The sequence below is a fragment of the Martinezella lusitana genome, from assembly GCF_010668395.1.
GTDB lineage: Bacteria > Pseudomonadota > Alphaproteobacteria > Rhizobiales > Rhizobiaceae > Rhizobium > Rhizobium lusitanum_A.
Map to the genome: position 1 here is coordinate 1 of NZ_WUEY01000004.1, position 55,367 is coordinate 55,367.

Below are 55,367 nucleotides of genomic sequence, written 5' to 3' on the forward strand. Positions count from 1 at the left end.
ATATAACCTCCTTGTTTGAAGTCTGGGCCACGCCAGCGGTTCAAGCAGGAGGTCTCTCAACTACCGTGTAAAACTCGTCCAGTCCTCCACCGTAGGTGGAGGTTTATTCTTGATATAACAAAAAGGCCGGGCTTGCCCGACCTTTCCAAAGGTTCGCAATCCGCAGTGCCAGTACATCCGTGGTCAAAGGGGACGCGAGCCGATTGCTCTATTGATTACGCGGATGCCAGGTTCTGCGCGGCGTTCTTGCCGCTGCGTGCGTCTTGCACCAGCTCGAAAGAGACCGACTGACCTTCCCGAAGAGAAGACATGCCGGACTGCTCTACCGCCGAGATATGGACGAATACGTCCTGAGAGCCGTCGCTCGGAGCAATGAAGCCGAAACCCTTGCTGATATTGAAGAATTTCACGGTGCCTACAGTCATGACGATTTCCTTTCAGTCGCATGGAATTACGATGCCCGCTATGCGCGTGCTATCAACGATCGAGCTTGAGAGGGAAGATCGGTAAATGCGCCTGCGCGCAGAAACAAAGCTAACGAAGCAAATCCGATAAAGTTTATATATCAGATATTTGTGTTCGCAATAAGGTTGTTTTGCTATTAACCTAAATAGATTTCCCGTCACAGGACATATTAGCTACAATAGAACTACAGAAAATCACAGAAAATAGATTTTTTCACTAAGATCTACTGATAACTACAACAATTCGAATGAATTATTGTAATTTCTACTTCTGCCGCTTTTTCTTGGGCGGCGTGGTCGTCTCCGCAGCCGGTTGGGCCAATCGAAGAGCACGAAGCTTTTCGGTCTTTTTCTCCCGGTCAGCGGCTTCAGCGGCAGTAATTTGCCTTGCCGCCGAATCTGTCGCCAACGTCTTATCCTGAGGGGAAACTTTACCCGGCTTGAAAAACTTTTCTTTCGTGACGGTCATGACATCTCCTATCGGGAAAAAGAACTGAGCGGGCGATCATCGCGCCCGAACGACCTTCTTGGGCATTGGAAGAAGGCCCTCGCGCTGCGCTTGCTTGCGGGCGAGTTTACGGCTCCGGCGGATGGCATCGGCCTTCTCGCGGGCGCGCTTCTCCGACGGCTTCTCATAAGAGCGCCGAGCTTTCATTTCCCGGAACAAGCCTTCGCGCTGCATCTTCTTCTTCAGAACGCGAAGCGCCTGGTCAACATTGTTATCTCTGACGTCTACCTGCAAAATCGTCTCTTTCGTTACCGTTTTCTAATGCTGATTGCCCTTGAATTGATCCAGCTCGCGGTCTTTTCCTGCGGCATGGAGCGCGTTTCCGGGGCGGCTGATGGCGAGGCCGTTAAATCGATGTCGTCCTGCCGGATACGGCGTTCGAAATTTTCATTCTCGAACTGCACGCGATACTGAGCGACACCATCGGCCTCCGGCAGGCAAGAAAGAATACTGCCTCTGCCAGACGGTTGAGAATTTCCAAGAGCACCGGGCTTCAATAGAATCGAGTCGCCGGACCGGTAGCGCCGGTTTTGCATGGTATTCTCCCGGAAAAAAACAAAAGGCCGGGCGCTAACCCGACCTCTCACGGTCACTCTGCTTCGCTGCCAGTACATCCGTGGTCAGCGGGAGCGAATGACAAATTCAAGCCGCCCGAAGATTGTCGGCGGAGCTCTTGCCGGATCTGCGATCCTGCACGATGTCGTAAGTGATCTTCTGACCATCGTTCAGTGAACGCAGACCAGCGCGCTCTACCGCAGAGATATGGACAAAAACGTCCGTGCTGCCATCGTCAGGCTGAATAAAGCCGAAGCCCTTGGTTGCGTTAAACCACTTTACAGTGCCAGTGTTCATAACGATTTCCTTTCTTAGTAATCGTTGTTGCTCCCGCGATACCTTGCGGGATTAGATCGATTAGTTGAGAGGAAATCCGATGGAACCTTGCGGCTCTTAAGCGACATCACAAGCAATGGTCGATAAGCCGAATATAGGCTCTATTTCTGATTTGGCAATAAGCATGCCCGAAAATAAACCGGAGACGGTCAGGCAAATATCCGGACACCGGGCTTTCGTTGCGCGCAGCGACAGCGCGCGCAACGAAGATATTCGCCACGCCGACGCCGGTATCAAGCCGCTCCTGGACGGAACTATATCATTGGACGCAAGCTTTGCGACAGCACGTCCCTTGCGGGTCGTACTGTCGCGGCTCTCTCAAAAATTCCAGTCTTCATCCTCGGTCGCGACAGCCTTGCCGATCACATAGGACGAGCCGGAGCCGGAGAAGAAGTCATGATTTTCATCCGCATTCGGGGATAGCGCCGAAAGAATGGCCGGGTTGACCTTGCAGGCTTCGGCCGGAAACAGCGCTTCATAGCCGAGATTCATCAGCGCCTTGTTGGCGTTGTAGTGCAGGAACTTCTTGACGTCTTCGGTCAGCCCGACACCGTCATAGAGCGCTTCCGTATACCTGGCCTCGTTGTCATAGAGTTCCAGCAGCAGATCGAAGGCGAAATCCTTGATTTCCTGGCGCCGCTCTTCCGAAAGCCGCTCAAGGCCGCGCTGGAACTTGTAGCCGATATAATAGCCGTGCACGGCTTCGTCGCGAATAATGAGGCGGATCATGTCGGCCGTGTTGGTGAGCTTGGCGCGGCTCGACCAGAACATCGGCAGATAGAAGCCGGAATAGAACAGGAAGCTCTCGAGGAAGACGCTGGCGACCTTCTTCTTCAAGGGATCGCCGGAGGAATACTGCTCCATGATCAGCGCCGACTTCTTCTGCAGGAATTCGTTCTCCTCCGACCAGCGATAGGCGTCGTCGACGTCGGGCGTCAGGCAGAGCGTCGAGAAGATCGACGAGTAGGAGCGCGCATGCACGGCCTCCATGAAGGAGATGTTCGAAAGCACCGCTTCTTCATGGGGCGTGACGGCATCGGCCATCAGCTTCACGGAACCGACGCCGTTCTGGATCGTATCGAGCAGCGTCAGGCCGGTGAAGACGCGGATGGTGAGCTGCTGCTCCTCGGGCTTCAACGTCGCCCAGGATTGGATGTCGTTCGAAAGCGGCACCTTTTCCGGCAGCCAGAAATTGCCGGTCAGGCGGTTCCAGACCTCAAGATCCTTGTCGTCCTCGATGCGGTTCCAGTTGATGGCGCGAACGCGGCTTGCCGGCTTGAATTGCATGTTCATGGGAATGTCCTTTTCAAACCGGAAATCAAAGGGCGCAGGAAACGCAGCCCTGCACCTCGGTGCCGGACAGCGCCATCTGGCGAAGGCGAATGTAGTAGATGGTCTTGATGCCCTTCTTCCAGGCGTAGATCTGCGCCTTGTTGATGTCGCGCGTGGTCGCCGTGTCACGGAAGAACAGCGTCAGCGACAGGCCCTGGTCGACATGCTGGGTGGCTGCGGCATAGGTATCGATGATCTTTTCCGGGCCGATCTCGTAGGCGTCCTGATAGTAATCGAGGTTGTCGTTGGTCATGAAGGCGGCCGGATAGTAGACGCGGCCGATCTTGCCTTCCTTGCGGATCTCGATCTTGGAGACGATCGGGTGGATCGAGGAGGTCGAGTGGTTGATGTAGGAGATCGAGCCTGTCGGGGGCACGGCCTGCAGGTTCTGGTTATAGAGCCCGCCTTCCATGACGGCCTGCTTCAACTCCACCCAATCCTCCTGCGTCGGGATGGCGATGCCAGCCTTCTCGAACAGTTCAGCCACGCGTTCGGTCGCGGGCACCCATGCCTGATCGGTATATTTGTCGAAATACTCGCCGGAAGCATATTTCGAGTTCTCGAAGCCCTTGAAGCTCTGGCCTCGCTCGACTGCCAGCCGGTTCGAGGCGCGGACGGCGTGATAGGTCACGGTGTAGAAATAGATGTTGGTGAAATCGACGCCTTCCTCGGAGCCGTAAAAAATGCGCTCACGGGCGAGATAGCCATGCAGGTTCATCTGGCCGAGGCCGATGGCGTGGCTTTCGTCGTTGCCCTTTTCGATCGAAGGGACCGACGAGATGTGGCTCATGTCGGAGACCGCCGTCAGCGCCCGGATCGACATCTCGATCGTCTTGCCGAAATCGGGGCTGTCCATCGCGGCGGCAATATTGAGCGAGCCGAGATTGCAGGAGATATCCTTGCCCATATGCGTGTAGGAGAGGTCGTCGCCATATTCGCTGGCTTCGCTGACCTGCAGGATTTCCGAGCAGAGGTTGCTCATGGTGATGCGGCCGGCAATCGGATTGGCGCGGTTCACCGTGTCTTCGAACATGATGTAGGGATAGCCGCTCTCGAACTGAATTTCGGCGATCACCTGGAAGAATTCGCGCGCCTTGATCTTCTTCTTGCGGATGCGGCTGTCGGCCACCATCTCGCGATACTTTTCCGTGACCGAGATTTCGGTAAACGGCACGCCATAGACGCGCTCCACGTCGTAGGGCGAGAACAGGTACATATCCTCGTTGTTCTTCGCGAGTTCGAAGGTGATGTCGGGAATGACGACGCCGAGCGACAGCGTCTTGATGCGGATCTTCTCGTCGGCGTTCTCGCGCTTGGTATCGAGGAAGCGCATGATGTCGGGATGGTGGGCGTTCAGATATACCGCACCCGCACCCTGCCGCGCGCCGAGTTGGTTGGCATAGGAGAAGGAGTCTTCCAGCAGCTTCATCACCGGGATGATGCCGGAAGACTGGTTCTCGATATGCTTGATCGGCGCGCCGGCTTCGCGGATGTTGGTGAGTGACAGCGCCACGCCGCCACCGCGCTTGGAAAGCTGCAGGGCGGAATTGATGGCGCGGCCGATCGATTCCATATTGTCTTCGACCCGCAGCAGAAAGCACGATACCAGCTCGCCACGCTGCTTCTTGCCGGCGTTGAGGAAGGTCGGCGTCGCCGGCTGGAAGCGTCCGGAGATGATTTCGTCGACCAGATCGCGGGCAAGCTGCTCGCTGCCGCGCGCCAGCGCCATTGCGACCATGCAGACGCGATCCTCGTAGCGCTCCAGATAGCGCTTGCCGTCAAAAGTCTTCAGCGTGTAGCTGGTGTAATATTTGAAGGCGCCGAGGAAGGTCGGGAAACGGAACTTCTTCGCATAGGCGTGATCGAAAAGATCGCGCACGAAGTTGAAGGAATAGTAGTCCAGCACTTCCTGCTCGTAGTAGCCTTCGGTCACCAGATAATCGAGCTTCTCGCGCAGATTGTGGAAGAAGACCGTGTTCTGGTTGACGTGCTGAAGGAAATACTGCTTGGCCGCCATGCGGTCCTTGTCGAGCTGGATCCTGCCCTGCTCGTCATAGAGGTTCAGCATGGCGTTGAGGGCGTGATAGTCGAGTGCCGCTTCCGCGGCCTTTGTCGACCGGTCGCCCGCGTCCCGCGATAAAGAAGTATTTAGCGTGTCCAAAATCGTTCCAATCCGTGTCTGACATTGGCGACATCCTCATCCGTGCCCAGAAGCTCGAACCGATAGAGATACGGCACCTGGCATTTGCTGGAGATGACGTCGCCGGCGATCCCGAAGGTCGCGCCGAAGTTGCTGTTGCCCGCGGCGATGACCCCGCGAATGTTCGAACGGTTGCCCGCATCGTTGAGGAAGCGGATCACCTGCTTGGGCACGGCCCCCTTCCCTCCCTCGCCGCAATAGGTCGGAACGATGAGGACATAGGGCGAGGTCGCACGAAGCTCGTCTCCCGCGCCGAGCGGAATGCGCGCGGCCGGCAATGCAAGCTTTCCAACGAAGCGATGGGTATTCTCCGATCGGCTGGAGAAATAGACGATCTCGCCCATCGCCAGCTCCTCAGGCGAGCGCGCTGATCATGTCAGGACGGAAACCGGCCCAATGCAGCTCGCCGGCGACGACAACCGGGACCTGGCGGTAGCCGAGACCCTGCACCAAATCATAGGCGGCCGTATCGGTCGATACGTCGACGATCGTATAGTCGATGCCCTGGCGATCGAGGGCGCGGGTCGTTGCGGTGCATTGGACGCAGGCGGGCTTGCTGTAGACGGTGATGCTCATCGAATATCCTCGTGTCTGTTAAAGGCATGCAAAATCATTCGGGCATCGGATGATGCCCGCTTGGCGGGATTGAAAATGGAGGCAAACCCAGTCGGCAGCCGGTCGCTTAAGCGACCGTCACTCGCGCGGGCGGCTGTGGATACTCAAGAACATGGACTTCACCCCGAAGTAATTTTCGCGAGGTTTTCGGGGAAGCGATGACGGCCATCATGCCGCGGGAACCATCGCTCGCCAGCCGGACACCCCGCCCGTGGATGCTATTGCTCGAGGCAGGTCTCCTGGCTTGCGGGTCACAGCATTCGCCTCGCCTTCCCAAGACACATGGTCCCAGTGACTTTAATCGAACGAATGCTCACCGCTCACAGTTGCGGGGGCAGCTCCGGCTTGGCAATCATCATGCTTGCCGACCGGATTCCCTTCTTAGCTTCCAATTCTTGCGAATCAGAAGAACCTCGAACACTATATATAGTAGACGAGGTAAATTTTGGGTCAATAATTATGATCGCAGCCCCTCCGGATTCCTGGGGATGACTGCAACTGGACGATGGTCTGAATCGACGGCAACCATGTTGAAAGTCCCGCGGGCTGTCAGATGGCGCTTGCCGGACAAGGGATCCTCTGACCAGAGCTCGGTCTCGACGGCCATGGATGCCGTTCCGATTTTCGTCACCTTCGCCAGGGCCTCGACAATCTCCCCGATGGCGATGGGACGCTGGAAGTCGATCCGCTCGGAAGATGCAAGCACGGTCAGGGTACGCGAGCGCCGCGAGGCGGCAACGAAGGCGGCCTTGGTCATGAAGGCGAGCGCCTCGCCGCCGAACATCTTGCCGGCGCTGTTCGACTGATCGGCAAAGACGATATCGACCATCCGTACCTCGTCGCGGTGGCTGTCCTCGATCCCGGCGGGCAGCGACGGCAGGCTCCAGTCGGTCGGGCGATCCTCGTCCGGAACGGCAACCATATGAAAGACGCCGCGCGTGCAGAGATGCCGCCCGGCCCCGACGATCGTCTCGGCCGTCATGCTGGCCTCGATGGTCAACGAGCGGCGTCCGGCCGATATCGGCTTTGCTGTCACTTCGACGATTTCACCGATGCGTGCCGGCTTCCTGAAATCGACCCGCTCGCAGGACGCCGTTACGAACGGCACCCGGCCGAAACGGCTGGCCGCGATAAAGGCGACGCGATCCATGAGGGCAAGGCCCGCCCCGCCGAAAAGCGTGCCATGATGGTTGGTGTCGCCGGGAAAGACGATATCGATAAGTGTGCTGGGAGCCGGCCCGCCGGCCGGCTCCCCCGATGATGGCAACTCCCGGCTCATACGCTTGCCGTGCGCTGGCCATTGCGCGCAAGCTCCAGCCGAAGCTTTGCGGCGGCGGCGACCATGTTCGCCAGCGCCGGCTTGACCTCGTCCCACTTCCGAGTCTTCAGACCGCAATCCGGATTGACCCAGAGCTGGCCGTCGGTCAGCCGTTCGCGCGCGAGCGAGAGCAACGTCCCCATTTCCTCGATGGAGGGGATGCGCGGCGAATGGATATCATAGACGCCCGGTCCGATCTCGTTCGGATAGTCGCGCTCGACGAAGGCGTCGAGCAGTTCCATCCGCGACCGCGACGTCTCGATGGAGATGACATCCGCATCCATGGCCGCGATCGCCTCCATGATGTCGTTGAACTGCGAATAGCACATATGCGTATGGATCTGCGTTTCATCGGAGACGTCGCTTGACGAGATCCGGAAGCACTCGACCGCCCATGCGAGATAGTGTGCCCAATCCGCCCGTCGAAGCGGCAGTCCCTCGCGCAATGCCGCCTCGTCGATCTGGATCATCGCGGCGCCGGCCTCTTCAAGGTCGTGGACCTCGTCGCGAATCGCAAGGGCGATCTGACGGCACACGGTTTCGCGCGGAAGGTCGTCCCGCACGAAGGACCAGTTGAGAATGGTGACCGGCCCTGTCAGCATGCCCTTCAATGGCCTGTCGGTCATGGATTGCGCGTATTTCCACCAGCGGACGGTCATCGGGTTCGGACGCGCCACATCGCCATAGATGATCGGCGGCCGCACGCAACGCGATCCATAGCTCTGCACCCAACCGAGCTTGGTGAAGGCGAAGCCCGAAAGCTGTTCGCCGAAATACTGCACCATGTCGTTGCGCTCGAACTCGCCATGGACAAGGACGTCGAGGCCAATCTCCTCCTGCCAGCGGATCGCTGCCGCCGTTTCCTTTTCGAGGAAGGCCTCGTAGTCGACGTAGCTGAGCTCTCCCTTGTCGTGCATCGAGCGCGCCTTGCGGACCTCGGCCGTCTGCGGGAACGAGCCGATGGTCGTTGTCGGGAGGGCCGGCAGCTTGAACCGGCGATGCTGGATCGGCTGGCGGGCCGAAAACGGCGATTGCCGTCTTTGCTCGATGCCCCGCAGCTCATGAAGCCTGCCCTGGACGAGCGGATCATGCACCCGGACGGAAGTCAGCCGGGCATGCATGGTCTGCTGCGATGCCGTGAGCGACGAGGCGTCATCGCCGGCCGTGAAATGGCGGCCAAGCAGGGCGATTTCGTCGAGTTTCTGCGTCGCGAATGCCAGCCAGCAGCGAAGCTCGTCGTCCAGGGCCGTTTCCAGTTCGATGTCGATCGGGACATGCAGCAGCGAGCAGGACGGCGCAATCACGACATCCGCCTCGCCGCGAAGCGCGACCACTGCGGCAATGCGTGAGGCGATGGCCTGAAGATCGCTTCGCCAGATGTTGCGCCCGTCGATGATCCCGAGAGACAAAGCGAGATGCGCCGGCGCACGACGGACGATATCCTCCAGCGTGCTGCCGCCGCGAACGAGATCGAAATGCAATCCGGCGACGGGAAGCTGCAGAGCGATGTCGAGATTGTCGCCCAGCGGCCCGAAATAGGTCGCAAGCACGAGCTTGAGGTTTGGTGCTGCCTTGGCGAGCGCCTTATACGCCAGCGCGAAGGCCTGCCTTTCCTTGTCGGAGAGATCGAGGACCAGAGCCGGCTCATCCACCTGGACGCTGTCGACGCCTGCGTCGGCCAGCTCGGACAGGATGCGGACATAGACGGGCAGCAGCCGCTCCAGAAGGTCGATCGGAGCGGAATCATCGAGCGCCTTGCTGAGCGTCAGGAAGGTCACCGGCCCGAGGATCACCGGCCGGGTGTGGATGCCGAGCGTCTTCGCCTCCAGAAAGGCTTCGAGAGGCCGGTTGGATGTCAGCTCGAAGCGCTGATCGGCTTTGAGTTCCGGCACCATGTAGTGGTAGTTCGTATCGAACCACTTCGTCATCTCGAGCGCGGCCGCACCGGCTGCATGGTGCGCATGTCCGCAATCGGCGTGTCCGTTACCGGACGAACCGCGGGCCATGGCGAAATAGACGTCGAGATCGACCGGTCCCCCGCGCCATCCGTAGACCGGAGGCACAGCGCCCACCATGACCGCCGTGTCGAGAACGTGGTCGTAGAAGGAGAAGTCGTTGGAGGGGATGATGTCGATCCCTTTTTCCCGTTGCAGTCGCCAATGATCGGCGCGGAGCGTTCTGGCAGTCTCCAGAAGCGCGGCCCGATCGGTCTTGCCGGCCCAATAGGATTCGAGCGCGAATTTCAGCTCGCGATGTCTTCCAATACGTGGAAAACCGAGATTTGCGGTCTTGATGGTCATTTCCTTACCCCGAAGGTTGTGGGCAAGGCATTGGCTGACGCATCGACGATAGGCGCAGTGCGCCCGTCGCAACGCGGCACACCGGGACACCCCGCCCGTGGACGTTATCTATCGCGGCAGGTCTCCTGGCTTGCGGGTCATCGCTACCGTTCCGTCTTCCCGAGGCGTCTTCCTCAGTGACATGGTGGAACGGCGGCTCTCCGCCTACAGTTGCGGGGGCAGCTTCGGCATGGACGAACATCGTCGCACCGAATTCCCTCTTAGCTCATCCGCATTGGCGCGGGTAAGAACCACGATGGCGTCAACATGAAGGATGCAGACGCGAGCGTCAAGGAGATATAAAGATATCTTTATATCTTGGTTTGAAATTGCACGATCTGCGGATCATGGGCATCGGAGACGCATTGACCGTCCCTGGCCCCGACAGCGCTGCCGCCCATGGCGAATGGTTTGCTGCAGCGTCTCGATGGGAAAAGGTTGCCGCTTTGAGGCCCGTACGCGATCGCGAGTGAAAGCGGACGCAAACGACCAAGAAAAGCATAACGCCCCTCCGGCCTCCGAAGCCTGCGGAAAATCCGCAGGCGACAATGCAACCAGGCCAGACCCGAGACATTTTGGCCCAGGCTGGAGTGACGGCCGGCAGGAAATCTCTCGCCGTGCCGGCGCCTTGCTTCGATTGGCTAATCGGCCGATCTGCCGTTCGCCACGAATTTAGTGGTTCTTGTTCGGCCCTTTGCCGGTGGTGAAGCTGCAGGTTTTGATCTTGCAGCTCGGATCGTCGCTTGTCGGGACGCTGGCGCTGGCCATCGTACCCTGGCCGAGGCACGACATCGAATTCGAAACGGTTCGGTTGTACATCATCATGCCCGGATGGTGCGACGGGTATTTCAGCACGACTGAACCACCTTCCTGCGCCATCTTTTCATGCACGGTTGCGCAGGTCATTGACTTGGAATTGTAGGCCGACATGGCCATGGCATTCGTGGAAATCATTCCGATTGCGGCAAGTAATACGATCGTCTTCATGGGGCTTCCTTTAATCAACACCGAATGGCGCTGAAAATGACTTATTCCTTCATTAGCTTCAGTTTTATGACAGCGAGCCGACTTCCCCCCATCGGCTATTCACATCCCTGTCAGAAGCAAACGGCACATCATCGGTACGGTTGAGCGCAAGGCGCTCGCGCCTCGCTGCGTCCACCGGCCGGATGCAGATCCGAGCGGAGATTTTCAAATTGTCCCGCAAAACGAACGAGGCCCGATACGAATACCGGGCCTCATTTGCAATGAAATCAAGCTGAGCCGAAGTCTCAGAAAGTCCGCTCGAAGCGAAGGATGCCCGAGAAGGTATCGTCACCCGGTACATCGTAGTGAACATAGGTCACTTCCGGCTCGACCAGGAGGTTCTTGACCGGGTTGAACTTCAGGTTCGTCGTTGCCTCGAAGATCTTGGAGTCGGTGTAGGCGAGCTGAACGTTCCACTTCAGCTTGTCGTTGAACGGCACGCCGACGCCGCCCCAGACGGCCCAGTCACCCCAGCCGCAATCCGCGCCGTGGACAACGCCGGAGGACGTCGTGCAGGCCGAGACGTTCTGGTTCGAACCGGCATACTGGTTGAGCTTGTCGCCATCGGTGTTCCAGCCGCCCATCAGGAAGGCGGAGAAGACGCCGAAGTCGGCATCGACGCGAGCCTTGATGGCGCCCTCTTCGACGATCGAGTCGTAGCCGCCGACGACACGGAACTGCCATGCGCCAGCCTTGTAGCCGAGACCGGCAACGACGTTCGGGGCATAGTGGTCGGACTCGGACAACTGCCAGCTTCCACCGTAAGCGCTGGAGGTGGTACCGGAGTTGCTGTCTTCGAGCGAGATGACGCCCGTGAAGCCGGTGCCGCTGTCATAGTTGTAGGTGAGCTGGTTCAATTCGTACGGACCGTCATAGATGACGTCGTCCTGGATCACGTCGCCGGCATAGCCGACGAACTGGTTGTACTGCGAGTCCGTCTTGCCCACGGTGAAGCCGCCGAGGGTGATGTAGGACCACAGCAGGTTGGTGCCGGTGGAGCCGCCGTCGTTCCAGTCCCAGCGAACGATGGTTTCGGTCTTCAGCGGACCGTATTCGGTGTCGGTCGCGGTATTGACGTCGAGTTCGGCGCGGGTGTGCCACTTCGTGCCGAAGCTGCTGTCACGATTGTAGGGATCCTTCCACTGGCCTTCGGTGCGAACCTTGCCGCCGACCCGCAGGCAGGTCTCGGTGCCGGGGATGAAGAAGTAACCAGCGCCGAAAGCATCGCAGATGCGAACATATTCCAGCGGCTCGGGTTCGGCTGCGACGATAGCGTCGGCAGCATGGGCGCCGGATACGACGCACAAGGCAGCAGCGGAGCCAATAAGCAAGCTCTTGATGTTCATGGTAACTCCATTCCTCATTTGAACTTGCGCGATTGACGAACCTGGGGGGCCGCTCGACATCAAGTTTCAGTCCTTAGTTCCGAAGCACAACGCCTCGCTTCCGGGCAGAAAGTTGCATTTGCGATCCCGCTTTTACAAGGACCTAAACATATGTGACAGCATGTACATATGCCGTGTTGCCCAAACGACGCACATGTGTACGGAGCATGACAGGAGTGTGACAAACACACCAATCCACAATCAGTATCGCAACCACGGAAACACGCATGGGTAGATGCCCGGGGAGCAAGTCCGCCAGCCCGCCGGCCGTTCCCTGTCGCGAATCCGGTCGCGGGATACGGCGCTGGACTGACGGCAACGAGTCTTGATAGACTCACGGAGCGCAGACAGCGTATCCATCCATGGCAAATCGCAGGCGGGATCATCATGCCGAAGATCGATGTTGCAGCCGTGCCTAAAATCAAAGGCACCCGATATCCCGCTCCATTCAACGAACCCTGCGCCGAGCGCATACGCCAGCGGCTGGGCGATGCCGGCGGTCTCCAGGATTTCGGCGTCAACCTGATGCGGCTGCCGCCGGGCAATTGGTCGAGCCAGCGGCACTGGCATTCGGAAGAGGACGAATTCGTCTATGTGCTGGAAGGCGAGTTGACGCTGATCGAGGATGACGGCGAAACGGTGCTGCGCGCCGGCGACTGTGCCGCCTTCCCGAAAGACTCGGGCAACGGTCATCACATGGTCAACAAGTCGAACGCCGTGGCGATCTATCTCGAGGCCGGCACCCGTTCTCCAACGGACCTCATTACCTGCTCCGATATCGACATGATGAGCTCGAGCACGGACGGACTGTTCGTGCACAAGGACGGGATGCCCTATCCGGACGGTTAGAATAGCCGCGGCGCTGGCTTGGCCGCGCGGCTATCTCCGTTCATCCCCGCTCGCCGGAGCCGTCCGGTATGAGAAGAGACGTGTCGGCGCGCCATGCAGCATCACGTCCCGCTCGAAACCGAAGCCGCATTTTTCCAGCACGCGCCAGGAAGCTACATTGACGGGGCGAACAAGTCCGATAACGCGTTGCGCCTGCAGATCATTGCGGGCGAAGGCCAAAGCCTCCTTCACCAGTTCGGTCGCATAACCGCTGCCCCAGTGATCGGGATGCAGGTGATAGGAGAGATTGAGCCCATCGAATTCCGTCGAGACGGTAACACCGCCGAAGCCGATCAGCCGACCTTCCGTTTCGACCGCCCAGCGTCCGAACCCATGCAAGCGCCAATGCGCCCGGTCGCGGGCAAGGCGCCGGGCGCTCTCGGCAGGAGAATCCGGCCTCGGATCCGGCCTATGGGCGACGAGCTCCGGCCCGGCAAACAGTGTCGTAATGAAATCGAGATCCTGCTCTTCCGGCCTGCGCAGGGATAGGCGCGACGTATGCCGGATCATGCTCCCTCTCCTTGAAGGATCATACCGCCTCGGCAAGAACAGGCGGATCGTAGCAGCAGGCATCCGTGGAGACGCCCACGCGGCACCCGCTCGCCTCGAGCGCGTCCCTCACCACATCCACGAACAGGCGACGCAGCCACAGGGAGCGGCCGTCAGCCTGATCCACGCGCCGGTAGAGCATCGTCACGGGGTCGGCGGGCAACTCGAATGGCGGCGGCGAAATCGCCAGATTGTGCAGCTGCGCCATGCAGTGGGCAATGGACTCCGGCACGGTCGCAATCGCCGGCATGGCCTGCAACGTCATCGGCAGAGCCGAAAAACGCGGCGCGGTCGCCACCACCTGACGACGGTAGCCGAGACGGGCGAGAGCGGCATCCACGTTTGTGGATATGGTGCCTTCAATGGACACGGTTACGTGCGGCGCGTTCGCGAAATGCTTGAGGCTGAGCGGTGCGGCGCATTTCAGATGCCGGGGATCGTAGATGCACAATGACGTCTGTTCGAAGAGAGGCGCGCGAATATGCCAGGAGGCAGGCTCGTCATGCACCGAGATGCTGAATTCATAGGCTCCCTCGTCCAGCAGGCGAGCGGCGTCGCGCCTGTCGAAGGCCATGCTGACCAAGCGGGCGCCGGGCGCCATCTGGCGCAACCGCGCCGCCAGCGGCCCGAAGAAGGATGATTCGAGATTGTCGCAGAGCCCGATGCGGAACTCGCCCTGCCAGCTTCCCGGATCGAAAGCGGCGGGCGGGCGAATGGCCCGCTCGATGCCGGAAAGCGCATCCTCGATCGCCGGCGCGATGGAGAGCGCCCGTGGCGTCGGCTGCAAACCTCTGCCGACGCGCACGAACAATTCGTCATCCAGCGTCTCGCGCAGCCGGCGCAATGCAGCGGAAAGACCCGGCTGGCCAAGCAGCAAACGCTCGGCCGCACGGCTCACGTTCCGCTCCTGCATCAGCACGGAGAAGGCGAGCAGCAGATTGAGATCGATTTTCCGAAGGGTCGCATCATTCATCATCGCCAGTAATACCTGACATGGTTACTATCAATTTGCAATAGGGTTTGAAGATGTACATTTTCTCGTTCCCTGCCGCTCCCAGCCTCCCAAAAAGACGGCAGCACAGAAAGGAACGATCCCGATGACTTCTTCCCAAACCCGAAGCGGGGCCGGATTGGCGTTGCTGCTGCTATGCGCCGCCAATTTCCTGGACGCCATGGACGTCTCCACTATTGGGGTGGCGCTGCCCGCGATCCAGAAAGAGCTCGGCATGCAGGCGACATCGCTGCAATGGGCCGTCAGCGCCTATGTGCTCGGCTATGGCGGCTTCCTGCTGCTCGGCGGCCGCGTCGCCGATCTCTTCGGCCACCGCCGCGTGTTTCTCTGGTCGCTTGCCGTCTTCGCTGCCGCGAGCATCGCCGGCGGCTTCGTCGATAGCGCCCAGACCCTGATCGCCGCCCGCCTCATCAAGGGCATTGCCGCCGCCTTCACGGCACCGGCCGCCCTCGCACTGCTGCTCTCCGTCTTCGGGGAAGGCAATGCCCGCGCCAAGGCGCTCGGCGTATTCTCTTCCACCGGCGCCGCCGGCTTCGTGCTCGGCATGGTACTGGGCGGTGCCGCAACCATCATCAGCTGGCGGGCGACCCTGGTCATGGGTGCACCCGTCGCCATCCTCGCGCTGATTGTCGCCCCCTTCGTCCTGCCCGCCGATCACAAGCGGAGCGGCCCCGGTGCCCGCTTCGACTGGGCAGGCGCAATCACGATCACCCCCGGCCTGCTGCTCTTCGTGTTCGGCGTCACCAATGCTGCGGCCGACGGCTGGCAGGCATTCGCGACATGGGGATCTTTGGTGGCGGCTCTGGTGCTGATCCTGCTCTTCCTGGTGGTTGAGTGGCGCCATAGCGATCCGATGGTCCCGCTTGCGATGTTCCGGCGTGCCAAGCTCAGCCACGCAAATGCCATCGCCGCGCTGTTCCAGGGGGCCTATGTCGGCTTTCAATTCATCGCGACGCTCTATTACCAGACCGTCGTCGGCTGGTCGGCCTTCGCGACCGGCTTCGCCTTCGCCGTCGGTGGCGTCTGCGTGATGTTCCTCGCACCGCGCTTTGCCACGATCGGCCAGGCCCGCGGCACGACCCTGCTGATGACGTTCGGCGTGGGATTGCAGGCCATCAGCTATCTCTTCTGGGTGCTGTCGGTCGGCCAGATCGATACGATCGTGCTGGTCGCCATCTCGCAGCTTCTGCTTGGCGTCGGCTATGCCATGACCTATCCGTCCATTCAGGTGGCAGCATTGTCCGATATCGAAGAGGACAAGTCCGGCCTGGCTTCGGGCATGCTGTTCGCCTCCTTCCAGATCGGCGGCGGCATCATCCTGGCGGCGGCCTCGGCGGTCTTCAGCGCAGCACCCAGCTATGGCTGGAACCCCTATATTGCCGGCATCGGTTTCGTCACGATCCTCGCTGCCGCCATCACGCTGCTCGCCGCGGTCGGTCCGCGCTCATCCGCTGCAAAAGCGGCAAACTATCAGGCGGCGGAATAACGCAAAACGGGACGACCCGCCCGATGGGCGGGTCACTCCGCCTCTGCGCCGGCAGCCTGGGCAGCGCGGCGCATCAGAAAATCACGCTCCCTCTGGTTCTCAGCGAGCGCGGCGGCCGTCTCGAAGGCCTGCCGCGCTTCGCCGTAGCGGCCGAGCTTGTAGAGAAGATCGCCGCGAACGCTCGGCAGGAGATGGTAGTCCTTCAGCGCTGGCTCATTCCCGAGGCGCTCGATGATTTCCAACGCCGCCTCCGGGCCTTCGACCATGCCGACCGCCACGGCGCGATTGAGCTCGACGACCGGCGAATGAAGGAGCCGGGCAAGTTCGGCATAGAGGTCGGCGATCCGCCGCCAGTCGGTCTCCTCCGCCGTGACCGCCCTCGCATGACAGGCGATAATCGCGGCCTGCAAGGCGTAGACCCCGCCAGCGCCTCCGAGCTCTTCGACCCGCTTCAGCGCCTGCAGACCGCGCTGGATCTGCAGCCGGTCCCAGCGGGCGCGATTTTGGTCGAGCAGAAGGATGGGGTTGCCCGCGGCGTCCGTCCTCGCCGCGGCGCGGGAGGCATTCAGCTCCATCAGGGCCAACAGCGCATGAGCCTCCGGCTCCCCTGGTGCCACCGACGTCAATATTCGGCCCAGGCGCAGCGCCTCGTTGCACAATTGCAGCCGCAGCCAGTTTTCGCCGCGCGCTGCCGTATAGCCCTCGTTGAAGATCAGATAGACGACCTCCAGCACAGAGGCCAGGCGTTGCGACAATTGCTCGCCGTGCGGCGTCTCATAGGCCAGCCCCGATTCGGCCAATGTCTTTTTGGCGCGCACGATACGTTGCGCGATGGTCGCGTCCGATACGAGAAACGCCCTGGCAATTTCCTCCGTCGTCAGGCCGCAGATCATCCGCAAGGCCAGCGCCACGCGCGCCTCGCGCGAGATCAGCGGATGACAGGCAGTGAAGATCAGGCGCAGCATTTCATCGCCGATATCGTCATCCAGAGGAGTGTCCAGATCCGGCATGACCTGCTCCTCCTCTTCCATTTCCCGAACGATCATCCCGTGCTTCTGGTCGAGCATCCGGCGACGGCGCAGATGGTCGAGCGCCCGGCGTCTGGCCGTGGTCATGAGCCATGCGCCGGGCCGCTCGGGGATTCCCGTTTCCGGCCATCGCTCGAGCGCAACGACCAGAGCTTCCTGGGTCAGGTCCTCGGCCAGCGGCACGTCGCGCAGCAGCCGTGCCAGGCTCGTGATGAGCCTTGGCTGCTCGATCCGCCACACGGCCAGGATGGCCCGATGGGTGCCGGCGGCCGTCAAGGCCGCCTGCCCCGACGGGAGGTCGAAAATATCATACTCGTGCTTCGGCGAGCGGATCGCATATCCCCTCCGCGCCCGGTTCATAGAAGGCGCGCACCTCGCATGTGCCTTCCCAGCCAGGCATGAAATCCTTGTGCAGCTGCATGAATTCGACCGCCAGCGCCACGGCCTCCTCCTTGGTCTGCAATTCGAAGATCGCATAACCGCCGACGACTTCCTTCGCCTCCACGAAGGGGCCGTCGACAACGCTCAGCTTGCCATCCTTGATAGAGACACGAGCGCCTGTCGCAAGCGGCAGCAGGCCGGCCGTGTCGATCATGCGTCCGGCCTTGATTTCCCGATCCGCGATCTTGTGGATGGCCTCGGCAAGCTCCGGCGTCGGCAGCATGAAATCTTTGGCAAGGACGATAGACATGAAACGCATGGAAATTCCTCCGGAAGCGAGACGCCGGCACCATTGCCGCATAACAAGCCCGCTCATGTTGACGACGAAGCATGCCTCTGGAAATCGACAATCGTTTCAAAAAAATCCGCATCGCTGTCGATCATCGGAAAATCTTACGTCCGGCCCGCGCTAATCATCAAGGGCGGCGTCGCTCAAACGACTTTGGGTGCAGGTAAAATCCTCAATCGCACGATCCCCACCCCCCGCATCGCTTTGTTGACTTCCCAGAACCATTGCAAGATGGTGAGGCGAAATTGGACCTGCGGACTTTCGAAAGCCGGCGTCTCCCCAGGGTCGCAGTCTTCCGCAAAGCTCCGGAGTCAACATGGCGGGAGCTTGTTTCTATGTTCGACCACATTTCGATCGGCGTCAAAGACCTGGCGCGGGCGCAGACGTTTTACGATGCGGCATTGGCGCCGCTTGGCTATGAGCGCCTGAGCAACTTCGACGGCACGATCGGATATGGTGCGGAGCGTGCCCAGTTCTGGGTGAGCGAAGTGGAGCGGCCCGTGCCGGCCGATCGCGGCTCGGGCCTGCATTTCTGTTTCGTGGCACCGAGCCAGGCTGCCGTCGACGGCTTCTATGCCGCCGGCATCGCCAATGGCGGCGAAGACAATGGCAAGCCGGGCATCCGGCCGGATTACAGCCAGTTCTATTACGCCGCCTTCATCATCGACCCGGACGGCTACCGGCTGGAAGCCTATTTCCAGACCGGCGAATAGGGTACATCCCACAGCGGCATCGAGATCCGCCCTCCCCGTCAGGATCGATCCGACGGGGCGTCGATTTCGTGTGACGATTTTCCTAAGCATTTGAACTTTCAGGCTGCTGTCAGGCTTCTGTCGTAGTGGACGCCAGACAGCGGCCGTCTTGGCGTTTTTCCTAAAACGCCGCCGGGCGCTCGTTTTGACCTCGTTCAGACAGTGGCCGGCATTCCCGATGTATGACAATTCCATTGCTTATGCGAAACGAACCGCATCGGTTAGCAGACCCCTCGTCGCCTTTCTTGCGCTGTTCGCGCTTTGGTGGCTGCTGCTGCTCGTCTTCTATCGATTTCCAGGCATCGATCTCGCCGTCGCCCAAGGCGTCTTCACGGCCAAACCCTGCGCGCCGTCCGCTCCCCTGAAGGAAATCTGCGGCACCTTTGCTCTCGCCAAGAATCCTCTCCTCGAGATCGTGCGTGGCATAACGCTGGCCCTGCCCTACATCGCCATTGCCGCGCTGCTGACGACGCTGATCGCGTCCTGGCGCCGGCATGGAATCCGGCACAGAACGTTGGAAACGGATCGGTCCATCGCAGCGCTGCTGTCGCTGGCGGTCGGCTGCGGGCTCATCGTGAATACGCTGCTCAAAGGCTATGCCGGCAGGCCGCGTCCGCGCAGCACGGATCTTTTCGGCGGTTCGCTCGATTTCGTCCAGGCAGGTTCGTTTGCCGGCCGGTGCCTCGGAAACTGCTCCTTCGTTTCCGGAGAGGCGTCGTCCGGCGGCTGGCTGCTTTGCCTTGTGCTGCTGCTGCCGCCGCGCCTGCGTCTCCCGCTCGGCGTCCCCCTCGCGGTCGCCGCGATCATCATGCCGTTCATGCGTGTGCTGACCGGCGCCCATTACCTCTCGGACGCGGTTTTGGGCTGGCTTCTGTCACTGGTGGTTTTCGCCGCCGCCATGGCGGTGATCGACTTCCTGCGACCGGAAGCCTCGAGCCGTGCCTGAAAAACCCGCCACTTAACCGACATCGCGCATACGGCTCAGCCGGCCATGCATGGCCGCCTTCCGCACACGGGCCGCCATTTCGGCAAGTGCGAAGGGCTTCACGAGATAGTCCACCGCACCGCTGCGCATAGCCGCGATCTGGTCCGACAGCTGATCATAGGCCGAGATGACCACGACCGGCGTCGAATCTCCGCGCGCGCCCATGAGCTTCAGCACATCGAGGCCGCTTCCATCAGGCAGGCGCAGGTCGAGCAGAACCACGTCACGGGGTTCCGCCGCGACGGCACCCGTTGCCGATTCCAGATTCATCGACCAGTCGACCGACCAACCGTCGGCGCACAGGTGATCCCGCACGGCGTTGCCGATAATCGGATTATCCTCGACTAATAAAAGCCGCACGATTGCGCCCCCATTGCAATCGGGCCGGTATGATGCCTATTTCTGACGGTAACCTGAACCCCCGTGCGGAGGCCGCAAAAAGCGAAGACAAGCCAAATAGTGGCCCAGATAGCCCCCGAAAAAGAATGCGTCGTTCAGGTAAATGTCAGGAATCGTCGCCATGGTGGCGGGCTTTGACAGCCGACGCACACCTTGCGGTAGAGGGCTTCCCACCCAACCGGTAGCACACGTCTCGGAGAAAACCATTGACTCATGAAAAAGCGACCTCCGGGTGGCAAAACATCCGGCCAGCCGTCGGTAGCGTCACGCTGTGCTTCATAACAGCGCTCTATGTACTTCTTGTGACAAATCGTATGTTCTGGACCAAGGCCTACGGTTACTTCACAACCGAGCATACTGCCTTTGCCGCATTCGTCATCGGCATTGCCGCGGCCATCATGGCGCTCTTCACGTTCTTTTCCGCCAAATACATCACGAAGCCGGTGCTGATCTTCTTCGTGCTGGTGGCCTCCGTATCCTCCTGGTTCAACGACCAGTTCGGCGTCATCATCGACAAGGAAATGATCCGCAATGCGGCCGTATCGACGGGTGCGGAAAGCGGGCACCTGATCACGGCGCGCTTCGTGACATATGTCCTGCTGACGGGCGTCTTGCCCTCGCTGGTCATCGCATGGGTTCGGATCCTCCATCGTCCCATCCTCAAGAAGCTGGCCTATAATACCGCCGTCATCCTCGCCTGCGCGGCGATCTTCGTCGCTGCGGGCACCAGTTTCTACAAGACCTATGCCGGCGTCGGTCGCGCTCACCGCGACCTGATGGATACCCTCAATCCGGTGCTCCCGATCACAAGCGCAGTGCGGTACGTCATCGACACGCACCGGAACGCCGACGTGGTGGCGCAGCCGCTGGGCACGGATGCCCACAAGGTCGGCGTGGCCGACAACGGCAAGCCGCGCGTGACGATCATCGTTGCCGGGGAAACCGCACGCGCCCAGAACTTCTCCCTTGGCGGCTACGGCAAGTTGACCAATCCGGAATTGGCACAGCGCAATGTCGTCTACTTCCCCAACACCAGCAGCTGCGGGACGGCGACGGCAACCTCTATACCCTGCCTGTTCTCGGTCTATACGCGCGGGCAGTACACGCATCACAAAGGACTTGAGACGGAAAACCTGCTCGATGTGCTGACCCATGCCAAGGTCGATGTGACCTGGCTCGACAACGACACCGGCAGCTACGATGTGACCAACCGCGTCTCCTATACCTACCTGCCGCCTTCCGCCGATCCGCGCTTCTGCAAGGACGGCGAATGCAAGGACGAAATCCTCGTCGACAAGATCGACGGCTGGCTGGACAAGGTGAAGGGTGACAGCGTGCTGGTGCTGCATCAGCTCGGCAGCCATGGCCCGGCCTATTACCAGCGCTATCCGGAAGAGTTCCGCCGCTTCCGGCCGGATTGCCGTTCCAACGACTTCAGCGCCTGCTCGCAGGAAGAAATCACCAATGCCTATGACAATACGATCCTCTACACGGACCATATTGTCGCGATGGTCATCGACAAGCTGAAGCAGCGCTCGAACTCGGTATCCGGCGCCGTGCTCTACTTCTCCGACCACGGCGAGTCGCTCGGCGAGAATGGCATCTACCTGCACGGCACACCCTATATCATCGCTCCGTCGCAGCAGACGCATGTGCCGATGCTGGTGTGGATGGCCGACGATCTCGCCAAGGCTGCCGGTTTCGACATGGCGTGCCTCTCGAAGCAGGCAGGCGAAGGCACCTACTCCCACGACAACATCTTCCACAGCGTTCTCGGCATGATGGATGTTTCGACGAAGGTCTACGATCCCAAGCTGGACGTCTTCTCCGCCTGCCGCACGCCGTCGAACAAGCTGGCGCTGAACTGACATATCGCGCAATAACCGGCGGCCCCCGTTCCAACAGGGGCCGCCGGTCTTTATGGATCGGTCATCAAGGATCGATCAAAGACGCTTGGGCTCGCGGATCGTCCGCTCGTTTTCCACATTGCCGGTATTGAGCGTCGTGTTCCGCTCGAAAAGCACGACTTCGCAGGTCGGCTCAGCGACCGGGCAATGTTCCACCCCATGCGGAACGATGACGTATTCGCCGGGTCCAAGCACGATATCGCCGCCGTTTTCGTCGCGCAGCTTCATGCGCAGCGTGCCCCTGACAACAAGGAACAGCTCGTCCTCCTCCTCGTGATGATGCCAATGGAATGCGCCGTCCAGTTTGACGAGTTTGACCTGAAAATCGTTGATGTCGCCGCCGATGCGCGGACTCCATGTCTCATCGAAAGCGGCAAAAGCCTTGGTAAGATTGATCTTTTTCAGCACGACCATATACTTCCTCCTTCCGGCCTCGAATGGCTCGATGTCGCCGACAATAATATTGGCGGGAGTAAGGAGTAAGACAACGGCCGCCGTCGCCCGTCATATCGAATTCATCGAAGGTTTCCGCCGAAACTTTCCGGGTAGTGGATGATGGGGGACGACACTACATGCTGTCGCAACATCACTTCGACACATGACAGGAAAAATCATGACGATAAACAATGTCGAATTCGGCCTCGATACTTTCGGCGACGTGACCTTTGACGACAAGGGCACGCCGCTGCCGCATGCGCAGGTCCTGCGCAATGTCGTCGAGGAAGGCGTCCTCGCCGATCAGCTCGGGATCGATTTCTTTGGCATCGGCGAGCATCACCGCGAAGACTTTGCCGTCTCCTCGCCCGAAACGATCCTGGCGGCCATCGCCAGCCGCACATCGAAAATCCATCTGGGATCGGCCGTGACGGTGCTGAGCTCGGACGATCCGATCCGCGTGTTCCAGCGCTTCTCCAGCCTCAACGCCATATCGAACGGCCGTGCCGAAGTCATCCTCGGCCGAGGCTCCTTCACGGAATCCTTCCCGCTGTTCGGCTTCGAGCTGTCGCAGTACGAGCAACTCTTCGAGGAAAAGCTCGATCTGTTCGCCGCGCTGCTCAAGAACGAGCCGGTGAACTGGCAGGGCAGCATCCGCCCGCCGCTGCAAAATCAGAAGGTCTTCCCGACCATCGAGAGCGGCCATCTGAAGACATGGATCGGCGTTGGCGGCAGCCCGGAATCCGTAGTGCGCGCCGCTCACTACGATCTCCCGCTGATGCTGGCGATCATCGGCGGCAGCCCCTATCGCTTCCAGCCCTATGTCGACCTCTATCACCGCGCCTTCGAGCAGCTGGGCAAGCCCGTGCAACCGATCGGCATCCATTCGCCGGGCTACATCGCCGAAACGGATGAACAGGCGCGCGAGGAATTGTGGCCCTGCTTCAAGGCGATGCGCGACCGGATCGGCCGCGAGCGCGGCTGGCCGCCCATGACACGCGCGGAGTTCGACAACGAGATCGAGCGGGGCTCGCTCTATGCCGGCTCTCCGGAAACGGTCGCCGCCAAGCTTGCCCCGGTCATCAAGACGCTCGGCATCAACCGCTTCCAGCTGAAGTACAGCGCCGGCGCACTCGGCCACGACAAGATGATGCGCTGTATCGAACTCTATGGCCAGAAGGTGATCCCGGCCGTGCGCGCCGCATTGGCGGCATAGCCGCAGGCAGATACTCCCGCCGTGGTGATCGATCGGATCAACGGGCGCTTCGCTGCACGGCGAGGCGCCCGTCGCTTTTCCGCTGTCTTTCTCTTGTAGTAAATGCTACCTATACAGATATCGGTAATATTCACTACATGGCAGCGACAGCATGTCTGAGAAGACCCAAGACCTACAAAGTTTCGACGATCGCGTTCTCGGCGCGATTGCCACGCTGGCGCCCGCCGAGCAACGCATTGCCCGCTTCTTCGTCGATCAGAAGCAGGCCGCGCTGCTGAATTCGGCGGCGCAGATCGCGCAGCTTGCGGGCACCAGCGACGCCACGGTCGTGCGCACCGCACGCGCCCTCGGCTTCGAAAGCCTCTCGGCGCTGCGCGCGGCCTTGCTTGCGGAGCTGACGGGAACCCCTTCGCCCCGCTTACGGCTGGAACGCACGCTGGCTGAAACGGGCAGCCGGGCGGGCGATGCGCTTCGTCACGTCATCGGCATGCACGAGAAGTCTTTGGACGTCCTGCGCCAGGAGGAATTTGCAGCAAGCTTCGAGCGCTGCGTCGATATCTTGGCAAACGCTGCCCGCCGTCATGTCTTCGGCATCGGGCCATCCGGTGCCATGGCGGATTATGCCAGCCTGCAGTTCAATCGCATCGGCCTGCCGACCAGCGCGCTCTCGGCCTCCGGCGTTGCACTCGCCGACCGCCTGCTCTGGATAGGCGAAGGCGATGTTGTGCTTGTCATGGCCTATGCGCCGCTCTATCGCGAAGTCGAGGTGCTGCTCGAACACGCCGGCAAGCGTGGCGTGCCGGTCATCCTCGTCAGCGACGACCTCGGCCCGCTGGTTGCCGACAAGGTGGCTGAAATCCTGCCCGTCCCGCGCGGCAATGCCGGCCACCTCGCCATGCATGGCGGTACGCTTGTGCTGATCGAATCCCTGATCGTCGCACTGGCGGCAAAGGGCAAGGACAGTGCCAGCGACAGCCTCGACCAGCTCAGCCAGCTGCGTGGCGCTATCGACAAGGCATGGAGCAAACGCGGCACGAGGAAACGCAAATGAGCGCGACGAAAGCGCCAGACTCGACTGCCCAACGCGCAAGCTCATCCAGGACATGAAGAAAATCCCCTTGGAAAATAGCTTGCGAATTCAAATCCCTAATCGTCATTCGGGAATCTTTTCATGAACAGCCTCACACCCATTCTCTCCACCGTGACGGCTTCCTTTCTCGGCTCGTTCGTCGAGGTCGTGGAGGCCTTTACCATTGTGCTGGCCGTTGGCGTCACCCGAAGCTGGCGCCCGGCCCTGACAGGAGCCGCCCTTGCCCTTGCCGTGCTGGCCGCCCTCGTCGTCATCTTCGGGCCGTTGCTGACGCTGGTGCCGATCGAGACGCTGCAATTCGTCGTCGGTGTTCTCCTCATCCTGTTCGGCATGCGCTGGCTGCGCAAAGCCATTCTTCGCTCGCTCGGCGTCATCCCCCTGCATGACGAGGAAGCAGCCTACTTGAAAGAGACGACCTCGCTGCAAGCGCAATCCACGGATCGCCGGGCCGATTATCTCGCCGGCCTCGCCGCCTTCAAGGCGGTGCTCTTGGAAGGCGTCGAAGTGGTCTTCATCGTCATCGCAGTCGGCGGCGCGCATGGCCTGACGCTCTATGCCGGCCTTGGCGCGCTGGCCGCCTTCGTGCTTGTCATGCTGATCGGGCTACTGGTTCACCGCCCGCTTGCCAGCGTGCCGGAAAATACCCTGAAATTCGTCGTCGGCCTCATGCTCACCAGCTTCGGTATCTTCTGGACCGGCGAGGGCATCGGCGCGCATTGGCCGGGAGGCGACCTCTCCTTGATCGCCATCTTCGCGATCGTCTCGCTCGCCTCCTATGCCATCATACGAGGCGTGCGCGCCTCCAACGGCAACCCAGCAGCAAAGGTAGCCCGATGACCGTCTTGCGCATCATCCTTTCCGAACTCATCGGCATGTTCATCGATGACGGCAGCCTCGCCACCCTCTCCCTGATCCTCATCCTGGCGATTGCCGGAGCGGTCGAGTTTCTTGCCATGCCGCCGCTCGCGGGCGCGTTCCTCCTGCTGCTCGGCTGCCTAGCCATCCTGCTCCACAGCGTTCGCCGCGCCGCGAAGTGATGAGATTCACAACAGCCTGCAAAGCCTTGGATTTGCAGGCTGTTGTCGTGCCACCTTCCGTCCAGCTTTAATTCTCGACAGAACCGTTCGCAGATGCGAAGAATTCCGCAGCCTCAGCGAAAAGGAGAAACGGCATGAGCAGCGCCTATCCCGAAGTCTATCTCGTACGGCACGGACAGACGGAGTGGAGCCTCTCCGGCAGGCATACCGGCCGGACCGATATTCCCCTGACTGCGGCCGGCGAGGAAGCTGCCCGCAAGGTCGCAGGTCGCCTGCCCGCCATCGATTTCGCCGCCGTCTGGTCCAGCCCGTCGCAGCGCGCACAAAACACCTGCGCGTTGGCCGGCTTCGGCGACCGGCGCGTCGTCAAGGACGATCTGGCGGAATGGGATTACGGCGCCTATGAGGGCATCACCACCAAGGCGATCCTGGCCGAACGCCCAGGCTGGCAGGTCTTTCGCGACGGCTGCCCGAATGGCGAAACTGCAGCCGATGTCGGCGCGCGCGCCGACCGGATCATCGGCGAACTTCGCGGCATCGACGGGTCCGTTCTGATCTTCTCCAGCGCCCATTTCCTGCGCGTCTTCGCCGCCCGCTGGGTCGGCTTGCCGCCGGAGGGCGGCGAGCATCTGGTTCTCGACACCACGAGCATCAGCGTCCTCGGCTACGAACATGATCTGACCGAGCCTGTCATCCGCCGTTGGAACGAAGTCTGACGCTCGCGCAGCAATCGCCACGTCTTCATAAACGTTTCGAGCGGCCCAGAGCCGCTCGATGTCTTTCAGGAAGTCGATCTTAAGCCACTTACCAGGGCTTGAGACCCAGCAGCTTCTCACCCAGCGGCGTTAGCGCGGCCGTGGTCGCATTGTGCTTTTCCCATTCGCGGGGGTCGCCCGGAAAGGCATCGCGCTTCGGAGAGTCGAGCTCACGCCAGAGACGGATGCGCTCCTCGCGCTCCGTGACATTGTCGTATTCGGCCGGATGCATGGAGATATATTGCGCCATGCGAACGCGGTTGTCGGAATGGTTCGGGCGAACGCCATGCGCCAGCAGCGAGTTGAAGATCATCAGGTCGCCAGGCTCCATATCGATGTTGACGACCGACAATCCCGTCATGTCGGGATGCATCGGATCACGATCGGCCGGCTGCGTCTTTTCCCATTCCTCGAAATGCTCGAAGAGCTGCGGCACACACTGAAACCCGCCGACATCGCCATCCTGCTTCTTCAGGCTGAGCACGCCCTGGACGCCGATCGGCAGCGGGCGGATCGAGGTGTCGACGTCCCAATGGATGAAGCCGTTCGGATTGCCCTTCACCTTCTTCGGCGGGTTGAGATTGGCGCGATCGATGGTGACCCACAGATCCTCGCGATCCCATATGTCGACGAAGACATCGTAGATCCGCTTTTCCATGCGGTTGTCCCAGAGGTACTGGTGATTGTAGATCTCCAGCATGCCGGTATTGTTGAGCTCCTTCATCTTGTGCTCGCGCCGCTGCGGCGCATACCAGGTGGAGGGATCGTTCGGGTCCTTCTCGTCAAAACGCCACAAAACGTCGGCAAGCCGCTCGACATTCGCCGCCGGCACGGCCTGACGCACGATCACATAGCCCTTCGTGATCCAATGCTGCCAATCGTCCTTCGACAGCACCCTGAGCGGCAATGTCTTCTCGATATCCTTCAGTTGCGTCGTAACCGTGGATGCGGTCGGGTGAGCATCTCGTTTCAAGGCAGGCTGCATCGGTTTCCTCCATCTTGGCTACCCCTTTGGTTTCGGGTGACGGAAAACTTGTAGCCGCAAGCGGCGCTTCGATGTTGCCCGGCTCTGGCCAATTCTGATACTATTCTGGCTTCGTTAGCATTATGGACGCCCCATGAGGCCCTATCTCGAAGTCCTGCCCCGTTCGCCGGAAGCATCCTGGAGCATGTTGAACCGCCGGCTTGACGACTGCATTCCCTTCCAGTGGCATCATCATCCGGAGTTCGAGCTGACGCTCACGCTGAACTCCATCGGGCAGCGCTTCATCGGCGATCACAGCGGGGACTATGGCGACGGCGATCTCGTGCTGGTCGGTCCCAACCTGCCGCACAGCTGGGTTTCGCGCGCCAAGATCGAGGAACAGACGCCGCATATCGCGCTGGTGCTCTGGTTCAATCGTGAGTGGCTGCTGCAGATGACGGGCGGCGCCGTCGAATTCCGATCGATCGAAACGATGCTGCAGCATGGAGACAACGGCCTGCGCTTCTCGGCGGCGACCTCCGCAGCCGTCCGCCCCGCCTTCGAAACCATTTTCGAAAAGCCGCCCGTCGAGCGCCTGCTGTCATTGCTCGGCATCCTGGTCAGGGTTGCGGAAGACCGGCATGCCACGCCGCTTGCCAGCGCACCGGCGCAGGCGCCGGACATCAAGGAAAGCCGCGACCGCATAGACCGTGTCCTGACGCATATGCATCTTCACTATGCCCGCGCGATCGGCCTCGATGAACTGGCCGATATCGCAGCGCTCAGCGTCTCCGGCCTGCACCGCATGTTTCGCCGCCATACCGGCGGGACGATATCGGATTATCTCATGCGCATGCGCATCGGCGATGCCTGCGCCCGCCTTTCCTCCACGGATCAGGCCGTCCATTACATCGGCGATGCGGTCGGCTATGCCTCGCTCGCCAATTTCAACAGGCAGTTCAAGGCGCTGAAGGGCATGACGCCACGGGAATACCGGGCGATGTTCCTCAGGCGCTGACCGGCGCCGCCGCGAGCAGTCTTGCAATCTTCGCCGCCGCCGCGTCCGCCGCCTGCGCCTCCATGCGGGCGATGCCGAGCAGCAGCCCCGGCCGCGCAGGACCGAGATACAGCGCCGATATCGGCCGCACGGCGAAACCGTGGGCATTGATGGTTCGTGCAACGGCAAGATCGCCGGCCCCGACATCCCGAAACCAGCTTGCCAGCTGCAGCCCGCCGCCACCCCCTCCGACCTCGAGCCAGGCGCCGCAATGGCGATCGAGCGCAGAGACGGTTGCCGCCATGCGCTCCGCATAAATACCGTTCATGTGTCTCAGATGCGCGCGGAACCGTCCCTCGCGCATGAAATCGGCAAGCGCTGCCTGGATATGGATCGGCACGACAGCGCCTCTAAGCCGTTGCGCAGCCTCGATGGCCGTCACGAGCCGGGAGGGGACGACGGCATAGGCCACACGCAGGCCAGGCGCGAGCGTCTTTGAGAAAGTGCCTATATAGGCGACCACCTCGCCGCTATCGATGCCCTGCAAGGCGGCGATCGGGCGCGACGCATACTGGAACTCGCTGTCGTAATCGTCTTCCAGCACGATCGCGCCATTGGCCCGGGCAAACTCGAGCAGGGCGAGACGGCGCGTCAGGCTCATGGTCACGCCCGTCGGATATTGATGCGAAGGCGTGACATAGATCAGCTTCGGCGCAGGCCCGGCACCGCGCGCAATATCGATGCCCTCGGCATCGCAAGGCACCGGCACGAGTTCGGCTCCGGCCATCCGCAAGATCGCCTGCGCGCTGGCATAACCCGGTTCCTCCATCCAGACCACGTTACCGCCGGGATCACCGGGATGCAGCAACACGCTCGCAAGCAGTCCGATCGCGGCACCCGTCGACGGTACGATCACGACCTGTTCGGGACGGGCGACCACGCCGCGCGTCGCCGCTACATGATCGAGGATGGCTTCGCGCAACTCATGAACGCCGCCGTGATCGCTATAGCCGAGATCATGCACCCGCAGCGAACGAGCCCTGGCCCCGAGGCAGCGCGCCCAGGCGCCATGCGGAAAGGCGGAAACGTCAGGCACTCCGGGTTCGAACAATCCTCCGGTTTTGAATTCCGTAACGCGTGGCAGGTTTGGCGGCGGCGCTGCGGCCTGCCCGGATAGTGGCGCCGTCGGGAAAGCCGCGACACGCGTGGCGGCGCCGGTTGCCGATTGCAGATAACCCTCCGCCTTCAGGCGTTCATAGGCATTGACCACGGTCGAGCGCGCAACGCCGAGCGAAACGGCCATCGTCCGCGTCGACGGTACACGCTGCCCGGCCGGCATCTGCCCGTGAAGGATGCGGTCGCGCATCAGCCGATAGACTTGTCCCTCCAGATCGCCTGACGTGCGGTCGAGTGCCGGCCATCGTGCCGCGGATACCATGAAACCTCAACTGGTCTGCTAAAAATCAAAAAACTGGCTATTTATAGCCTACCTCTTTGCTGGCAGAGATCAACGCTCAATCGATGAGGAAGACATGGCCGATCACTGCCCGCCAGATACCAAGGATTATCCAGCAACCGAGCGTACCCGCGTGCGGCGCAGCCCGGAGCGCGGCAGCCACGCCCACGCCGACGTCCATGCCATTATGGATGCCGCGCCGCTCTGTCACGTCGGCTATGTCATCAACGGTGCGCCCTATGTGACGCCGACCCTGCACTGGCGCGAGGGCGATTACGTCTATTGGCACGGCTCGGCCGCCAGCCGCTTCCTGCGCGCAGCGGAAGACATGCCTGTCTGCCTGACCTGCAGCATCATGGACGGCTACGTGCTTGCCCGCTCGGCCTTCAATCATTCCGTCAACTATCGCTCGGCCATGGTCTTCGGCACGGCCCGCCTGGTCGATGATGTCGAGGAAAAGACCGATGCGCTGCGCCGCTTCGTCGATGACCTGTTTCCCGGTCGCTGGGACAGCCTGAGGCCGATGACGAGGCAGGAGGTGAAGGCAACGTCGGTGTTGCGGATGAAAATCGATGAGGCCAGCGCCAAGATCCGCAACGGCCCGCCCGGCGATAGCGACGAGGCAGATCATCCCGTCTGGGCCGGCGTCCTGCCCATCGAAAGCCGTCTGGTGCCACCCCAGCCGGCGCCCGGCTTGCCCGACGGGATAGAACTGCCCCAATCGCTTGCAGAGCTGATACAATCCGGCCGGCTTCGCTAGACTGCATTTGATGACCAAAGGACTTTGACATGGACCTCACGAACTGGAAGGGCGTGGCTCGCCCCGAACGCATTACCCTCGACGGCCGCTATGCCAGGATAGAACCGCTCGATCCGGCCCGCCATGGCGAGGATCTTTTCGCATCGGCCCAGGCACCGGGCGCGGAAGACCGCTTCCGCTACCTCTTTGAGGATGCGCCGGCCGACCGTGCGGCTTTTACTCCCTGGCTCGAGAAAGCGGCGTCCGGCACCGATCCGCTATTCTTCGCGACGATCGACAAGCGAACGGGCCGCGCCGAAGGCCGGCAGGCTTTGATGCGGATCGACAATACGCATGGCGTCATCGAGATCGGCAGCATCCTGTGGGGGCCTGCGATCGCCCGCAGCCGCGTGACGACCGAAACCCTCTATCTGTTCGCATCCTACGTCTTCGATACGCTCGGCTACCGCCGCTTCGAATGGAAGTGCAACAACCTCAACGAACCGTCGAAACGGGCGGCCGAACGGTTCGGCTTCGTCTTCGAAGGTATCTTCCGCCAGCATATGGTCGCGAAGGGTAAAAATCGCGACACCGCCTGGTTCGCCATGATCGACTCCGACTGGCCACGGCTGAAGGCCGGCTACGAGCGCTGGCTGGCCCCGGAGAATTTCGACGAGGCCGGGCATCAGAAAACCAGGCTGGCATTCTGATAGGCCAAGTCTGTCCCTCCAGCCCTGACCTATAGGAATTTGCGGAAATAGACCACGCGCTCGGTTTCGATAAAGCCGAGCGCGGCATGAAAGGCATGGCTGGCAAGATTGTCGACCAGCGCGTCCGAGGCGAACTCCCTGCAGCCGGCAGCCCGCCCCCATGCGGCGACAGACCGGCAAAGCGCCCGTGCAATCCCCTCACGCCGATTCTCGCTGCGCACATAGATACCTTCGAGGAAGAGAACCGGAGACGTTTCGCAGCCATTGACGTAATCGTGCCGCAATGTCGCTTCAGCAAAACCGACGACATGACCGGCAGAATCGATCGCCACGAACGCAACACCATTCGGATTGGAGCGAAACTGCGCCAGCTCCGCGCGATGATGTTCGAACGAACCATCGGGCCAGAGCTCCGTGCGCAAGCGCGCCCAACCCTCCAAATGCCCGTGCCCCGCTTGCTCTATCCGCATGACTCGACCTCCCACCTAACCGGCCGTCGCCGGCGAACGGAAAAATTTCGCTTTCGACTCCACAATCATCGCGCTACATATCGCCCATACTCCCGCGTAAATTTTTCGCTGACCAGAATCTGAGGACGATGAAATGAGATTGCAAAGCAGTTCGCGTCTTTACGCTGCTGTTTCCTCCCTGTTGTGGCCCGCCATCCTGTGCGCCGGATTGACCGGCGCCTATTTCGCCTTCAACTCGGACATGCATCTGCTCTGGTTCAACGTCGTCTATCTTTCGACGGTGGCGGTGATTGCCCTGTTCGAGCGGCTCATGCCCTATGAAAAGACCTGGCTGAAGCGCGACAACGAAACCTTCAACGACGTCGCCCACACGCTGCTGAACAAGGGAGGCGTGCAGATTGCCGCCGCGATCGGTACGTCCTTTCCCATGGCGGTCGCGACCGTTGCACAGCCGGCGCTGAGCTATCACTCGCATTTCTGGCCGGACCAGTGGCCGATGATATTCCAGGTGGCGCTTGGCCTCGTCATCGCCGAATTCGGTCTCTACATGGCGCATCGCCTGGCACACGAGCATCTGTCACTATGGCGCTTTCACGCCCTGCATCACAGCGTCGAACGCCTCTGGGTCATCAACACAGGCCGTTTCCACGTCATCGACACGCTGTTCAAGATCGCGCTCGGGCAGATTCCGCTTTACTTGCTCGGCGCGCCTTTACCGGTCTTCCTCTGGATCGGTGCGGTCACGGCTTTCATCGGTCTGCTCACGCATTGTAACATCGACATGCGCACCGGACCGCTCGACCTCATCTTCTCCACGCCGCGCCTGCATCGCTGGCATCATTCGAAGGTGCTTGCCGAAGGCAATACGAATTATGGGGAAAACCTCGTGATCTGGGACCAGCTTCTCGGGACCTTCTACAACCCGCCACGCCCCTCCTCCACGAACATCGGCATCACCGGCAAGGTCGCCAACGGCTTCCTCGCCCAGCTTGCGCAACCCTTCTCCAAGAAGGGCCGCAAGGAGATCATCGGCAAGAAGCCCAAGGAACTGATCTTAAAGGAAGAACAAGCAGCGAAGGCGGCCGCGGCAAGGCAGCGCGCCAACGCCTCGATCCGCAAGTCCGGCTAGCAGGCTTTCGATGGAGCACACCTTCGGCATCCGGCAAGTGCTTCGTCGAACATGCCTTGTGGATAGAAACATCCGGAAAAACTTCAGCCCGACACTATGCAAATTTCCGTTTCAAAGCGGGAAGATATTGTCATGGAACGTGTATTGAAAAAGGCAGCTCAGGGGTCTACCTAGGGTCCCTGAAATCGAATTAGGCGAAAGATTAGGAAAATCATTGAGATGGAAGGGAGGTTTACAAGAGAATACCTCAAGCAACTTCATAGAATATTTTTCATTTCCCGAGAAATAGACCGCCTTGAGCGTGAATTCATCAAGCAAGGCATAGCACATTTTCATGTTTCCGGCGCCGGACATGAGTCTACGGCGCTGCTCAACGAATTCCTCCACGACGACGACTGGCTGCATCTGCATTATCGCGACAAGGCCCTGATGCTGGCCCGCGGCATGCCCATTCGCGAGTTTTTCTCCAGCCTGCTCGCTACCGCCAATTCCCATTCCGCCGGCCGGCAGATGAGCGCGCATCTTTCATCCCGCGCTCTCAACATCACGTCGATCGTCGGCCCTGTCGGCAACAACGCTCTGCACGCCGTCGGCGTCGGCGCGTCGCTGAAGAACAAGCCCGGCATGCCGATCGCCATCTGTTGCGTTGGCGACGGCACCACGCAGCAGGGCGAATTCCTTGAAGCGGTCGCCGAGGCCGTGCGCAGCCAATATCCGGTCGTGTTCGTCATTGAGGACAACAGCTTCTCCATCTCGACGCGCACGAGCAGGCAGACGTTTTTCGACCTCCCCGACGGCCCGGCTTCCTCCTTCTACGGCATCGACATCATTCGCACCGACGGAGACGATCTGGCGGCATCGCGGGATGCTTTCCGCAAGGCCGTCCGCCACAGCCGAAACAACCGCACGCCAAGCATCGTGCTGCTGAACGTCGAACGTCTCTCCGATCACACCAATGCCGACGATCAGAAGACCTATCGCACGCTGCTCGAAATCGAGGCGGGCTCCTCGCGCGATCCGCTGCCGAGCTTGCGGGCAATGCTGCATGAGGCGGGTGTCGATGCCGACGCGCTTCAGAAAATCGAACAGGAACTGATAGCGGAAGTGCAGGCGGAAGCCGCGCTTGCCCGCAAGGAAGATGCCCCCAAGGTCGAGCCGGAAGCAAAGGCTCCCTATCCTGCCTCCTTCGAAAGCAAGAGGGAATATCGCGGCAACGAGAGCGCATCGACGCTGACGATGCGCGAGGCGCTGAACGTCGTCCTCGACAAGCAGCTCGCCGCCAATTCGGAAGTCGTTCTCTTCGGGCAAGACATCGAAGATCCGAAGGGCGACGTCTTCGGCGTCACCCGCGGCCTCAGCAACAAATATCCCGGCCGCGTGCGCAACGCCGCCCTCACCGAATCCACCATCGTCGGCACCGCCGTCGGCCGGGCGCTGGCCGGCCAGCGCCCCGTCGCCTTCCTGCAGTTCGCCGATTTCCTGCCGCTTGCCTATAACCAGATCGTCTCGGAAATGGGCAGCATGTTCTGGCGGACCAACGGCGCCTGGGAAGCCCCGGTGATCCTGATGGTGAGCTGCGGCGGCTACAAGCCTGGCCTCGGCCCGTTCCATGCCCAGAGCTTCGAGGGAATGCTGGCCCACACGCCGGGCATAGACGTCGTCATGCCGTCCAGCGCCGGCGATGCCGCCGGCTTGCTCAACGCCGCTTTCGAGTCGCGCCGCCCCACGGTCTTCCTCTATCCCAAGGCTGTCCTCAACAATTCCGACGGCCGCACCTCCGAGGATCTCGACAAGCATTTTGTCCATCCCGGCCTGTCGCGCCATGTCGCCCGCGGCCGCGATATCACCCTGGTCAGCTACGGCAACACCGTTTCGCTCTGCGCCAATGCCGCAAGCGCGTTCGAGGCCCAGGGCTTTTCCGTGGAAGTGATCGATCTTCGCTCGATCTCACCCTGGGATGAGAAGGAAGTGCTGGCAAGCGCAAGGCGCACCCGCCGCCTGATCGTCGTCCACGAGGACAACCGCACCGTTGGCATGGGTGCGGAAATCATTGCCACCGTTACCGAAAAGACCGATGTGCCCGTCGTCGTGCGCAGGCTCGCGCGTTCTGACGCCCACATCCCCTTCAATTTCCGCAATCAGCTTGAAACCTTGCCCTCCTATCGCAAGCTGGTCGACCTGATGGCCGAGGTCCTCGAATGCGAGGTAACCTGGCACGAAGAAGACGACAGCGGTCCGACGGCTGCCATCAAGGCGATCGGTTCCGGTCCGGCCGACGAAAATGTCCTGGTGACGGATATGCTCGTCAAGCCCGGAGACAAGATCGAAGTCGGTCAGCTCGTCGCCGTCGTCGAGGCGACCAAGGCATCGGTCGAGATCTGCGCCAATATCGGCGGCGTGGTGCAGGAAGTCTTCGCCAAGATCGGCGACCAGATCGCCACGGACAGCCCGCTTCTGACGGTCGACGCCAATCGCGATCTGAGCGAGCAGAATTTTGCGCTCGCGTCCGAAATCCAGAACAAGTTCGTGCTGCGTCGCCTGAAATCGCATGTCATTCCAACGCTGCGCCGCCATTCCGGCAACTTCTCCGAAATCGCCATCAACGGCATCGGTTTCGCGACGGGCGCCCGCCGCGTCTCCAATGAAGAGATCATCCACAATTGGCCGAACCGGCGTGCTGAGGAAATCTTCGCACTGACCGGCATCAAGAGCCGCTTCTGGATCGGCCCCGGCGAAGGCACCTTGAGCCTCGCCACGAAGGCTGCGCGCGATCTGCTGCGGCAGAACCAGATCTCGATCCACGATATCGATCTGGTGATTGCCGCGACAGGAACGCCTGATATCGCCACGCCGTCGCTCGCAAGCCGCGTCGCGGTTGCCGTCGCCGAAGACGGCGTGCGGCCTTCGCTTGCAGCCTACGACATGGGCGCGGCATGCTCCGGCTATCTTTACGCGCTCCAGCAGGCCCATGATTTCATCGCGCAGCAAAACGACGCCAAGGTGCTCATCATCACTTCGGAAGTCCTGTCGCCGCTGCTCGACATGAACGATTTCTCCACCGCGATACTCTTCGGCGACGCCGCAACGGCCAGCCTCGTGACCAGCCGCGACATGGCGCGCAACCCGCTCTTTACCGCCAGCCGACCCATCGTCAGCGGCCGGCCGGAGCCGGGAGATCTGCTCTACGTGCCGCTCCCGGACGATGGCGTCATCGCCATGAACGGCCGCTCGGTCTTCACCGAAGCCGTCCATTCGATGACCCGATCGATCGAAAACGCCTGCGTCGATGCCGGTATCGAGCTTGCCAATCTCGATCTGCTTGTGCCGCATCAGGCCAACCAGCGCATCATCGACACCATTGCCAAGCGCAGTGGCCGCCCGGCGCTGAGCGTCATCGAGACCTATGGCAACACCAGCTCCTCAAGCATTCCGCTTGCCATGCTGCATGTCGCCAACGAACGGTCCGAGCCCCTGAACCTTGGTCTGGTGGCCTTCGGGGGCGGCATGACCGCCGGTGCGGCGATCGTGCGGACCGTAAAGTAGCCGCACGCGCGATTTAGACGCGGCTTCAATCCATGATGAGTGATCCAGCGCGGCCGACAGGCCGCGTTGCTTGCGTGGCTATGGTTTTTTCTGGACCCGCTCACTACATATGCGCGAAGATTTTCCCGACTTGCCGCCTATGGGAAGCGTGAAGCATCAAGTTTTTGCAACCTATGCGGCCCATCGTTCATTACAATTCATTCATGTTTGATGCCGTGATCCCTTGAAAAGCACCTGAGCGGTGCTTTACTTGTATGCATGGCTAAGGCACACGCACCAACGCACCGCTCTCGTCTGCGATACGATCTCGCTCCCAGTGATGCAGCGCGCCAGGCGCTGGACGATACCTTTGCCGCATACGGGCGGATGATGAAGCTGCTGGCAGAGATCGTTCCGGACAAAGCCGGCGCGAACCTCGTCACGCTTCACGATCTTGCCTATGAGACCATCCGCGAACGCACAGCTTTGCCCGCGCGCCTCGTGACGCTCGGCCTGCGTGATTTTGCGGCCAATCGCGGCGAGCCTGCCGATCTGAGCCGGCTGCCGCTGGATGAAAAGCTCTTTGCCATCAAGGGTCCGTCAGACCTGACAATCTCGACGGTGCACGGCCGGGTTGCCGTGCCCTTCGACGTGGCCGGCTATTTCAAGGGCTGGGACAGCAATATCCCCGCCTACCTGATCGCCGATGGCGGCCACTATGCGATTCACATCGGGGTAACACCAAACTCCCCCCGAACGGAGGATAACATGACGATGCATGAAGGCATTCTTTCCCGCATGGGACGACTGATCGCAGGCCTCGCCAATGCCGCGGTCGACACCGTAGAAGGCGCCAACAAGGTCGCCGTCATCGAGCAGGCGCTGCGCGAGATCGATGCGGCCGCTGACGAAGCGCGCGCCGATCTCGGCAAGGCGCGCGCCGAGGAATACCGCATCCAGAGCCGCCGCAACGAAATCGTCGAGGATCTTGCGGCTCTCGAGGCAAAGATCCGGCTCGCGATCTCCGCCGACCGCGAAGATCTCGCCAAGGCCGGCGTCGCGCGCCAGATCGATCTCGAAGCCCAGACCGCCGCGCTCGACAAGGCTCTCGCGGATGCAAACGCGCAGATCGACGAGGGCCAGAAGGCGCTTCAGGCCGTGCTTGCAACCCGCCGCGAGGCGGAAGCGCGGCTGGTCGATTTCAAGCGCAGCATTGCCCGCCATGCGCCCGAGGAAGCAGCGGGCGGAAATCCGCGCGCAACGCCGACAGCCGGGGCAGCCCGCGCGGCAGCAGCCGTCTCGCGCCTGACCGACGTACCGTCGGGCGAACCAGCCACCAGTGCCGAGCTCGATGAGCTCGACCGCCTGCACCGGGAGCAGGCCATCGAAGCACGCCTTGCCCGCTTCAAGGCCAACGGCCAGTAAACGATGCACCTCTTCCTCGCACCCGAATGTGCGCCTTTTGCCATAGCGGCCATGATCCTGATCGGGTTGACCGTCATCGAAATCCTGTCGTTGCTGCTCGGCTTCTCGCTGAGCGAACTCATCGGCAAGCCGCATTTCGAAGGTCATGACGGCGTGCTCGCCGGCCTGCTGTCATGGATCAACATCGGCGGCGTGCCGTTGCTGATCCTGATCATGCTGGTCCTGGGCATCTTCGCTGTGACGGGTTTTGCCATCCAGACCGTGGCCGACATGGTCTGGGCGCCGCTGCCGGCGATCATCGCCGCTCCTCCGGCCTTTCTCGTCACCGTCCCCCTGGTCCGGCGTTCGACGCGCACGATCGCCAGGATCGTGCCGCGCGATGAAACCTATGCCGTCGACACTGCCGATCTCGTCGGCCGCACCGGCATTGTTTCCATCGGCCCTCTGGATCAGGGCCTGCCCGGGCGCGTCGGCGTCAAGGACGCACATGGCAACTGGCATCAGCTGCGCACCTGCGCCGCCAAGGGCGAAAGCCCCTTGCCGATCGGCGCCAAAGTTCTGCTTGTCGACCGCAAGGCCGACATCTTCATCGCAGTTTCCGCCCCATCGGACCTTGTGGGATCCGATGATAAATCCTCTACGGAGCAACCTTCATGAACGGCATTTACGACCTTATTCTTCCCGCTGGCATCGGCCTCGTCCTGATCCTCGGGATCGGCTTTGTCCTTGCCTCGCTCTATGTCCGCTCGAGCCGGGATGAGGCCTATGTACGGACCGGCCTCGGCGGTCAGAAAGTCGTGCTCGACGGCGGCTCCGTCGTCCTGCCGATCTTCCACTCGATCGCCCGCGTCAACCTCAAGACCCTGCGCCTGGAAGTGCAGCGCGGCGAGAACGACGCGCTGATCACCAAGGACCGCATGCGCGTCGATATCGGCGCCGAGTTCTATGTCCGCGTCAAGCCGGACAGCTCCTCGATCGCGCTCGCCGCCCAGACGCTCGGCAACCGCACGAACGACAGCGAGCAGCTGCGCCAGCTGATCGAGGCGAAGTTCGTCGACAGCCTGCGTTCGGTCGCGGCCACGATGAGCCTCGACGCCCTGCAGGAGCAGCGCATGGATTTCGTCAAGGCCGTGCAGGATGCCGTCGGCTCAGACCTGCAATCCAACGGTCTCGAACTGGAATCCGTGTCGCTGACGCGCCTCGACCAGACCGATATCAGGCATTTCAACGCCAACAACTTCTTCGACGCGCACGGCCTTGCCGCGCTGACCCGCGTCACCGAGGCCCGCAAGAAGGAGCGCAACGAAGTCGTTCGCGATACCGAAGTCGCCATTGCCCAGAAGGACCTCGAGGCTCGCCAGCAATCGCTCACCATCGAGCGGACCAAGCGCGAGGCCGAGCTGAACCAGCAGCGCGACATCGCCAACAAGTCGGCCGCCACCCGCGCTGAAACCGCCCAGCAGGAGCAGGCAGCCAAGCGTGCCGAAGAGGAAGCACGCATCGCCTCCGAACAGGCCATCGCAGAACGCGAGGCCGCCGCAAAGCAGGCCCGTGAATCCGCCAACATCGACTCGGCTCGCGCCGTGCAGCAGCGTGAGACCGAAGCTCGCCGTGACAACCAGATCGTCGCACAGGAAAGCGCCATCGCGGTTGCCAACAAGAGCCGCGAGGAGTCGGAAGCCAGGGCAAAGGCTGAAGCCGCCCGCGCGCTTGCGATCGCCGCCGAAGAAAAGGTCGGCACCGCCAAGGCCGTCGAAATCGCGGACCGTGAAAAGCAGATCGCCGTGATCGACGCGCAGAAGCGCGCACAGACCCAGGCGACGGCCGTCACGATTGCCGCTGAAGCCGAAAAGCAGGCGGCCATCGACCAGGCGGACGCCATCAAGACGCTGGCAACCGCCGAGGCCGATGCTGCGATCATCAAGGCCAAGGGTATTCTGGAAACCGGTAAGGCGACCGCCGAGAGTGAAGCGCTGCTCAACGAAGCCCGCAACAAGCTCAGCCCCGCCATCATCGAATTCGAGATCACCCGCGAGCGCATCCGTATCGTACCGGCCGCACTTGCCGAAGCGGTCAAGCCGATCGAGAAGATCTCCGATATCCGGATCTTCGACACCGGCGGCATGCTCGGCCGCAACGGCAACGGCGCGAACGGCGGCAGCGGCGTCGGTCTCGGCGAAGGTCTTGCCGGCCAGCTGCTCTCCTACCAGGCCAACAAGCCTATCCTCGACCGCCTGCTGAAGGAGGCCGGCTTCGACGGCGACAACGCCATCTCCGCGCTGCTCGGCAATCTGGACGGCAAGACCAATGCCCAACAGCCGGACGAAGAATATTACGACGAAGATACCGAGGAGACGGATAAGCCGGCCTGACGGTTAAGCTCGGCGAACAAAAAAACAAACCCCGGAATCCCTGTGGATTTCGGGGTTTTCGTTACTTCACCTGCCGGCTGGATCAAGCCTTCGGACGATTTCTGAACGCCTCTGCCTGGGCGTAGAACTTCTTTTCCCATTCCTTGTGATTGTCGAGGCCCTCCTTGATGAAGGGCGTGAAGATCGCCAGGTTCATCAAGGCCCAGTTGACGAAGCGGGCCGGGAATTTCAGCGGCTTGACGAAATCGACGAAGAGCACCACACGGGTCTTGTCGGAATGGTTCCAGGCCTCGTGCTCATAGGCGTCGTCGAAGATCAGCGCCTTGCCTTCCTGCCAATGGCAAACCTGCTTGTCGACGCGGATGGCGAGCTTCTCGTTCGGCTCCGGCACGATCAGCCCGAGATGCAGACGCAGCACACCATTATAGGGGCCACGATGGGCGGGAAGATGCTTGCCCGGCTCGAAAATGGAGAACATCGCCGTCGTCAATCCGGGGATCTTCTGCACCGCCGCCCAGGTATTCGGGCACGCCTTGATATTCTGCTCCGATTTCACCCCGAAACCGAGAAGGAAGAAGGTCTTCCAGCGCGTGTCGGTCGAAATGGTCTTCACGTCGGTGGAAATGTCCTGGAAGGTCGGCAGCTCGCTCTGGCGCAGCAGCACCTTTTCGAGCTCGGCGCGGATCGCGGGGTAATCCTTCTCGATCTCGGCGGCCCAGGGGAAAGTCGCGTTGTCATAGACAGGCGGATTGCCGAGTTTGGCATATTTGAGATTGAGCCGCTCGGCCCAGGCAACGATGCCCATGAAGAAGCGCGTCATCGCGCTTGCACGATCCATCGGAGCGATGCCGGCGGTGCCGAAGGTCTGTTCCGGGCTGGGAGATTGATTGGAAGTGGGAGCAGGTGCGCTCAAGGGGCTCTCCGTCATGTCTGTCTCTAAGGGCTGTCCAGGGAGAAAGTCTTGGCCCGGGGAATCTGCATGCGAATCCCGAAGGGGCAACAGGATCGAAACTTGGGATATTCGCCTGTCCCTTCCCGATTGACACCCGACTCCTTTGTTATGCGGTGATTGCAATAGTCGATTATATGAGTTGATTAGTCGAATTTCGCAAGAGAGTCCCTCCACAACGAGCGGTGGTTTGTCCTGGAATGAGTCTCCGGCGATTCCCGAGAGGAATTCACCTCAGAATCGGCAAAAATACGGCGAGATCGATCGACGCCGTATCACTATACGGTTTGAGCCTGAATTATTAGCCGGACAATTGCAAGTCCCGCAATCAGAGCGCCGATCGACAGCAAAACCGACAGGATCACATAGGCAATGGCCGGCACCCACTGGCCGCGCTCCCAGAGCGCGACGCTTTCCAGTGCAAAGGTCGAAAACGTCGTGAATCCACCCAGAACGCCGGTTGTCAGAAACAATCGCACCTCCTGCGACACACCGCCGCGAAAGACGAAATATTCCGTCAGCAGCCCCATGATGAACGCCCCGAGGACATTGATGATGAGCGTGCCGAATGGAAATTCGATCCCGAGCAGGCGGGCGGCGACCTCGTTGATGCCGAGACGGAATGCGCCGCCCACTCCGGCACCGAGAAACACGATAAGATAGAGCACGACAACCTCCACCGATCCTTGCGTCAGACCCTTTCGATCTTATGGGTATTCTTTCTCCGCGTCTCCAGGCCGCGTTCCCGAATGTAGCGAAGTGGCATATCGGCAGGAATCTGCCCGGAGACTGCGCTCTTGGCGATGCCGAGACGCTGGGACAGATAAATGCTGGTATGCCCGCTGCAGATGTAGGCAAGGAAGCAGGCCACGGCGAGATAGACGGTATGCGTCGCGCCGAACAGCTCGATGCCCATGATCATGCACGCGAGCGGCGTGTTGGTCGCGCCGGCAAAGACGGCAACAAAGCCCAATCCGGCAAAGAGATCGGTGGGCGCGCCCAGAATGGCGGCAAGCGCATTGCCGAGCGCCGCGCCGATAAAGAAAAGCGGCGTCACCTCACCGCCCTTGAAGCCGGCGCTGAGCGTCACGATCGTAAAGACCGCCTTCCAGAACCAACTCCAGTAGTCGACATGGGCCGGATCGAAGAAACCGAGGATCGTCGCATCGCCGGGATTGGGCGACCAGACGCCAAGCCCGAGATATTGCCGGGTGCCTAAAAGGTACACGAGACCGATCAGCACCGCGCTGCCGATCACGGGCCGCAGCGGAGCATAGGCGCAGAAGCGCTTGAAGGCCGCAGACGCCATATGCGAGACCTCGCTGAAGCAGCGTGCCGCCAGGCCGAACAGGACACCGGCAATGCCGACCTTGACAAGCAGCAACGCATCGAGATGGAAGCTGCTGGCCGGGGTGCCGGCAAGGTAGCCGATCTGATACTGGATATGCTCGATACCCCAGGCGTGGCAGGTCCAGTCGGCCGCGATCGCGGCCGCAAGGCTGGGGATCAACGCCTCATATTGCATACGCCCGATCGTCAATACCTCGAGAGCGAAGACCGCCCCCGCGATCGGCGTACCGAACACTGCGCCGAAGCCCGCCGCTATGCCCGCCATGAGAAGAATCCGGATCTCGGCGTGGCTGAGCCGAAAGGTCTTCGCGAAGGCGCTGGCAATGCTGCCGCCAAGCTGCACGGCCGTCCCCTCGCGGCCCGCCGAACCTCCGACCAGATGCGTCAGGACCGTCGAGACCAGAATGAAGGGCGCCATGCGCAACGGCACGCCGCCCCCAGGCTCGTGGATCTGGTCGACGATCAGATTGTTGCCGCCTTCCGACCCGCGACCGAAGCGCTGATAGACAAGCACCATGAGAAAACCGGCGACCGGCATCAGGAAAATCAGCCAGGGATGGTCGAAGCGCGTCGCGGTTGCCTTGTCCAGGCTCCAGAGGAACGCCGCGCAGAGCGAGCCGACAACGACAGCCATCGGCACGACCAGGATGATCCATTTGAACAGGCTGCGAAATTGCTGAAAGCGATGATGGAAGTATACGGATGCGGACATCATTTTGCCCCTCCCGCGAAGCCGATGGACGGTCTTGCGGGGATACTGGATAGGAAATATGAACGGGATAACGGCAAGAAAAAAGACACGACTCCACTCCTTCGCCTTTCAGGCGCCTTGAGTAGGAGTCATCAGCTTCCCTGGAAAAATCAGAGCAGCGGTTCGGCCACATGGCCCGGCAGAAATCCATTACCGTTGATATTTCAATATAGAAACAGGCCCGCCACTGTCAACGGACTGCGGCCAAAAGCATCAGCTGCCATGCCTTCAAACGGCCCTGGCGATCATCTCGATCGGCGCGAGCAAGCCGCCTTCGACCGATATGTTGACATTGCCGCTCCGCTCGCCGGCGCGCGGCCCCATCAGCGTGCGAAAGCCCTGGTTTCGGCCGCCGCCTGCGGCGGCCTTGGCCCGCGCCTCATGTGCCAGCCGGATCGCCAGGGCGCTGCGATCCTGCTCCAGCTCGAGCCTGAAGCCGGCCTCCTCCAGCAGATGGCGATAGACATCGGGACTGCGGACAAAACTCGTCTCCGGCTCCATCGCCCAGGGCATCGGAAAGGGAAGCGCGCCGTCACGCATCTGCATGACCTCATAGAGCCCTAAACGACCGCCCGGCTTGAGAATGCGGCGGATCCCGACGAACAGCCCCGCCTTGTCCTCGATGTTCATGCCGACATGAATGAGCGTTGCCCGATCGAAGCTGCCGCTCTCGAAGGGCAGGTCCAAGGCACTCCCCTGCCGGAAGGAGACCTGGTCCGCCATGCCGCAGCGGACCGTGAGCGAATTGGCGACCTGAACGAATTCATCGGTGAGGTCGATGCCCGATACGCTGCATCCATAGGCATCGGCAAAATGGCGGGCGGGTCCGCCCAGCCCCGATCCGATATCGGCAAGCCGCAGGCCGGCGGACAGATCGAGATCGCGCGCGAAATCCACCGTGGCCGCATGCCGCCCCAGATGGAACTCATCGACGTCGGCCAGATCGCGGAGACGCAGATTGTCGATATCCTTGCCGTTTTCAGCAAGGCTTTGCAGGATCGCCGTTTCCAGCGATCCATGCGTGTAGTGGCTGGCAACTTTTTCCTCGGTAGACATGCTTGCACTCCCAAGGCCTTGCCTGAAGGTGGTCCGTGGCTTCAGACCTTCAGTTCGCGCCGCTCGGTTTCCGTTACCATGGCAAGATCCAGCACGCGCTGCAAGTTGGCTGCGTGGCGGAAGCTTGGGTCCTGGCTGCTGCCGGTCATGACGGCTTCGGCGAAACGCTGGTAGTTGGTCAGCACCGGTGGCACTTCGATGACCCTCCACGTTGCCGTTTCGGTGTCATCGCCGAGGCAACCCCGCAGCTCGGAGCCGTTCGGGCTGTGAGATACTTCCAGGCCGCCGCGTTCGCCGTAAATGCGCAGCTTCAGCTCGTTCAGGTGCCCCGTCGCCCAGCGGCTCGCATGCACGACGCCAAGCGCACCGTTGGCGAAATCGACAGCCATCGAAAAGCTGTCGTTCGCATCGAGCGTATACTCGCCGATACGCTCGCCAGGCGCCTTGTTGAAGGTCTTCAGGCGGGCGAAGACGTGGTCGATATCCGTCGCGGCGCCATAGGCGGCGAAGTCGAGGATATGGATGCCGATATCGCCGAGAACGCCGTTCGAACCATGCCCGGTCGACAGGCGCCACAGCCACTTGGACTCGCTGCGCCAATCGCCCCACGCCTTGGAGACCAGCCAGCTCTGCAGATAGGAAGCCTCCACATGCTTGACCGTGCCGATCTCGCCCGAAATCACCATCTCGCGCGCCTTCTGCAGCTGCGCGACATTGCGATAGGTCAGGTTGACCATGTTGACGACCCCTGCCCTCTCGGCAGCTTCCGTCATCTCGAGTGCCTTTTCATAATTCTCCGCGAGCGGCTTCTCGCAGAGAACATGCTTGCCGGCGGCAAGCAGCGGCAACGTCGTCGGGTTGTGAGCCTTGTCCGGCGTGACGTTGGTCGCCGCATCGAACTCGCCCCAAGCCAGCGCCTCGTCCAGCGACGAAAAGCGCTTCTTGATATCGAACGTATCGCAAAAGGCGGTGAGCCTCGTCGCATCCGTATCGACGGCGCCGACGATTTCGACGCCAGGAATGCGGGCGAAATGCTCCACATGGTTCTTCGCCATGCCGCCCGTGCCAACTACTATGAGACGCATCTGATACCTCAGCGATAACCGGCTTCGCCGGCCTGGTGGAGTCTCGGGCCGCGCTCGACGATCGGCTCCAGTGCCTTTTCGACCGGCACGTTCGGCGCATCGTGGATGCTGGCCTGCGTACCGAGCGGGTTGTAGGCCCATTTCACCGAGTTGATGAGAACCTTGTGAACCGTATCGTTGTGATAGGTCGGATAGGTCTCGTGGCCGGGGCGGAAATAGAAGATATTGCCGGCGCCACGGCGCCAGGTCATGCCCGAACGGAAGACTTCGCCGCCCTGGAACCAGGAGATGAACACGGTTTCCAGCGGCTCCGGAACGGAGAACTGCTCGCCATACATTTCCTCGTTCTCAAGCTCGAAATGCTCGCCGAGACCGGCTGCGATCGGATGGCGCGGATTGATGACCCACAGACGTTCGCGCTCGCCGGCCTCACGCCATTTCAGCGCGCAAGGCGTGCCCATCAGGCGCTTGAAGATCTTGGAGAAGTGGCCGGAATGCAGGACGATGAGCCCCATGCCTTCCCATACTCGCTTGGCCACGCGCTCGACGACCTCGTCCGCGACGCCGCCATGGTTCTTGTGGCCCCACCACAGCAGAACGTCGGTATCCTTCAGGCGAGCTTCGCTGAGGCCATGCTCCGGCTCCTGCAACGTTGCAGTGGTTGCCTGAATACCGGCATCCGTATTGAGCGCCTTTGCGATGGTGCTGTGCATGCCTTCCGGATAGATCTCGGCGACGATCTTGTTTGTCTGCTCATGAATGTTCTCGCCCCATACGACGGCACGAATAGTCATTACGGCACTCCTCTGATACCATTGATATTGAATAGGTTATGCGATCCAAAGCGCTTTGGGAAAGCGCCATATTTCAAGCCTCCGTCAGCCTATTTTGGCAAGACATAATGCCTCCACAGCGATTTGACAAAGGCAAAAGCAACCATGAACTACACCTCTGTTTTCAGTGCGACACGGATTTTGAGAAAAGGTTTACGACGAGCACCCCGACAATGATCAGCGCGAGGCCGATGATGGCGGCGAGATCGAGTTTCTGGCGGAAAAGCACCACCCCCACTATCGAAATCAGCACGATGCCGAGCGCGCTCCAGATGGCATAGGCAATGCCCACCGGGATGACCCGCAACGTTACCGAAAGGCAATAGAAGGCAGCCGCGTAGCAGACCACCAGAACCACCGTCGGGCCGAGACGAGTGAACTGCTGCGACATCTGCAGGGCCGTCGTACCGACGACCTCCAGCACGATCGCGACAAGCAGCACTGCATAGACCGATGCGTTCGCCATTCCATTTTCTCCGATAATGTTAGAGCTTTGTCAGTTCGACCAGCCGGTCGATCAGCCTTTGACGAGAGCTTTGGTCCATGTCGTGGCTGCCGAGCAGGTCCGCAAGCCAGATCCCATCGGTCGCCAATCTGACGATTGCGGCATCCACCGATGAGTCCGTTCCGACATATTCCTCGCTGCGCTCGCGCACCCATTCGCGCCAGCGCTGCCGCAATTGCGGTTCGCTGAGCAGCACCATCGTCACCTGCGCCCAGTCCTTCGTGCCCTGCGGCTGATCCCGCAATGCCAGGCAGGCATGCAGGTAGCCGCGGGTAAAGCGGCCATGCGGCAGCGGATCGGCGCGCATCGCTTCCTCGATTGCAGCGTCGAGCCGTTCCAGAAGGCTGTCGAACAGCGCTTCCAGAAGCATGTTCTTGCTGGGGAAATGATGCAGCAAACCGCCCTTGCTGACGCCGGACGCGCCGGAAACGGCATCCAGCGTCACCGCTGTCATCCCCTTTTCGGAAGCAAGCCGCGCCGCGACCTCCAGCAATTGCTGGCGGACGAACAGAGGCTGCTTCTTCCTGTGGTGCGCAGTGGACATGGCGACATAACATACCAGTTGGACGGTTTCGTCAATGATCTAATCGGCGGCCTTTGAAGGCACAGTCGGGTATGGCTGGTCTTTCTGTTGTGTCCTCCTCAGTTTACGGAATGATACGCGGCATCGTTCGCATCGAAGATGCTCACCTTCTTTGCATCGACGGCAAAGGCGATCGGCGAACCGGTCGCAACGGTCGTCATGCCTGGATCGGTGCCGATGATCTTCGAGCCGTCCTTGAGCCTGACGTGAACGAGCGACCGGTCGCCAAGACGCTCCACGGTCTCGACATGGCCGCCAATATCGCCCTTCTCCGAGGTCGTGACGACCAGATGCTCCGGGCGGATGCCGAGCGTCAGCCCGGCGTTCGAGAGACCGTCGAGCGCGACAGCCGTCCTGATGACCGAGCCGTCCGGCAAGGTCGCCGTCGCCAGGCCGCCGGCATCGCCGACGCCGGCTATGCTTATGAAGTTCATGCCCGGCGAGCCGACGAACTGGGCAACATAGCGCGTCGCGGGCCGCGTGTAGATCTCCACGGGTGAAGCCACCTGCTCGATCTTCTTGTTGTTGAGCAGCACGATACGGTCGGCAAGCGTCATCGCCTCCACCTGGTCGTGGGTGACGAACACCATCGTCGCGCCAAGCCGCTCGTGCAGCTGTGCCAGCTCGACGCGGGTGCGCGTGCGCAGGCCGGCATCGAGGTTGGAGAGCGGCTCGTCGAAAAGGAACACATCGGGCTCTCGCACGATGGCGCGGCCGATCGCGACACGCTGACGCTGACCGCCGGAGAGCGCCGAGGGCTTGCGATCCAGGAGATGCGGCATTTCGAGGATCTTGGCAGCCTCCTCGATGCGCCGGTCGATCTCGGCTTTCGGCGTCTTGATGTTGCGCAGGCCGAACGACATGTTGTCGCGCACGGTCATGTGCGGATAGAGCGCGTAGGATTGGAACACCATCGATACCCCGCGCTCGCCCGGAGGCAGCTGATCGACGCGCCGCCCGCCGATCCAGATCTCGCCGCTGGTGATCGACTCCAGGCCCGCGATCATCCGCAGCAACGTCGACTTGCCGCAACCGGAGCCGCCGAGGAAGACGACGAACTCCCCGCGCTCGATCGTCAGATCGATGTCGTTGAGAACCTGCACGGCACCGAAATGCTTGGTGAGGGACTTGATATTGATACCTGCCACTTTACTCCTCCTGCGGAAAATCGAACTTCGTCGGACCTGCCATTCATCGCACCCGTCTCGACCGTCGCCGGCAAAACGGGGCTTCCGCATTCGTCTATTTGACGGCACCGACGGCGACGCCGCGCGTCAGTGTCCGCTGGAAAATCAGAAAGAAGATCACCGTCGGCGTGATGCCGAGCAGCGAGGCCGCCGCAATCGCGGTCGGTTCCTGCGTATTGGCTCCCGACAACACGCCCATGGCGACGGAGACCGTCTGGTTGTTGTTGGAGACCAGGAACACCAGGGGAATCAGAAACTCGTTCCAGGTCCAGATGAAGAAGAAGGTCGCCAGCACGGCCAGCGTCGGGCGCAGCACCGGCACGATCACCAGCCACAGGATCTGCCATCGCGTGGCGTTGTCGATCTGCGCCGCCTCGATGATCTCCCGCGGAAAGGTCGTGAGGACCGAAGAGAGAAGGTAGGTGCCGAAGGCGGTGTGCAGAACGCCGATGATCAGGATCACCGATAGCATCGAATCGAACAGGCCCACCTGCTTGGCCATATAGTACAGCGGATAAACAAGCGCTTCCTGCGGCGCCATAATGGCGATCAGCAGCACCACCAGCAACGCCTGCCCGCCGCGCACCCGGCCGATGCCGATGGCATAGGCATTGAGCAGGCTGAGAACGACGGCGAATATGGCCGTGCATCCGCTGATGAGAATGCTGTTGAAGAGCTTGCGTGGGAAATTCACCGTGTCCCAGAAGTTCTTGAGTGCCGTCAGGTCGAAGCTGTGCGGGAATGCAAGCGGGCCGTTGGCGGCATAGTCGGACGGCGTCTTGATGGCGTTGAAGGCAGCCAGAAAGAACGGAAAGAGCGTTCCCGCGAGGAAGACGAGCAGGACAGCCAGAACCACCCAGCGGCCAAAGCCCTTCCCCTGGCGACGATCCGTCGAAACGACCGAGGCGGAAATCGAAGATGTGGCGGCCATCTCAGTGCCCTCCCTCGGTCTGCTTCGATTGCATGCGCAGGAACACGATGCCGAGCACGATGGTCATGACCGTTTGCAGCGTCGCGATCGCGGCCGCATAGCCGACGCGGTTCGTGGTGAAGAAATGATAGTAAGACAGATAGGATGGAACCGTCGTCGCGTTGTCGGGCCCGCCCGATGTCAGGACGTAGATCGGCGCGAAGACCTTGAGTGCCGCAATCAGCGTCGTGAGAGCGACGACGAAGATCTCGGGCATAAGCATCGGGATCGTGATGGAGCGGAAACGCCCGAACCAGCTTGCATTGTCAAGCTCGGCGGCCTCGTACAGCGAAGGATCGACGCGCGCCAAACCCGACATGAAGACGACCAGGCAGTAGCCGACCTGCACCCAGACGATCACGGCCGAGACCGCCCAGAGCGCGTAGTTGGCATCCCCCAGCCAGTTTTTGGCAAGGAAGTCGAGACCGATCGCCTTCAGCACGGCGTTGATGATGCCGATGGGGTTGAGGATCCATCCCCAGAGAACGCCGGCCGCGGTCAGCGGCAGGATCTGCGGCAGGTAGAAGCCGGCGCGAAAGAAGCTCGACCAGGTCTCGCTGAATTGCGCGCTGATATAGTCGAACAGCACCGCCGCGAGCACCAACCCCAGGAGGATGGGCACGATGGTCATCGAGATGATGAACAGCAGCGTGTGCTGGATGGAGCCCCAGAAGGCGGCATCCTGAAGCAGCCTCGCATAGTTTTCAAAACCGACATAACGGGGCGGAATGACGCCGCCCTTCCATGTCGTGAAGCTGATCGCGAAATTGGCAATCAGCGGAATGAGCACGACCACCACAAACCCCAGCATTCCGGGGATCATATAGAGATAGTACCCCGCCCTGCCGGCGCTCCTCGACTTATCCATCGAATTCCTCCAGTCCGATACGGCGAGGCGGCATGAAGGCCGTCCCGCCGTTGTGATTGTCGCCGATGGGATTATTGGGCCGCCTGTACGTCGTCGTAAGCCTTCTTCAAGCGCACGACGAACTGATCGGGCGTCGTGGAGCCGTTGACCAGGCCGGTCGTTGCCTGGATCAGCAGCTCGTAGTAGCCGGGCACCGGCCAGTCCGGGTAGAAGCCGAGGCCACCCTTGCTGGAAATCTCGTTGAAGAGCTCTACGTTGCGCTTGCCGACTTCATCGGTGATGGCAGCAGGATCGGCACCAATGGCGACGCCGCCGAGGTTTGCCTGCAGGTTCTGGTTATCCTTGCTCAGCACCAGGTCGATGAACTCATAGGCGAGATCCTTGTTCTTGGCGCTCTTCGGCACCATGAACATGCTGCCGGTCGAGCCGACAGTGTACTTCGGCGTCGGGAAAAGGAACTGGCTCCACTTGAACGTCTTGATGGTGTTGGCAAAATTGCCGTTGTTCCAGGTGCCGCTGACGAACATCGGCGCCTTGCCCGAAGAGAAGACGGTGGCGGCATCCGTGCCCTTGAGGCCGGTCGAATCCTTCGAGATGTAACCCTTGCTCACCCAGTCGGCGATCTTCTGAGCGGCGAACAGGAAGGGCTTGGTGTCGAGCGGGGCTTTGAGGCCCTGATAGTTCTTCACCCAGGTGTCGTCGGCCTGCGTCAGCGCCAGCGTGTAAAGCAGATGCTGCGCGTTGGAATCGACCGTGCCATAGGCGAGCGGCGTGATGCCCTTCTGCTTGAAGTGGTCGAGAGCCGCCTCGAACTCGGCTAGCGTCGTCGGCACCTTCAGGCCGTCGGCCTGAAACATGTCGATGTTGTAGAAGACGGAGACGAACTCGCCGAGCGCCGGAATGCCGATGATCGGACCCGAGCCATAGACGCCGTTCTCGTCATATTTGCTGAGCTGCGTGTTGGTTTCGTTCAGGACCTTGTCCCAGCCGCGCGCCTTGAATTGGTCGTCGAGCGGTGTCAGGAGCCCCTGCGAGGCGACGAGGCCTGCCGTGGCGTTGCCCTTGTTGTACTCGAGCACGTCGGGCGCCTGGTCCGAATTGAGAATGAGACTGCCAGCCTTCTGCAATTGATCGAAGGTCTTTTGTTCGAAATTGACGGTGATATCGGGATGCTTGGTCTTGAATACGTCGAGTGCCTTCGTCCAGGCCACGGCCTGAGGCGTGTCGGGCAGTTCGTACCACCAGACGTTAAATGTCTTGCTCTGGGCTTGCGCCACACCGGCAGCCAACAGAAGCGACATGCCGGCAGTGATCGCCAGCTTCGAAAAAATACTCATATATTCTCCTCCACCTGCGAACCGTGACGGTATCTGACCGACGACATGGCCCGCGCTGCCATCGGCTTTTCTCTCGCTTGCACCAAGCGTCCGCCTGTCACAGGGACAAGGAGCGGACGCTCGGCAGTTCCTCCGTTTTGGTATCCGTCCTGCCCGAAGCGTCACGCGCCCCGGGCATTTGATTAACGCACAACTTGCCTCCTAAATCGATGCAGATTCGCAAACATGCGCGCTATTCGACAAATTCCCCGCCCCGGCTGCTCTTCAAATAGTTCAGGCCGTGAACCTGACCAGTCATCTCCAGCGCATCGCGATAAACCGGGTCGTGCCAGCCCTCGATGTCGATGGAACCGGACCAGCCGGCAAGCCGCAGCTCGGAGATGATATCGATCCAGTTGCTGTCGCCGAAGCCGGGCGTGCGCATGAAGACGAACTTCTCCTTGCCGAAAATGCCGTGCTCCTTGATGACATCCCAGCGGATCGTCGCATCCTTGCCGTGGACGTGGAAAATCTTCTTCGCCCATTTGCGGATCTGCGGCAGCGGCTCGATCAGATAGACCATCTGATGGCACGGCTCCCACTCCAGGCCGAGATTGTCGTCCGGCGTTTCGTTGAACATCAGCTCCCAGGCATCGGGATTGTGCGCGATGTTCCAGTCGCCGGTCGCCCAGTTGCCGTCCATGGCGCAATTTTCGAAAGCGATCCTGATGCCCTTGTCGGCGGCCCGCTTGGCAAGCTCGCTCCAGATCTGCTTGTAGCGCGGCAGGCTGTCGGTGAGCGGCTTGTTGCGGATACGCCCGGTAAAGCCGGCGACGCAGGTGGCGCCGAAATGATGGGCGTTGTCGATGCAGTCCTTCCAGCCCTGCAGCGTCTGCAGGTCCAGCTCACGCTCTTCAAGCGGATTGCCGAACATGCCGAGGGTCGAAATCGTGATGTCGCGGTCGCCGATGGCGTCGCGGCAGCGCTTGCCGAGTTCCGCAAGGTTCTGGCCGTTGGTGGTCTGCCAGAAGAAGGGCTCGAAGCTTTCGAAGCCCAGATCGGCGATCTTGGCGATGCCCTTGGCGGCATCCTCGTTCGTCGCCCTGATCATCGTGCCGATGCGGATGGCCTTTGCCGGATTTGTCATGATGTCACTGTCCTTGTGCTGATATATCGACGCGCCGGCCCGTCTTGGCGCTCTCGATCGCGCCGAGAACCATGGCGAGGCTGCGAATATTGTCACCGCTCGCGGTCTCGGGCGGCTTGCCGGTCCTGATCGCCTCGATGAAGGAGGCGATGACGCTGGCATGGCCATGTGTCTCCTCCTCGTGCTTCGGTCCGGGAACCTCGATCGGGGTGAAGCCGTGCAGCAGACCCGGCTCATTGCCGGCAACCGCCGCTTCGAAACTCTCTTCGCCATCCCAGGTCAGCATGCCCTTGCTGCCGGTCAGCCGCCATTGGCTTTCCCAACTCGTGCGCCGCCCTTCGGCACACCAGGAACCGCGATAGCTGAAGACGACGTCGTCGGAAAAGTCGAACAGCGCGTGAGCGGATGCGCCATGCTTGTACCAGGATCCGACCGGGTTCTTCTCGACGCAATAGACCGAGAGCGGCACCTTGCCGGACACGAAGCGGGCGGCGTCGAAGGTGTGGATCGCCATGTCGAGCAGCAGCACATTGTCCATTTCCTCGCGGAAGCCGCCGAAATGCGGACCGAGGAAGAAATCGCAATGGACGCCGGTGAGATCGCCGATCGCCCCCTCTTCCACGAAACGCCGCAAGCGGCGGACGCCCGAGATGAAGCGGCGGTTCTGGATGATGGCATGGACCTTGCCGGCTTGAGCGGCAAGATCGATCAGCGCGGCGCCCTCGGCAAGCGACGTCGCCATCGGCTTTTCGCTGAGCACATGGCAGCCGGCCTTCAGCGCCGTCGAAACCACGCCGAAGCGCGCGGCCGGAATGACGACGTCGAAGACCAGATCGGCCTTGGTGGCCTCGATGACGTCTGCAAGATCGGAGCCGATAACGACGCTTTCGAGAGAGAACTCTTTTGCGAGGTTTTCAGCGGTCGCTCTGTTGAGATCGACCAGACCCACGATCTGAATGGATTCGGCAAGCGCCGGTGTCGAGGCGATGGCCCTGAGCCAGCCCTTGGACATAGCTCCGCACCCGCACAAAATGGCATTAAATTTCACGATGTCCTCCAGCGGGCGGTGCGTAACCCCTCATGACACGCGCTCCGTAAACGTTTACGATACTATGCGAAAAGATTTTCCTGTGTCAATAGAGGAGGACTACGGAAAATGGTTCAGGGAGGAAAACCGCGGCCGATGAAGGGAATTCGTCAGCTTGCCGAACATCTAGATATCTCGATCGGCACAGTATCACGCGCGTTGAACGGCAAGCCTGATGTCAACGACGAGACCCGCAAGCGCGTTCTCGCCGCTGCCGAACAGCTGGGCTATGTGGCAAACCAGTCCGGGCGCAGCCTTCGGCAAGGCACGACGAATGTCATCGGCCTGATGATCCAATCCAGCAAGGAAACCGTTGAAAACAGCGACAATTTCTTCCTGACCGTAACGGGTGGACTGCAGAGCGTCTTCTCGCGCCACAAGCTCGATCTGATCATGCTGCCCTGCCCGCATGACGAAGACCCCTATGAATATCTGAAGCGCATGGTGGCAAGACGCATCGTCGATGCGCTCATCATTTCGGAGACACAGCGCGTCGACAAGCGCTTCGATCTGCTTGCCAAGGCGAAGATTCCCTTTGCAGCGCTCGGCCGCAGCCTTTCAGGCACGCAGCATCCCTGGGCCGATCTCGATTTCGACGGCGTCGTCAATTGCGCGGTCGACAGGCTCGTGGCGCATGGGCATCGCCGCATCGCCATCAGCGCGCCCTCGAGCGACATCAATCTCGGCTTCGTCTTCGTGGAGGGCTATCGCCGCGCGCTGGAGCGGCACGGCATCCCCTACGACCCGGCCATGGTCATCCGCGCGAAATCGAGCGAACAGGGTGGCTATCAGGTCGCGGACGAGCTGCTTCGCCTCGACGACAGGCCGACGGCCGTGATCCTGATCTATGAGTTGATGGCCATCGGCCTCTATCGGCGCGTGATGGAATCCGGCATCATTCCCGGACGCGACATTGCCGTCGTAAGCTTTCGCGAGGCGCCACGCGCCAAATTCCTGCAGCCGGCGCTGACCTGCTTTCGCACATCGCTGCATGACCTCGGCGTGGAACTGGCTGAAGTCCTGCTCTCCAACATGCCCGCCTACAGCCAGGAATACCCCAGGCAGACACGCCAGACGGTGTGGCCGCTCGAGCTTATCCCCGGAGAAAGCGACGCTTTCTACCTGAAGACGGCGAAATAAGGCAGCGCCGAAACGCCGCACCGGCCGCTTCGGCGGTTGCGGCATCGCTCTTGAGTTGCCATGTAGGACATCGCAAACAGGGGCCGAGGCTTGAGCGAAAATACCATCACACTTTACGAAGCGATCGGCGGCGACCGGACGGTGCGGGCACTGACCTCGCGTTTCTACGAACTGATGGATACGCTGCCGGAGGCAGCCAATTGCCGGGCCGTTCACCCGCCGAGCCTGGAAGGCTCGCAGGAGAAATTCTACGAATATCTGACCGGTTATCTGGGCGGGCCTCAGCTCTACATCGAAAAGCGCGGCCACCCGCGCCTGCGCAGCCGGCATTTCGTCGCCGCCATCGGCCCCGCGGAACGCGACGAATGGCTGCTATGCTTCCGCCGGGCCATGGACGAAACCATCGAGA

Annotated in this window: 56 protein-coding genes and 3 riboswitches (1 of these 59 running past the window's edge); of the genes, 20 read left to right on the plus strand and 36 right to left on the minus strand. The window is 61.0% G+C overall.

What is annotated here, in order from left to right; genetic code table 11:
• Positions 1–215 precede the first annotated feature (215 nt).
• From GR212_RS10020 to GR212_RS10080, 13 genes are all read right to left on the minus strand, one after another.
• On the minus strand, positions 216–425 hold the full coding sequence (locus GR212_RS10020; RefSeq protein ID WP_163986341.1) for a cold-shock protein: 210 nt from the start codon (positions 423–425) through the stop codon (positions 216–218).
• A gap of 304 nt (positions 426–729) precedes the next feature.
• On the minus strand, positions 730–933 hold the full coding sequence (locus tag GR212_RS10025; protein ID WP_163986342.1) for a hypothetical protein: 204 nt from the start codon (positions 931–933) through the stop codon (positions 730–732).
• A gap of 36 nt (positions 934–969) precedes the next feature.
• The gene (gene rpsU / locus GR212_RS10030; protein ID WP_163986343.1) at positions 970–1,206 is read right to left on the minus strand and encodes a 30S ribosomal protein S21; all 237 of its coding nucleotides are present in this window, start codon (positions 1,204–1,206) and stop codon (positions 970–972) included.
• 14 nt (positions 1,207–1,220) lie between these two features.
• On the minus strand, positions 1,221–1,508 hold the full coding sequence (locus GR212_RS10035) for a cold-shock protein (protein WP_163986344.1): 288 nt from the start codon (positions 1,506–1,508) through the stop codon (positions 1,221–1,223).
• 106 nt (positions 1,509–1,614) lie between these two features.
• Positions 1,615–1,824, minus strand: a complete 210-nt coding sequence (locus GR212_RS10040; protein WP_163986345.1) for a cold-shock protein — start codon at positions 1,822–1,824, stop codon at positions 1,615–1,617.
• A gap of 357 nt (positions 1,825–2,181) precedes the next feature.
• Complete coding sequence (gene nrdF, locus GR212_RS10045; RefSeq protein ID WP_163986346.1) at positions 2,182–3,156, minus strand: class 1b ribonucleoside-diphosphate reductase subunit beta; 975 nt, start codon at positions 3,154–3,156, stop codon at positions 2,182–2,184.
• A 25-nt stretch (positions 3,157–3,181) separates the two neighbouring features.
• Positions 3,182–5,356 carry a class 1b ribonucleoside-diphosphate reductase subunit alpha gene (nrdE, locus tag GR212_RS10050; protein ID WP_163986347.1) on the minus strand — a complete coding sequence of 725 codons (2,175 nt, stop codon included), beginning with the start codon at positions 5,354–5,356 and terminating at the stop codon, positions 3,182–3,184.
• Positions 5,344–5,739 (minus strand): class Ib ribonucleoside-diphosphate reductase assembly flavoprotein NrdI, encoded by a 396-nt coding sequence (gene nrdI / locus GR212_RS10055; RefSeq protein WP_163986348.1) that lies wholly within the window; start codon positions 5,737–5,739, stop codon positions 5,344–5,346. Before nrdI ends, nrdE begins: the two co-directional genes overlap by 13 nt.
• 10 nt (positions 5,740–5,749) lie before the next feature.
• Positions 5,750–5,971, minus strand: a complete 222-nt coding sequence (gene nrdH / locus GR212_RS10060) for a glutaredoxin-like protein NrdH (RefSeq protein ID WP_163986349.1) — start codon at positions 5,969–5,971, stop codon at positions 5,750–5,752.
• Positions 5,972–6,222: 251 nt separating this feature from the next.
• A riboswitch (cobalamin riboswitch) is annotated at positions 6,223–6,441 on the minus strand.
• Between the two features lie 26 nt (positions 6,442–6,467).
• On the minus strand, positions 6,468–7,277 hold the full coding sequence (locus GR212_RS10065; protein WP_246725731.1) for an acyl-CoA thioesterase: 810 nt from the start codon (positions 7,275–7,277) through the stop codon (positions 6,468–6,470).
• 8 nt (positions 7,278–7,285) lie between these two features.
• On the minus strand, positions 7,286–9,628 hold the full coding sequence (gene metE / locus GR212_RS10070) for a 5-methyltetrahydropteroyltriglutamate--homocysteine S-methyltransferase (RefSeq protein WP_163986351.1): 2,343 nt from the start codon (positions 9,626–9,628) through the stop codon (positions 7,286–7,288).
• A 98-nt stretch (positions 9,629–9,726) separates the two neighbouring features.
• A riboswitch (cobalamin riboswitch) is annotated at positions 9,727–9,938 on the minus strand.
• A 401-nt stretch (positions 9,939–10,339) separates the two neighbouring features.
• Positions 10,340–10,654 (minus strand): hypothetical protein, encoded by a 315-nt coding sequence (locus GR212_RS10075; protein ID WP_163986352.1) that lies wholly within the window; start codon positions 10,652–10,654, stop codon positions 10,340–10,342.
• 284 nt (positions 10,655–10,938) lie between these two features.
• Complete coding sequence (locus GR212_RS10080) at positions 10,939–12,039, minus strand: porin (RefSeq protein WP_163986353.1); 1,101 nt, start codon at positions 12,037–12,039, stop codon at positions 10,939–10,941.
• A 426-nt stretch (positions 12,040–12,465) separates the two neighbouring features.
• Between GR212_RS10080 and GR212_RS10085 the strand changes: the two genes are divergently transcribed.
• Positions 12,466–12,927, plus strand: coding sequence for a cupin domain-containing protein (locus GR212_RS10085; protein WP_163986354.1), 462 nt, complete (start codon positions 12,466–12,468; stop codon positions 12,925–12,927).
• A 30-nt stretch (positions 12,928–12,957) separates the two neighbouring features.
• Here GR212_RS10085 and GR212_RS10090 read toward each other — a convergent pair whose 3' ends face one another.
• Positions 12,958–13,476, minus strand: a complete 519-nt coding sequence (locus GR212_RS10090) for a GNAT family N-acetyltransferase (RefSeq protein ID WP_163986355.1) — start codon at positions 13,474–13,476, stop codon at positions 12,958–12,960.
• A gap of 19 nt (positions 13,477–13,495) precedes the next feature.
• On the minus strand, positions 13,496–14,491 hold the full coding sequence (locus tag GR212_RS10095; RefSeq protein WP_163986356.1) for a LysR family transcriptional regulator: 996 nt from the start codon (positions 14,489–14,491) through the stop codon (positions 13,496–13,498).
• 121 nt (positions 14,492–14,612) lie between these two features.
• On the opposite strand from GR212_RS10095, the gene GR212_RS10100 reads away from it, so the two are divergent.
• Positions 14,613–16,013 carry an MFS transporter gene (locus GR212_RS10100; RefSeq protein ID WP_163986357.1) on the plus strand — a complete coding sequence of 467 codons (1,401 nt, stop codon included), beginning with the start codon at positions 14,613–14,615 and terminating at the stop codon, positions 16,011–16,013.
• Positions 16,014–16,045: 32 nt separating this feature from the next.
• Here GR212_RS10100 and GR212_RS10105 read toward each other — a convergent pair whose 3' ends face one another.
• Both GR212_RS10105 and GR212_RS10110 read right to left on the minus strand, forming a co-directional pair.
• Positions 16,046–17,317, minus strand: coding sequence for an RNA polymerase sigma factor (locus GR212_RS10105; protein WP_163986358.1), 1,272 nt, complete (start codon positions 17,315–17,317; stop codon positions 16,046–16,048).
• Positions 17,318–17,348: 31 nt separating this feature from the next.
• Positions 17,349–17,741 (minus strand): YciI family protein, encoded by a 393-nt coding sequence (locus tag GR212_RS10110; protein ID WP_163986359.1) that lies wholly within the window; start codon positions 17,739–17,741, stop codon positions 17,349–17,351.
• A gap of 365 nt (positions 17,742–18,106) precedes the next feature.
• Between GR212_RS10110 and GR212_RS10115 the strand changes: the two genes are divergently transcribed.
• Entirely contained in the window at positions 18,107–18,484 is a 378-nt protein-coding gene (locus tag GR212_RS10115; protein WP_163986360.1) for a VOC family protein, read from the plus strand.
• A 217-nt stretch (positions 18,485–18,701) separates the two neighbouring features.
• Entirely contained in the window at positions 18,702–19,469 is a 768-nt protein-coding gene (locus tag GR212_RS10120; RefSeq protein ID WP_163986361.1) for a phosphatase PAP2 family protein, read from the plus strand.
• A gap of 12 nt (positions 19,470–19,481) precedes the next feature.
• Here GR212_RS10120 and GR212_RS10125 read toward each other — a convergent pair whose 3' ends face one another.
• Complete coding sequence (locus tag GR212_RS10125) at positions 19,482–19,868, minus strand: response regulator (protein WP_163986362.1); 387 nt, start codon at positions 19,866–19,868, stop codon at positions 19,482–19,484.
• A 245-nt stretch (positions 19,869–20,113) separates the two neighbouring features.
• Between GR212_RS10125 and GR212_RS10130 the strand changes: the two genes are divergently transcribed.
• Entirely contained in the window at positions 20,114–21,775 is a 1,662-nt protein-coding gene (locus GR212_RS10130; protein WP_163986363.1) for a phosphoethanolamine transferase, read from the plus strand.
• 75 nt (positions 21,776–21,850) lie between these two features.
• Here GR212_RS10130 and GR212_RS10135 read toward each other — a convergent pair whose 3' ends face one another.
• Positions 21,851–22,228, minus strand: a complete 378-nt coding sequence (locus GR212_RS10135) for a cupin domain-containing protein (protein ID WP_163986364.1) — start codon at positions 22,226–22,228, stop codon at positions 21,851–21,853.
• 199 nt (positions 22,229–22,427) lie between these two features.
• Between GR212_RS10135 and GR212_RS10140 the strand changes: the two genes are divergently transcribed.
• From GR212_RS10140 to GR212_RS10160, 5 genes are all read left to right on the plus strand, one after another.
• The gene (locus GR212_RS10140; protein ID WP_163986365.1) at positions 22,428–23,465 is read left to right on the plus strand and encodes an LLM class flavin-dependent oxidoreductase; all 1,038 of its coding nucleotides are present in this window, start codon (positions 22,428–22,430) and stop codon (positions 23,463–23,465) included.
• Between the two features lie 151 nt (positions 23,466–23,616).
• Entirely contained in the window at positions 23,617–24,516 is a 900-nt protein-coding gene (locus GR212_RS10145; RefSeq protein WP_163986366.1) for a MurR/RpiR family transcriptional regulator, read from the plus strand.
• Positions 24,517–24,636: 120 nt separating this feature from the next.
• Complete coding sequence (locus tag GR212_RS10150) at positions 24,637–25,392, plus strand: COG4280 domain-containing protein (protein WP_163986367.1); 756 nt, start codon at positions 24,637–24,639, stop codon at positions 25,390–25,392.
• Positions 25,389–25,592, plus strand: coding sequence for a hypothetical protein (locus GR212_RS10155; protein WP_163986368.1), 204 nt, complete (start codon positions 25,389–25,391; stop codon positions 25,590–25,592). Before GR212_RS10150 ends, GR212_RS10155 begins: the two co-directional genes overlap by 4 nt.
• Before the next feature lie 134 nt (positions 25,593–25,726).
• Positions 25,727–26,308: a histidine phosphatase family protein gene (locus tag GR212_RS10160; RefSeq protein WP_163986369.1), complete on the plus strand. Its 582-nt coding sequence runs from the start codon at positions 25,727–25,729 to the stop codon at positions 26,306–26,308.
• A gap of 88 nt (positions 26,309–26,396) precedes the next feature.
• Here GR212_RS10160 and GR212_RS10165 read toward each other — a convergent pair whose 3' ends face one another.
• Positions 26,397–27,332 (minus strand): phytanoyl-CoA dioxygenase family protein, encoded by a 936-nt coding sequence (locus GR212_RS10165; protein WP_163986370.1) that lies wholly within the window; start codon positions 27,330–27,332, stop codon positions 26,397–26,399.
• Between the two features lie 133 nt (positions 27,333–27,465).
• Here GR212_RS10165 and GR212_RS10170 point away from each other — a divergent pair, with 133 nt between their 5' ends.
• Positions 27,466–28,329 carry a helix-turn-helix domain-containing protein gene (locus tag GR212_RS10170; protein WP_163986371.1) on the plus strand — a complete coding sequence of 288 codons (864 nt, stop codon included), beginning with the start codon at positions 27,466–27,468 and terminating at the stop codon, positions 28,327–28,329.
• On the opposite strand, the gene GR212_RS10175 is transcribed toward GR212_RS10170, so the two are convergent.
• Positions 28,319–29,746 (minus strand): PLP-dependent aminotransferase family protein, encoded by a 1,428-nt coding sequence (locus GR212_RS10175; protein WP_163986372.1) that lies wholly within the window; start codon positions 29,744–29,746, stop codon positions 28,319–28,321. The genes GR212_RS10170 and GR212_RS10175 overlap by 11 nt on opposite strands.
• Positions 29,747–29,840: 94 nt before the next feature.
• Between GR212_RS10175 and GR212_RS10180 the strand changes: the two genes are divergently transcribed.
• On the plus strand, positions 29,841–30,524 hold the full coding sequence (locus GR212_RS10180) for a pyridoxamine 5'-phosphate oxidase family protein (protein WP_163986373.1): 684 nt from the start codon (positions 29,841–29,843) through the stop codon (positions 30,522–30,524).
• Between the two features lie 29 nt (positions 30,525–30,553).
• Positions 30,554–31,213 (plus strand): GNAT family N-acetyltransferase, encoded by a 660-nt coding sequence (locus GR212_RS10185; protein ID WP_163986374.1) that lies wholly within the window; start codon positions 30,554–30,556, stop codon positions 31,211–31,213.
• 29 nt (positions 31,214–31,242) lie between these two features.
• Here GR212_RS10185 and aac(6') read toward each other — a convergent pair whose 3' ends face one another.
• A complete protein-coding gene (gene aac(6') / locus GR212_RS10190) occupies positions 31,243–31,683 on the minus strand; it encodes an aminoglycoside 6'-N-acetyltransferase (protein ID WP_163986375.1) in 441 nt (146 codons plus the stop codon).
• 133 nt (positions 31,684–31,816) lie between these two features.
• Here aac(6') and GR212_RS10195 point away from each other — a divergent pair, with 133 nt between their 5' ends.
• The 5 genes from GR212_RS10195 to GR212_RS10215 all read left to right on the plus strand — a co-directional run bounded on the left by GR212_RS10195 (position 31,817) and on the right by GR212_RS10215 (position 40,131).
• Positions 31,817–32,812 carry a sterol desaturase family protein gene (locus GR212_RS10195; RefSeq protein WP_163986376.1) on the plus strand — a complete coding sequence of 332 codons (996 nt, stop codon included), beginning with the start codon at positions 31,817–31,819 and terminating at the stop codon, positions 32,810–32,812.
• A gap of 219 nt (positions 32,813–33,031) precedes the next feature.
• Positions 33,032–36,355: a thiamine pyrophosphate-dependent enzyme gene (locus GR212_RS10200; protein WP_163986377.1), complete on the plus strand. Its 3,324-nt coding sequence runs from the start codon at positions 33,032–33,034 to the stop codon at positions 36,353–36,355.
• 258 nt (positions 36,356–36,613) lie between these two features.
• Positions 36,614–37,759: a PspA/IM30 family protein gene (locus tag GR212_RS10205; RefSeq protein ID WP_163986378.1), complete on the plus strand. Its 1,146-nt coding sequence runs from the start codon at positions 36,614–36,616 to the stop codon at positions 37,757–37,759.
• Positions 37,760–37,762: 3 nt separating this feature from the next.
• Positions 37,763–38,416 (plus strand): OB-fold-containig protein, encoded by a 654-nt coding sequence (locus GR212_RS10210; RefSeq protein ID WP_163986379.1) that lies wholly within the window; start codon positions 37,763–37,765, stop codon positions 38,414–38,416.
• Positions 38,413–40,131, plus strand: coding sequence for a flotillin family protein (locus GR212_RS10215; RefSeq protein WP_163986380.1), 1,719 nt, complete (start codon positions 38,413–38,415; stop codon positions 40,129–40,131). The genes GR212_RS10210 and GR212_RS10215 overlap by 4 nt, the downstream gene beginning before the upstream one ends.
• An 82-nt stretch (positions 40,132–40,213) precedes the next feature.
• On the opposite strand, the gene GR212_RS10220 is transcribed toward GR212_RS10215, so the two are convergent.
• The 14 genes from GR212_RS10220 to GR212_RS10285 form a co-directional block, all read right to left on the minus strand.
• Positions 40,214–41,059, minus strand: a complete 846-nt coding sequence (locus GR212_RS10220) for an aspartyl/asparaginyl beta-hydroxylase domain-containing protein (RefSeq protein WP_163986381.1) — start codon at positions 41,057–41,059, stop codon at positions 40,214–40,216.
• A gap of 299 nt (positions 41,060–41,358) precedes the next feature.
• The gene (gene crcB / locus GR212_RS10225) at positions 41,359–41,748 is read right to left on the minus strand and encodes a fluoride efflux transporter CrcB (RefSeq protein WP_163986382.1); all 390 of its coding nucleotides are present in this window, start codon (positions 41,746–41,748) and stop codon (positions 41,359–41,361) included.
• Between the two features lie 23 nt (positions 41,749–41,771).
• Positions 41,772–43,142: a voltage-gated chloride channel family protein gene (locus GR212_RS10230; RefSeq protein WP_163986928.1), complete on the minus strand. Its 1,371-nt coding sequence runs from the start codon at positions 43,140–43,142 to the stop codon at positions 41,772–41,774.
• A gap of 115 nt (positions 43,143–43,257) precedes the next feature.
• A riboswitch (Fluoride riboswitch) is annotated at positions 43,258–43,345 on the minus strand.
• Positions 43,346–43,409: 64 nt separating this feature from the next.
• Entirely contained in the window at positions 43,410–44,237 is an 828-nt protein-coding gene (locus GR212_RS10235) for a class I SAM-dependent methyltransferase (RefSeq protein ID WP_163986383.1), read from the minus strand.
• A 41-nt stretch (positions 44,238–44,278) separates the two neighbouring features.
• Positions 44,279–45,322: a Gfo/Idh/MocA family protein gene (locus tag GR212_RS10240; protein ID WP_163986384.1), complete on the minus strand. Its 1,044-nt coding sequence runs from the start codon at positions 45,320–45,322 to the stop codon at positions 44,279–44,281.
• Between the two features lie 8 nt (positions 45,323–45,330).
• A complete protein-coding gene (locus GR212_RS10245; RefSeq protein ID WP_163986385.1) occupies positions 45,331–46,116 on the minus strand; it encodes a ThuA domain-containing protein in 786 nt (261 codons plus the stop codon).
• Between the two features lie 163 nt (positions 46,117–46,279).
• Entirely contained in the window at positions 46,280–46,621 is a 342-nt protein-coding gene (locus GR212_RS10250; protein WP_163986386.1) for a DMT family transporter, read from the minus strand.
• A 19-nt stretch (positions 46,622–46,640) separates the two neighbouring features.
• Positions 46,641–47,204, minus strand: a complete 564-nt coding sequence (locus tag GR212_RS10255; protein ID WP_163986387.1) for a TetR/AcrR family transcriptional regulator — start codon at positions 47,202–47,204, stop codon at positions 46,641–46,643.
• A 98-nt stretch (positions 47,205–47,302) separates the two neighbouring features.
• Positions 47,303–48,391, minus strand: coding sequence for a sn-glycerol-3-phosphate ABC transporter ATP-binding protein UgpC (locus GR212_RS10260; RefSeq protein WP_163986388.1), 1,089 nt, complete (start codon positions 48,389–48,391; stop codon positions 47,303–47,305).
• A 94-nt stretch (positions 48,392–48,485) separates the two neighbouring features.
• Positions 48,486–49,361, minus strand: a complete 876-nt coding sequence (locus GR212_RS10265) for a carbohydrate ABC transporter permease (RefSeq protein WP_163986389.1) — start codon at positions 49,359–49,361, stop codon at positions 48,486–48,488.
• Between the two features lies 1 nt (position 49,362).
• Entirely contained in the window at positions 49,363–50,268 is a 906-nt protein-coding gene (locus GR212_RS10270; protein WP_163986390.1) for a carbohydrate ABC transporter permease, read from the minus strand.
• A gap of 71 nt (positions 50,269–50,339) precedes the next feature.
• Positions 50,340–51,605: an ABC transporter substrate-binding protein gene (locus tag GR212_RS10275; protein ID WP_163986391.1), complete on the minus strand. Its 1,266-nt coding sequence runs from the start codon at positions 51,603–51,605 to the stop codon at positions 50,340–50,342.
• A 232-nt stretch (positions 51,606–51,837) separates the two neighbouring features.
• A complete protein-coding gene (locus GR212_RS10280) occupies positions 51,838–52,731 on the minus strand; it encodes a sugar phosphate isomerase/epimerase family protein (RefSeq protein WP_163986392.1) in 894 nt (297 codons plus the stop codon).
• Between the two features lie 4 nt (positions 52,732–52,735).
• Complete coding sequence (locus GR212_RS10285) at positions 52,736–53,779, minus strand: Gfo/Idh/MocA family oxidoreductase (RefSeq protein WP_163986393.1); 1,044 nt, start codon at positions 53,777–53,779, stop codon at positions 52,736–52,738.
• 135 nt (positions 53,780–53,914) lie between these two features.
• Here GR212_RS10285 and GR212_RS10290 point away from each other — a divergent pair, with 135 nt between their 5' ends.
• Together GR212_RS10290 and GR212_RS10295 are read left to right on the plus strand one after the other, a co-directional pair.
• The gene (locus GR212_RS10290) at positions 53,915–54,958 is read left to right on the plus strand and encodes a substrate-binding domain-containing protein (RefSeq protein WP_163986394.1); all 1,044 of its coding nucleotides are present in this window, start codon (positions 53,915–53,917) and stop codon (positions 54,956–54,958) included.
• A 90-nt stretch (positions 54,959–55,048) separates the two neighbouring features.
• Positions 55,049–55,367, plus strand: the 5' portion of a protein-coding gene (locus GR212_RS10295; RefSeq protein ID WP_163986395.1) for a group II truncated hemoglobin. It continues 71 nt past the right edge of the window; 319 of the gene's 390 nt are visible here — the first part of the coding sequence; the start codon lies at positions 55,049–55,051; its stop codon lies off the right edge, out of view.

Excerpts from the sequence above, each read along its gene's own strand:
- GR212_RS10135 (WP_163986364.1), bottom strand. The coding sequence starts at position 22,228 with ATGGTCGTGCTGAAAAAGATCAATCTTACCAAGGCTTTTGCCGCTTTC.
- GR212_RS10100 (WP_163986357.1), top strand. The coding sequence starts at position 14,613 with ATGACTTCTTCCCAAACCCGAAGCGGGGCCGGATTGGCGTTGCTGCTG.
- GR212_RS10275 (WP_163986391.1), bottom strand. The coding sequence starts at position 51,605 with ATGAGTATTTTTTCGAAGCTGGCGATCACTGCCGGCATGTCGCTTCTG.
- GR212_RS10155 (WP_163986368.1), top strand. The coding sequence starts at position 25,389 with ATGACCGTCTTGCGCATCATCCTTTCCGAACTCATCGGCATGTTCATC.
- GR212_RS10120 (WP_163986361.1), top strand. The coding sequence starts at position 18,702 with ATGTATGACAATTCCATTGCTTATGCGAAACGAACCGCATCGGTTAGC.
- GR212_RS10075 (WP_163986352.1), bottom strand. The coding sequence starts at position 10,654 with ATGAAGACGATCGTATTACTTGCCGCAATCGGAATGATTTCCACGAAT.
- GR212_RS10085 (WP_163986354.1), top strand. The coding sequence starts at position 12,466 with ATGCCGAAGATCGATGTTGCAGCCGTGCCTAAAATCAAAGGCACCCGA.
- nrdI (WP_163986348.1), bottom strand. The coding sequence starts at position 5,739 with ATGGGCGAGATCGTCTATTTCTCCAGCCGATCGGAGAATACCCATCGC.
- GR212_RS10165 (WP_163986370.1), bottom strand. The coding sequence starts at position 27,332 with ATGCAGCCTGCCTTGAAACGAGATGCTCACCCGACCGCATCCACGGTT.
- GR212_RS10210 (WP_163986379.1), top strand. The coding sequence starts at position 37,763 with ATGCACCTCTTCCTCGCACCCGAATGTGCGCCTTTTGCCATAGCGGCC.
- GR212_RS10200 (WP_163986377.1), top strand. The coding sequence starts at position 33,032 with ATGGAAGGGAGGTTTACAAGAGAATACCTCAAGCAACTTCATAGAATA.
- GR212_RS10220 (WP_163986381.1), bottom strand. The coding sequence starts at position 41,059 with ATGACGGAGAGCCCCTTGAGCGCACCTGCTCCCACTTCCAATCAATCT.
- GR212_RS10245 (WP_163986385.1), bottom strand. The coding sequence starts at position 46,116 with ATGACTATTCGTGCCGTCGTATGGGGCGAGAACATTCATGAGCAGACA.
- metE (WP_163986351.1), bottom strand. The coding sequence starts at position 9,628 with ATGACCATCAAGACCGCAAATCTCGGTTTTCCACGTATTGGAAGACAT.
- GR212_RS10115 (WP_163986360.1), top strand. The coding sequence starts at position 18,107 with ATGTTCGACCACATTTCGATCGGCGTCAAAGACCTGGCGCGGGCGCAG.
- nrdF (WP_163986346.1), bottom strand. The coding sequence starts at position 3,156 with ATGAACATGCAATTCAAGCCGGCAAGCCGCGTTCGCGCCATCAACTGG.
- GR212_RS10170 (WP_163986371.1), top strand. The coding sequence starts at position 27,466 with ATGAGGCCCTATCTCGAAGTCCTGCCCCGTTCGCCGGAAGCATCCTGG.
- GR212_RS10110 (WP_163986359.1), bottom strand. The coding sequence starts at position 17,741 with ATGCGTTTCATGTCTATCGTCCTTGCCAAAGATTTCATGCTGCCGACG.
- GR212_RS10020 (WP_163986341.1), bottom strand. The coding sequence starts at position 425 with ATGACTGTAGGCACCGTGAAATTCTTCAATATCAGCAAGGGTTTCGGC.
- GR212_RS10180 (WP_163986373.1), top strand. The coding sequence starts at position 29,841 with ATGGCCGATCACTGCCCGCCAGATACCAAGGATTATCCAGCAACCGAG.
- GR212_RS10150 (WP_163986367.1), top strand. The coding sequence starts at position 24,637 with ATGAACAGCCTCACACCCATTCTCTCCACCGTGACGGCTTCCTTTCTC.
- GR212_RS10205 (WP_163986378.1), top strand. The coding sequence starts at position 36,614 with ATGGCTAAGGCACACGCACCAACGCACCGCTCTCGTCTGCGATACGAT.
- GR212_RS10025 (WP_163986342.1), bottom strand. The coding sequence starts at position 933 with ATGACCGTCACGAAAGAAAAGTTTTTCAAGCCGGGTAAAGTTTCCCCT.
- GR212_RS10215 (WP_163986380.1), top strand. The coding sequence starts at position 38,413 with ATGAACGGCATTTACGACCTTATTCTTCCCGCTGGCATCGGCCTCGTC.
- GR212_RS10185 (WP_163986374.1), top strand. The coding sequence starts at position 30,554 with ATGGACCTCACGAACTGGAAGGGCGTGGCTCGCCCCGAACGCATTACC.
- GR212_RS10250 (WP_163986386.1), bottom strand. The coding sequence starts at position 46,621 with ATGGCGAACGCATCGGTCTATGCAGTGCTGCTTGTCGCGATCGTGCTG.
- GR212_RS10240 (WP_163986384.1), bottom strand. The coding sequence starts at position 45,322 with ATGCGTCTCATAGTAGTTGGCACGGGCGGCATGGCGAAGAACCATGTG.
- GR212_RS10090 (WP_163986355.1), bottom strand. The coding sequence starts at position 13,476 with ATGATCCGGCATACGTCGCGCCTATCCCTGCGCAGGCCGGAAGAGCAG.
- GR212_RS10290 (WP_163986394.1), top strand. The coding sequence starts at position 53,915 with ATGAAGGGAATTCGTCAGCTTGCCGAACATCTAGATATCTCGATCGGC.
- GR212_RS10145 (WP_163986366.1), top strand. The coding sequence starts at position 23,617 with ATGTCTGAGAAGACCCAAGACCTACAAAGTTTCGACGATCGCGTTCTC.
- nrdH (WP_163986349.1), bottom strand. The coding sequence starts at position 5,971 with ATGAGCATCACCGTCTACAGCAAGCCCGCCTGCGTCCAATGCACCGCA.
- GR212_RS10040 (WP_163986345.1), bottom strand. The coding sequence starts at position 1,824 with ATGAACACTGGCACTGTAAAGTGGTTTAACGCAACCAAGGGCTTCGGC.
- GR212_RS10265 (WP_163986389.1), bottom strand. The coding sequence starts at position 49,361 with ATGGCCGCCACATCTTCGATTTCCGCCTCGGTCGTTTCGACGGATCGT.
- GR212_RS10270 (WP_163986390.1), bottom strand. The coding sequence starts at position 50,268 with ATGGATAAGTCGAGGAGCGCCGGCAGGGCGGGGTACTATCTCTATATG.
- GR212_RS10235 (WP_163986383.1), bottom strand. The coding sequence starts at position 44,237 with ATGTCTACCGAGGAAAAAGTTGCCAGCCACTACACGCATGGATCGCTG.
- GR212_RS10160 (WP_163986369.1), top strand. The coding sequence starts at position 25,727 with ATGAGCAGCGCCTATCCCGAAGTCTATCTCGTACGGCACGGACAGACG.
- GR212_RS10095 (WP_163986356.1), bottom strand. The coding sequence starts at position 14,491 with ATGATGAATGATGCGACCCTTCGGAAAATCGATCTCAATCTGCTGCTC.
- GR212_RS10255 (WP_163986387.1), bottom strand. The coding sequence starts at position 47,204 with ATGTCCACTGCGCACCACAGGAAGAAGCAGCCTCTGTTCGTCCGCCAG.
- GR212_RS10175 (WP_163986372.1), bottom strand. The coding sequence starts at position 29,746 with ATGGTATCCGCGGCACGATGGCCGGCACTCGACCGCACGTCAGGCGAT.
- GR212_RS10195 (WP_163986376.1), top strand. The coding sequence starts at position 31,817 with ATGAGATTGCAAAGCAGTTCGCGTCTTTACGCTGCTGTTTCCTCCCTG.
- GR212_RS10230 (WP_163986928.1), bottom strand. The coding sequence starts at position 43,142 with ATGTCCGCATCCGTATACTTCCATCATCGCTTTCAGCAATTTCGCAGC.
- GR212_RS10080 (WP_163986353.1), bottom strand. The coding sequence starts at position 12,039 with ATGAACATCAAGAGCTTGCTTATTGGCTCCGCTGCTGCCTTGTGCGTC.
- GR212_RS10280 (WP_163986392.1), bottom strand. The coding sequence starts at position 52,731 with ATGACAAATCCGGCAAAGGCCATCCGCATCGGCACGATGATCAGGGCG.
- GR212_RS10140 (WP_163986365.1), top strand. The coding sequence starts at position 22,428 with ATGACGATAAACAATGTCGAATTCGGCCTCGATACTTTCGGCGACGTG.
- GR212_RS10035 (WP_163986344.1), bottom strand. The coding sequence starts at position 1,508 with ATGCAAAACCGGCGCTACCGGTCCGGCGACTCGATTCTATTGAAGCCC.